The sequence below is a fragment of the Cellulosimicrobium cellulans genome (assembly GCF_006539945.1).
In the GTDB taxonomy this organism is placed as follows: domain Bacteria; phylum Actinomycetota; class Actinomycetes; order Actinomycetales; family Cellulomonadaceae; genus Cellulosimicrobium; species Cellulosimicrobium cellulans.
The window spans coordinates 56,685-111,179 of record NZ_BJNZ01000007.1 but is presented as its reverse complement, the minus strand read 5'-3'; the positions used below and the strand labels follow the sequence as shown (position 1 = coordinate 111,179).

General features: G+C 73.2%; 56 protein-coding genes, 1 tRNA gene and 1 riboswitch (2 of these 58 running past the window's edge). Of the genes, 32 read left to right on the top strand and 25 right to left on the bottom strand.

Annotated features, from left to right (window positions below):
* Both CCE02nite_RS07635 and CCE02nite_RS07630 read left to right on the top strand, forming a co-directional pair.
* Nucleotides 1-305, top strand: the 3' end of a protein-coding gene (locus tag CCE02nite_RS07635; RefSeq protein WP_141389061.1) for an RNA polymerase sigma factor. It extends 340 nt beyond the left edge of the window; only the last 305 of its 645 coding nucleotides appear in the window; the start codon falls outside the window, past its left edge; the stop codon is at nucleotides 303-305.
* A complete protein-coding gene (locus CCE02nite_RS07630; RefSeq protein ID WP_141389060.1) occupies nucleotides 302-1,300 on the top strand; it encodes a hypothetical protein in 999 nt (332 codons plus the stop codon). Before CCE02nite_RS07635 ends, CCE02nite_RS07630 begins: the two co-directional genes overlap by 4 nt.
* 102 nt (nucleotides 1,301-1,402) lie before the next feature.
* Here the strand turns inward: CCE02nite_RS07630 and CCE02nite_RS07625 are convergent, their stop codons facing one another.
* Entirely contained in the window at nucleotides 1,403-2,326 is a 924-nt protein-coding gene (locus CCE02nite_RS07625) for an LLM class F420-dependent oxidoreductase (RefSeq protein WP_141389147.1), read from the bottom strand.
* 166 nt (nucleotides 2,327-2,492) lie between these two features.
* Nucleotides 2,493-2,792: a Dabb family protein gene (locus CCE02nite_RS07620; protein ID WP_141389059.1), complete on the bottom strand. Its 300-nt coding sequence runs from the start codon at nucleotides 2,790-2,792 to the stop codon at nucleotides 2,493-2,495.
* A gap of 23 nt (nucleotides 2,793-2,815) precedes the next feature.
* On the opposite strand from CCE02nite_RS07620, the gene CCE02nite_RS07615 reads away from it, so the two are divergent.
* Entirely contained in the window at nucleotides 2,816-3,709 is an 894-nt protein-coding gene (locus CCE02nite_RS07615) for an LLM class flavin-dependent oxidoreductase (RefSeq protein WP_141389058.1), read from the top strand.
* 3 nt (nucleotides 3,710-3,712) lie between these two features.
* Here CCE02nite_RS07615 and CCE02nite_RS07610 read toward each other — a convergent pair whose 3' ends face one another.
* The gene (locus tag CCE02nite_RS07610) at nucleotides 3,713-3,961 is read right to left on the bottom strand and encodes a hypothetical protein (protein WP_141389057.1); all 249 of its coding nucleotides are present in this window, start codon (nucleotides 3,959-3,961) and stop codon (nucleotides 3,713-3,715) included.
* A 205-nt stretch (nucleotides 3,962-4,166) separates the two neighbouring features.
* Between CCE02nite_RS07610 and CCE02nite_RS20960 the strand changes: the two genes are divergently transcribed.
* Complete coding sequence (locus tag CCE02nite_RS20960) at nucleotides 4,167-4,367, top strand: DUF2510 domain-containing protein (RefSeq protein ID WP_170227250.1); 201 nt, start codon at nucleotides 4,167-4,169, stop codon at nucleotides 4,365-4,367.
* A 22-nt stretch (nucleotides 4,368-4,389) separates the two neighbouring features.
* On the opposite strand, the gene CCE02nite_RS07600 is transcribed toward CCE02nite_RS20960, so the two are convergent.
* Together CCE02nite_RS07600 and CCE02nite_RS07595 are read right to left on the bottom strand one after the other, a co-directional pair.
* Nucleotides 4,390-4,989 carry a dihydrofolate reductase family protein gene (locus CCE02nite_RS07600; protein WP_141389055.1) on the bottom strand — a complete coding sequence of 200 codons (600 nt, stop codon included), beginning with the start codon at nucleotides 4,987-4,989 and terminating at the stop codon, nucleotides 4,390-4,392.
* 96 nt (nucleotides 4,990-5,085) lie between these two features.
* Nucleotides 5,086-6,975 carry an ABC transporter ATP-binding protein gene (locus CCE02nite_RS07595; RefSeq protein ID WP_141389146.1) on the bottom strand — a complete coding sequence of 630 codons (1,890 nt, stop codon included), beginning with the start codon at nucleotides 6,973-6,975 and terminating at the stop codon, nucleotides 5,086-5,088.
* 154 nt (nucleotides 6,976-7,129) lie between these two features.
* On the opposite strand from CCE02nite_RS07595, the gene CCE02nite_RS07590 reads away from it, so the two are divergent.
* The 3 genes from CCE02nite_RS07590 to CCE02nite_RS07580 all read left to right on the top strand — a co-directional run bounded on the left by CCE02nite_RS07590 (nucleotide 7,130) and on the right by CCE02nite_RS07580 (nucleotide 8,502).
* The gene (locus CCE02nite_RS07590; RefSeq protein WP_218027056.1) at nucleotides 7,130-7,768 is read left to right on the top strand and encodes a TetR/AcrR family transcriptional regulator; all 639 of its coding nucleotides are present in this window, start codon (nucleotides 7,130-7,132) and stop codon (nucleotides 7,766-7,768) included.
* On the top strand, nucleotides 7,765-8,046 hold the full coding sequence (locus tag CCE02nite_RS07585; RefSeq protein ID WP_255318707.1) for a hypothetical protein: 282 nt from the start codon (nucleotides 7,765-7,767) through the stop codon (nucleotides 8,044-8,046). Before CCE02nite_RS07590 ends, CCE02nite_RS07585 begins: the two co-directional genes overlap by 4 nt.
* 174 nt (nucleotides 8,047-8,220) lie before the next feature.
* The gene (locus tag CCE02nite_RS07580) at nucleotides 8,221-8,502 is read left to right on the top strand and encodes a hypothetical protein (protein WP_141389053.1); all 282 of its coding nucleotides are present in this window, start codon (nucleotides 8,221-8,223) and stop codon (nucleotides 8,500-8,502) included.
* Nucleotides 8,503-8,512: 10 nt separating this feature from the next.
* Here CCE02nite_RS07580 and CCE02nite_RS07575 read toward each other — a convergent pair whose 3' ends face one another.
* From CCE02nite_RS07575 to CCE02nite_RS07555, 5 genes are all read right to left on the bottom strand, one after another.
* Complete coding sequence (locus tag CCE02nite_RS07575) at nucleotides 8,513-9,136, bottom strand: ECF transporter S component (protein ID WP_141389052.1); 624 nt, start codon at nucleotides 9,134-9,136, stop codon at nucleotides 8,513-8,515.
* 61 nt (nucleotides 9,137-9,197) lie between these two features.
* Complete coding sequence (locus CCE02nite_RS07570) at nucleotides 9,198-10,046, bottom strand: energy-coupling factor transporter transmembrane component T (protein WP_141389051.1); 849 nt, start codon at nucleotides 10,044-10,046, stop codon at nucleotides 9,198-9,200.
* The gene (locus CCE02nite_RS07565) at nucleotides 10,043-11,863 is read right to left on the bottom strand and encodes an ABC transporter ATP-binding protein (protein WP_255318706.1); all 1,821 of its coding nucleotides are present in this window, start codon (nucleotides 11,861-11,863) and stop codon (nucleotides 10,043-10,045) included. Before CCE02nite_RS07565 ends, CCE02nite_RS07570 begins: the two co-directional genes overlap by 4 nt.
* 69 nt (nucleotides 11,864-11,932) lie before the next feature.
* Complete coding sequence (locus CCE02nite_RS07560; protein WP_141389050.1) at nucleotides 11,933-14,659, bottom strand: polynucleotide kinase-phosphatase; 2,727 nt, start codon at nucleotides 14,657-14,659, stop codon at nucleotides 11,933-11,935.
* Nucleotides 14,656-16,176, bottom strand: a complete 1,521-nt coding sequence (locus CCE02nite_RS07555; protein WP_141389049.1) for a 3' terminal RNA ribose 2'-O-methyltransferase Hen1 — start codon at nucleotides 16,174-16,176, stop codon at nucleotides 14,656-14,658. Before CCE02nite_RS07555 ends, CCE02nite_RS07560 begins: the two co-directional genes overlap by 4 nt.
* Nucleotides 16,177-16,360: 184 nt before the next feature.
* On the opposite strand from CCE02nite_RS07555, the gene CCE02nite_RS07550 reads away from it, so the two are divergent.
* The 3 genes from CCE02nite_RS07550 to pnuC all read left to right on the top strand — a co-directional run bounded on the left by CCE02nite_RS07550 (nucleotide 16,361) and on the right by pnuC (nucleotide 19,532).
* A complete protein-coding gene (locus CCE02nite_RS07550) occupies nucleotides 16,361-17,584 on the top strand; it encodes a class I SAM-dependent methyltransferase (protein ID WP_141389048.1) in 1,224 nt (407 codons plus the stop codon).
* Between the two features lie 46 nt (nucleotides 17,585-17,630).
* Nucleotides 17,631-18,401 (top strand): TetR/AcrR family transcriptional regulator, encoded by a 771-nt coding sequence (locus tag CCE02nite_RS07545; RefSeq protein WP_141389047.1) that lies wholly within the window; start codon nucleotides 17,631-17,633, stop codon nucleotides 18,399-18,401.
* A 146-nt stretch (nucleotides 18,402-18,547) separates the two neighbouring features.
* Nucleotides 18,548-18,671: riboswitch (FMN riboswitch) on the top strand.
* A 150-nt stretch (nucleotides 18,672-18,821) separates the two neighbouring features.
* Nucleotides 18,822-19,532: a nicotinamide riboside transporter PnuC gene (gene pnuC, locus CCE02nite_RS07540; RefSeq protein WP_141389046.1), complete on the top strand. Its 711-nt coding sequence runs from the start codon at nucleotides 18,822-18,824 to the stop codon at nucleotides 19,530-19,532.
* A gap of 39 nt (nucleotides 19,533-19,571) precedes the next feature.
* On the opposite strand, the gene CCE02nite_RS07535 is transcribed toward pnuC, so the two are convergent.
* Nucleotides 19,572-20,240, bottom strand: a complete 669-nt coding sequence (locus tag CCE02nite_RS07535) for a hypothetical protein (RefSeq protein ID WP_141389045.1) — start codon at nucleotides 20,238-20,240, stop codon at nucleotides 19,572-19,574.
* Between the two features lie 9 nt (nucleotides 20,241-20,249).
* Nucleotides 20,250-20,597: a VOC family protein gene (locus CCE02nite_RS07530; protein WP_141389044.1), complete on the bottom strand. Its 348-nt coding sequence runs from the start codon at nucleotides 20,595-20,597 to the stop codon at nucleotides 20,250-20,252.
* 197 nt (nucleotides 20,598-20,794) lie between these two features.
* Between CCE02nite_RS07530 and CCE02nite_RS07525 the strand changes: the two genes are divergently transcribed.
* From CCE02nite_RS07525 to CCE02nite_RS20955, 4 genes are all read left to right on the top strand, one after another.
* Entirely contained in the window at nucleotides 20,795-22,036 is a 1,242-nt protein-coding gene (locus CCE02nite_RS07525; protein ID WP_141389043.1) for an acyl-CoA dehydrogenase family protein, read from the top strand.
* A gap of 117 nt (nucleotides 22,037-22,153) precedes the next feature.
* On the top strand, nucleotides 22,154-23,386 hold the full coding sequence (locus CCE02nite_RS07520) for an acetyl-CoA C-acyltransferase (protein ID WP_141389042.1): 1,233 nt from the start codon (nucleotides 22,154-22,156) through the stop codon (nucleotides 23,384-23,386).
* A gap of 152 nt (nucleotides 23,387-23,538) precedes the next feature.
* Entirely contained in the window at nucleotides 23,539-24,285 is a 747-nt protein-coding gene (locus CCE02nite_RS07515; protein ID WP_141389041.1) for an SDR family NAD(P)-dependent oxidoreductase, read from the top strand.
* 180 nt (nucleotides 24,286-24,465) lie between these two features.
* The gene (locus CCE02nite_RS20955; RefSeq protein WP_255318705.1) at nucleotides 24,466-24,594 is read left to right on the top strand and encodes a hypothetical protein; all 129 of its coding nucleotides are present in this window, start codon (nucleotides 24,466-24,468) and stop codon (nucleotides 24,592-24,594) included.
* Here CCE02nite_RS20955 and CCE02nite_RS07510 read toward each other — a convergent pair.
* Both CCE02nite_RS07510 and CCE02nite_RS07505 read right to left on the bottom strand, forming a co-directional pair.
* The gene (locus tag CCE02nite_RS07510) at nucleotides 24,579-24,860 is read right to left on the bottom strand and encodes a hypothetical protein (RefSeq protein WP_141389040.1); all 282 of its coding nucleotides are present in this window, start codon (nucleotides 24,858-24,860) and stop codon (nucleotides 24,579-24,581) included. The two genes, CCE02nite_RS20955 and CCE02nite_RS07510, sit on opposite strands and share 16 nt — an antisense overlap.
* Before the next feature lie 9 nt (nucleotides 24,861-24,869).
* A complete protein-coding gene (locus CCE02nite_RS07505; protein WP_141389039.1) occupies nucleotides 24,870-25,361 on the bottom strand; it encodes an NUDIX hydrolase in 492 nt (163 codons plus the stop codon).
* Between the two features lie 176 nt (nucleotides 25,362-25,537).
* Between CCE02nite_RS07505 and CCE02nite_RS07500 the strand changes: the two genes are divergently transcribed.
* The 3 genes from CCE02nite_RS07500 to CCE02nite_RS07490 all read left to right on the top strand — a co-directional run bounded on the left by CCE02nite_RS07500 (nucleotide 25,538) and on the right by CCE02nite_RS07490 (nucleotide 27,401).
* Nucleotides 25,538-25,933, top strand: coding sequence for a RidA family protein (locus CCE02nite_RS07500; protein WP_141389038.1), 396 nt, complete (start codon nucleotides 25,538-25,540; stop codon nucleotides 25,931-25,933).
* A 62-nt stretch (nucleotides 25,934-25,995) separates the two neighbouring features.
* Entirely contained in the window at nucleotides 25,996-26,706 is a 711-nt protein-coding gene (locus CCE02nite_RS07495) for a phosphatase PAP2 family protein (protein WP_141389037.1), read from the top strand.
* Nucleotides 26,706-27,401, top strand: coding sequence for a phosphatase PAP2 family protein (locus CCE02nite_RS07490; RefSeq protein ID WP_141389036.1), 696 nt, complete (start codon nucleotides 26,706-26,708; stop codon nucleotides 27,399-27,401). The genes CCE02nite_RS07495 and CCE02nite_RS07490 overlap by 1 nt, the downstream gene beginning before the upstream one ends.
* A 245-nt stretch (nucleotides 27,402-27,646) precedes the next feature.
* Here the strand turns inward: CCE02nite_RS07490 and CCE02nite_RS07485 are convergent, their stop codons facing one another.
* Entirely contained in the window at nucleotides 27,647-29,398 is a 1,752-nt protein-coding gene (locus CCE02nite_RS07485; RefSeq protein ID WP_141389035.1) for a glycosyl hydrolase family 18 protein, read from the bottom strand.
* A gap of 310 nt (nucleotides 29,399-29,708) precedes the next feature.
* Between CCE02nite_RS07485 and CCE02nite_RS07480 the strand changes: the two genes are divergently transcribed.
* A complete protein-coding gene (locus tag CCE02nite_RS07480; RefSeq protein WP_141389143.1) occupies nucleotides 29,709-30,701 on the top strand; it encodes an L-lactate dehydrogenase in 993 nt (330 codons plus the stop codon).
* Nucleotides 30,702-30,795: 94 nt separating this feature from the next.
* Here the strand turns inward: CCE02nite_RS07480 and CCE02nite_RS07475 are convergent, their stop codons facing one another.
* Nucleotides 30,796-31,485: a hypothetical protein gene (locus tag CCE02nite_RS07475; RefSeq protein WP_141389034.1), complete on the bottom strand. Its 690-nt coding sequence runs from the start codon at nucleotides 31,483-31,485 to the stop codon at nucleotides 30,796-30,798.
* Between the two features lie 741 nt (nucleotides 31,486-32,226).
* Here CCE02nite_RS07475 and CCE02nite_RS07470 point away from each other — a divergent pair.
* Nucleotides 32,227-32,682 carry a hypothetical protein gene (locus CCE02nite_RS07470; protein WP_141389033.1) on the top strand — a complete coding sequence of 152 codons (456 nt, stop codon included), beginning with the start codon at nucleotides 32,227-32,229 and terminating at the stop codon, nucleotides 32,680-32,682.
* 452 nt (nucleotides 32,683-33,134) lie between these two features.
* Nucleotides 33,135-33,503 carry a hypothetical protein gene (locus tag CCE02nite_RS07465; protein WP_255318704.1) on the top strand — a complete coding sequence of 123 codons (369 nt, stop codon included), beginning with the start codon at nucleotides 33,135-33,137 and terminating at the stop codon, nucleotides 33,501-33,503.
* A gap of 267 nt (nucleotides 33,504-33,770) precedes the next feature.
* Here the strand turns inward: CCE02nite_RS07465 and CCE02nite_RS07460 are convergent, their stop codons facing one another.
* From CCE02nite_RS07460 to CCE02nite_RS07445, 4 genes are all read right to left on the bottom strand, one after another.
* Nucleotides 33,771-34,775, bottom strand: a complete 1,005-nt coding sequence (locus CCE02nite_RS07460; protein ID WP_141389031.1) for a hypothetical protein — start codon at nucleotides 34,773-34,775, stop codon at nucleotides 33,771-33,773.
* Nucleotides 34,775-35,986 (bottom strand): DUF262 domain-containing protein, encoded by a 1,212-nt coding sequence (locus tag CCE02nite_RS07455; RefSeq protein ID WP_141389030.1) that lies wholly within the window; start codon nucleotides 35,984-35,986, stop codon nucleotides 34,775-34,777. The genes CCE02nite_RS07460 and CCE02nite_RS07455 overlap by 1 nt, the downstream gene beginning before the upstream one ends.
* 75 nt (nucleotides 35,987-36,061) lie before the next feature.
* Nucleotides 36,062-36,712: a YdcF family protein gene (locus CCE02nite_RS07450; protein ID WP_141389029.1), complete on the bottom strand. Its 651-nt coding sequence runs from the start codon at nucleotides 36,710-36,712 to the stop codon at nucleotides 36,062-36,064.
* 13 nt (nucleotides 36,713-36,725) lie between these two features.
* Nucleotides 36,726-37,493, bottom strand: coding sequence for a GntR family transcriptional regulator (locus tag CCE02nite_RS07445; RefSeq protein WP_141389028.1), 768 nt, complete (start codon nucleotides 37,491-37,493; stop codon nucleotides 36,726-36,728).
* 167 nt (nucleotides 37,494-37,660) lie between these two features.
* Between CCE02nite_RS07445 and CCE02nite_RS07440 the strand changes: the two genes are divergently transcribed.
* The 5 genes from CCE02nite_RS07440 to CCE02nite_RS07420 are packed head-to-tail and all read left to right on the top strand — an operon-like array spanning nucleotide 37,661 to nucleotide 42,609.
* Complete coding sequence (locus CCE02nite_RS07440) at nucleotides 37,661-38,092, top strand: plasmid replication, integration and excision activator (RefSeq protein WP_141389027.1); 432 nt, start codon at nucleotides 37,661-37,663, stop codon at nucleotides 38,090-38,092.
* On the top strand, nucleotides 38,089-39,600 hold the full coding sequence (locus tag CCE02nite_RS07435; RefSeq protein WP_218027055.1) for an FtsK/SpoIIIE domain-containing protein: 1,512 nt from the start codon (nucleotides 38,089-38,091) through the stop codon (nucleotides 39,598-39,600). Before CCE02nite_RS07440 ends, CCE02nite_RS07435 begins: the two co-directional genes overlap by 4 nt.
* Complete coding sequence (locus CCE02nite_RS07430; protein WP_141389026.1) at nucleotides 39,593-41,161, top strand: replication initiator; 1,569 nt, start codon at nucleotides 39,593-39,595, stop codon at nucleotides 41,159-41,161. The genes CCE02nite_RS07435 and CCE02nite_RS07430 overlap by 8 nt, the downstream gene beginning before the upstream one ends.
* Complete coding sequence (locus tag CCE02nite_RS07425) at nucleotides 41,158-41,391, top strand: helix-turn-helix transcriptional regulator (RefSeq protein WP_082379835.1); 234 nt, start codon at nucleotides 41,158-41,160, stop codon at nucleotides 41,389-41,391. Before CCE02nite_RS07430 ends, CCE02nite_RS07425 begins: the two co-directional genes overlap by 4 nt.
* Before the next feature lie 3 nt (nucleotides 41,392-41,394).
* On the top strand, nucleotides 41,395-42,609 hold the full coding sequence (locus CCE02nite_RS07420) for a tyrosine-type recombinase/integrase (protein ID WP_141389025.1): 1,215 nt from the start codon (nucleotides 41,395-41,397) through the stop codon (nucleotides 42,607-42,609).
* A 66-nt stretch (nucleotides 42,610-42,675) separates the two neighbouring features.
* On the opposite strand, the gene CCE02nite_RS07415 is transcribed toward CCE02nite_RS07420, so the two are convergent.
* From CCE02nite_RS07415 to CCE02nite_RS07405, 3 genes are all read right to left on the bottom strand, one after another.
* Nucleotides 42,676-42,765 (bottom strand) — tRNA-Ser (locus CCE02nite_RS07415).
* A 200-nt stretch (nucleotides 42,766-42,965) separates the two neighbouring features.
* Nucleotides 42,966-43,985 carry an iron-siderophore ABC transporter substrate-binding protein gene (locus CCE02nite_RS07410; RefSeq protein ID WP_141389024.1) on the bottom strand — a complete coding sequence of 340 codons (1,020 nt, stop codon included), beginning with the start codon at nucleotides 43,983-43,985 and terminating at the stop codon, nucleotides 42,966-42,968.
* Between the two features lie 8 nt (nucleotides 43,986-43,993).
* Nucleotides 43,994-44,833 carry a siderophore-interacting protein gene (locus tag CCE02nite_RS07405; protein WP_141389023.1) on the bottom strand — a complete coding sequence of 280 codons (840 nt, stop codon included), beginning with the start codon at nucleotides 44,831-44,833 and terminating at the stop codon, nucleotides 43,994-43,996.
* 232 nt (nucleotides 44,834-45,065) lie between these two features.
* Here CCE02nite_RS07405 and CCE02nite_RS07400 point away from each other — a divergent pair, with 232 nt between their 5' ends.
* The 4 genes from CCE02nite_RS07400 (at nucleotide 45,066) to CCE02nite_RS07385 (ending at nucleotide 50,083) form a co-directional block, all read left to right on the top strand.
* On the top strand, nucleotides 45,066-45,788 hold the full coding sequence (locus tag CCE02nite_RS07400) for a DUF4956 domain-containing protein (protein WP_218027053.1): 723 nt from the start codon (nucleotides 45,066-45,068) through the stop codon (nucleotides 45,786-45,788).
* The gene (locus CCE02nite_RS07395; protein WP_174774899.1) at nucleotides 45,785-46,663 is read left to right on the top strand and encodes a polyphosphate polymerase domain-containing protein; all 879 of its coding nucleotides are present in this window, start codon (nucleotides 45,785-45,787) and stop codon (nucleotides 46,661-46,663) included. Before CCE02nite_RS07400 ends, CCE02nite_RS07395 begins: the two co-directional genes overlap by 4 nt.
* Nucleotides 46,663-48,699 (top strand): carbohydrate-binding domain-containing protein, encoded by a 2,037-nt coding sequence (locus CCE02nite_RS07390; RefSeq protein WP_141389021.1) that lies wholly within the window; start codon nucleotides 46,663-46,665, stop codon nucleotides 48,697-48,699. Before CCE02nite_RS07395 ends, CCE02nite_RS07390 begins: the two co-directional genes overlap by 1 nt.
* Before the next feature lie 559 nt (nucleotides 48,700-49,258).
* A complete protein-coding gene (locus tag CCE02nite_RS07385) occupies nucleotides 49,259-50,083 on the top strand; it encodes an NAD-dependent protein deacetylase (protein WP_141389140.1) in 825 nt (274 codons plus the stop codon).
* A 123-nt stretch (nucleotides 50,084-50,206) separates the two neighbouring features.
* Here CCE02nite_RS07385 and CCE02nite_RS07380 read toward each other — a convergent pair whose 3' ends face one another.
* Nucleotides 50,207-50,638, bottom strand: a complete 432-nt coding sequence (locus CCE02nite_RS07380) for a nucleoside deaminase (protein ID WP_141389139.1) — start codon at nucleotides 50,636-50,638, stop codon at nucleotides 50,207-50,209.
* Nucleotides 50,639-51,035: 397 nt separating this feature from the next.
* Between CCE02nite_RS07380 and upp the strand changes: the two genes are divergently transcribed.
* From upp to CCE02nite_RS07365, 3 genes are all read left to right on the top strand, one after another.
* Nucleotides 51,036-51,671, top strand: coding sequence for a uracil phosphoribosyltransferase (upp, locus tag CCE02nite_RS07375; RefSeq protein ID WP_047232332.1), 636 nt, complete (start codon nucleotides 51,036-51,038; stop codon nucleotides 51,669-51,671).
* Nucleotides 51,672-51,999: 328 nt separating this feature from the next.
* Entirely contained in the window at nucleotides 52,000-52,683 is a 684-nt protein-coding gene (locus tag CCE02nite_RS07370; RefSeq protein WP_141389020.1) for a winged helix-turn-helix domain-containing protein, read from the top strand.
* Nucleotides 52,684-52,833: 150 nt separating this feature from the next.
* Nucleotides 52,834-53,556 (top strand): SDR family oxidoreductase, encoded by a 723-nt coding sequence (locus CCE02nite_RS07365; protein WP_141389019.1) that lies wholly within the window; start codon nucleotides 52,834-52,836, stop codon nucleotides 53,554-53,556.
* Between the two features lie 49 nt (nucleotides 53,557-53,605).
* On the opposite strand, the gene CCE02nite_RS07360 is transcribed toward CCE02nite_RS07365, so the two are convergent.
* On the bottom strand, nucleotides 53,606-54,495 hold the 3' end of the coding sequence (locus tag CCE02nite_RS07360; RefSeq protein WP_141389018.1) for a sigma-70 family RNA polymerase sigma factor. Its footprint extends 4,027 nt past the window's final position; only the last 890 of its 4,917 coding nucleotides appear in the window; its start codon lies beyond the right edge, outside the window; its stop codon occupies nucleotides 53,606-53,608.

Sequence of the window (54,495 nt, the reverse complement as noted above, 5' to 3'; positions counted from 1 at the left end):
CGACCGGCGAGGTGAGCGACGTCGAGCGCGCGCTCGCGCGCCTCGGTCCGGACGACCAGGAGCTGCTGCGCCTGGTCGCGTGGGAGGAGCTCGCGCGCGACGAGATCGCCCTGGTGCTCGGCATCTCGCGCGCCGCCGTCCGTGTGCGCCTGCACCGGGCCCGCCGTCGGCTCGCGGAGCAGCTCGACGGACTCGTCACGCCCGGCGCACCGACGTCCGCGACGCAGAGGAAACGGGACGACCCGACCGGACACGTGGTCAGCGGGTGGGGACGGCCCCGCCCCGGAACCGAGGAGGCACGATGACGGACCCGATGATGCAGCTGCGCAGCGCGGACCCGGCCCGACGCGCGGGTCTCGGTGCCGTGGACGAGGCGGCGTTCGCCGCCCTGCGGGAGGAGATCCTCATGACCACGACGCTCGACCCCACCAACGCGGCATCTGCGGCACCCGCCGCTCCGCCGTCTCGTCGGCGCCGGATCGGACGCCGGGGCGCGGTCGCGCTCGGGCTCGCCACGGTGCTCGCAGGCGGCGGCGTCGCGTATGCGGCTATCCAGGCGTTCCGCGGTTCGTCCGGCGAGGGCGTCACCTGCGTGAGCGCCTGGAGCCCCGACGTCGCCGAAGGCCTGGACGCCGACGCGGCCGGGCCCTGGCTCACCGGCGACCCGTACGCGGACTGCACGACGCTCCTCGCGGAGCAGGGCCTGCCGCCGATCGAGGACCCCGTGGCCTTCGCCTGGGACGGTCAGACGTACGTCGCCCCGGCCGACCAGGTGCCCGACGGCGTCGAGCGGCTCGAGGGCCCCTCGGCGCTGGATCCCGCCGTGGTCGAGCTGCAGCAGAGCGTGACCGACCGGGTCGACGGCGGGGCGAGCACGTGCCGCACCGTCGCCGAGGGCGTCGCCTGGGCCGAGGAGGAGCTGGACCGGCTCGGGCTGGAGGCCTGGTCCGTCGAAGAGCGGGACGCGCTGCCCGAGCCGGTGGACGGGGCACAGGTGTGCGCCGAGGTCACGGTCGACGTCGGCGGGCGCGCGATCGTCGTCGGGGGGACGACGAGTTCGGACGGGATCCTGGAGGACTCGCTCGTCGCCGGGGTCGCGGCGGCGCTGAAGGGCGGGATCACCGACCGGTGCGTCTCGCTCGAGGAGGCCCGGGCTGTCGCCGACGAAGCCCTGACGGCCGTCGATGGCCCGTTCCCGACGACGAGCGTGCCTGACGAGAGCGTCACCTGCGCGCGCGTCGACCTGTTCGTCGGCGGCAGCCTCCAGGTCACCGTCTACGGGCCGACCACCGACGGCTGACACCCACGGCCCGAGGGCCGGCCGACGTCGGCCGTGCGGGTGCGGCCGTCACCCTCCCCCGCGTCGCGACGGACCGCTCGTCGCGACGCGGGCGTGGGGGCGTCAGGGCAGCTGCGGCACGACCTCGCTCGCGATGAGGTCGAGGTGGTCGAGGTCGTGCAGGTCGAGCACCTGGAGGTAGAACCGGGTGGCGCCCTGCTCGGCGGCGGCCGCGATCTTGTCCGCGACCTCGCCGACCGTGCCGGCCAGGCCGTTGCGGCGCACCTCGTCGGGCTCGCGCCCGATCGCGTCGGCCCGACGGCGGAACTCCGCCTCGTCCTTGCCTACCGCGACGACGAACGCGGCCGAGTACACGAGCGAGTCGGGGTCGCGGTCGGAGTCGAGGCACGCGGCGCGCACGTTCTCGAACCGCTCGGGCAGCACGCCCGGGTCCGGGAAGGCCGCGTTGTACTCGCTCGCGTAGCGGGCCGCGAGCGCCGGGGTGCGGCGGGGGCCGTGCCCGCCGACGATCACCGGGACGCGCTCCTGGGCCGGCTTGGGCAGCGCCGGCGCGTCGGTGAGCGTGTAGTGCTCGCCGCTGAACGAGAACGTCTCGCCGACCGGCGTCTCCCACAGCCCCGTGATCACCGCGAGCTGCTCCTCGAGGATCCCGAACCGCTTCTCCGGGAACGGGATGCCGTACGCCTCGTGCTCACGCGCGAACCAGCCCGCGCCGAGCCCGAGCTCCACGCGACCGCCCGACATCTGGTCGACCTGCGCGACCTGGATCGCCAGCACGCCCGGGTGGCGGAACGTCGCCGACGACACGAGCGTGCCGAGCCGGATGCGGCTCGTCTCCCGGGCCAGGCCCGCGAGCGTCGTCCACGCGTCGGTCGGGCCGGGCAGCCCGTCGCCGTCGCCCATGACGAGATAGTGGTCGGAGCGGAAGAAGGCGTCGAACCCGAGGTCCTCGGTCGCCTTCGCGACCGCGAGGAGGTCGTCGTAGGAGGCGCCCTGCTGGGGCTCGGTGAAGATGCGCAGGTCGATCTGGGTCATGCCGTCACCCTGCCACACCGGGCGTTCACCCCATGCCGCGAGGTAGAACCCTGGCCCACGAGGTAGAGCCCTGGTCGCGCGAGGTAGAGGCCTGGTCGCGCGAGGTAGAGGCCTGGTCATGACCACGCCTCTACCTCGGCGCGAGGGCGCCGCGGAGTCAGTCAGCGAGCGGGACGAGGTCGAGCTCCTGGAACTCCGCGACCTCCGGCACCCAGCGGTCGGCGACGAAGCCGCGGTGGTCCGGGTGGGCGTCGTACGCGGCGTAGGCGGCGTCGTCGTCGAACACCATGGAGAACTGGAAGGTCAGCGGGCTCTTGGCGCTCACCTGGCGCGAGACCGTGAAGTCCCGCACCCCCGGGATCGCGGTGAGCGTGCTGCGCGCGGTACCGAGGAACTCGGCCTCCTCGGCGCTGCCGGCGGGGTGGACGAGGCGGAAGGCGACGGTGTGCTGGATCACTCCCCCACCCTAGGCTGACGACCATGCGCGTGAGCACCGTGATCCTGCCGATCTACCCGTGGCGTGAGGGCCGGGACGTGTGGCGGGCCGCCGACGACCTCGGGTTCCATGCCGCCTACACGTACGACCACCTGTCGTGGCGCACGTTCCGCGACGGGCCGTGGTTCGGCGCGGTCCCGACGCTCGCCGCCGCGGCGGGAGTCACGGAGCGGGTGCGGCTGGGCACCCTCGTGTCGTCGCCCAACTTCCGCGAGCCGGTGACGTTCGCGAAGGACGTCATGACGCTCGACGACCTCTCGGGCGGGCGGGTCACCGTCGGCCTCGGCGCGGGCACGACGGGCTTCGACGCGACGGTCCTCGGCGGCGAGCCGTGGTCCGCACGGGAGCGGGCGGACCGGCTGCGCGACTTCACGGTCCTGCTGGACCGCCTGCTCACCGAGCCCGCGGTGACGCACGACGAGGGCCACTACCGCGCGCACGAGGCGCGGACCATCCCGGGCCCGGTCCAGTCACCGCGCGTGCCGTTCGCGATCGCCGCGACCGGCCCGCGCGGGCTGCGGCTCGCCGCGCGCTACGGCCAGGCATGGGTGACGACGGGCGACGGCCGCCTGGGCGACGACGCGACCCCGGCGCAGTCGCGGGCGGCGGTCCGCGACCAGGTCGAGCGGCTCGAGGCCGCGTGCGCCGACGCCGGGCGGGACCCCGCGTCGGTCGAGCGGATCCTGCTCACCGGCTTCACGCCCGACCCCACGCTGGAGTCGGTGGACGCGTTCGTCGAGACCGCGCACGGGTACGCGGAGGCCGGGATCACGGAGATCGTCGTCCACTGGCCCATCCCGGGAACGCAGTTCGCGGCCGACCAGCGCGTCTTCGAGCAGATCACCACCGGCGGCGCCGCGCAGGTCGATGGGCTGTAGGGCCTAGAAGAGGACGTCGAACACGAAGCGGACAGGTGCGGTCGCCGTCTCCCAGACGATGCGCGCCGCGGACCGGTGCTCGAGCCGCGCCTGCCGGGCCGCGAGGACGGCGGCGGCGACGCCGCCCAGCACCGCTGCGCCCAGGCAGACGCCGACGAGCCACGCCGGCAGGTCGACCAGGTAGCCGGCCAGCGAGAGCACGAAGGCGACCGCGCCCAGCACGAGGCTGACGACGAGACCCCAGGCCGCCACCGGGTCGTGTCCTCGGCTGTGCCGCGCCTGCCGGCCGTCGTCCTCCACCCGCACAGTGTGCCGCGCCCGCGGCCCGACCTCGCGCTCGGGACGACCTCGCGGCGTCGAGGGAACCTGCCCCGGCCCCGCTGCGTGTAAGAGGTGGGGGTCCCGTGACACAGGTCCGTCAGAGAGGGCTCACGGGACCGCGACGCGAGGAGGCGACGTGCGCAAGGCAGCGGCGGGGTGGTACGCGGATGCGCCGGGATCGGGCAGCGAACGCTGGTACGACGGCGCGGAGTGGACGGACCGCACCCGCGCGCGCCGCGCGTCGGAGGACACCGGGCCCTGGCGCCGGGTCCTCGTCGTCGGGGCCGTCGTCGTGCTCGTCGTCGCAGCACCGCTCGTGCTCGCCGTGCTCGGCTGAGGTACCGCCCGCGACGACCCCGTCAGCCGAGCGGCCCCAGCACCCGGTAGGTGACGTGCGTGACGAGCGACGCCGCGCGCACGGCGACCGTCTCGAGCGCGAGGGGTGGGACGCCGTCGAGCACGCGGTCCCCGTGCCCGAGGGCCTGCGGTACGACGTGCAGCCGCAGCTCGTCGAGGAGGCCCGCCGCGAGCGTCTGGTTGATGGTCGCGGCTCCCCCGGCGATCGAGACGTCGCGGTCGCCCGCCGCCTCGCGCGCCTGCGCGACGGCGGACTCGATGCCGTCGGTGACGAAGAAGAACGTCGTCCCGCCCTCCATGACGAGCGGCTCGCGCGGGTGGTGCGTGAGGACGAACACCGGCCCGTGGTACGGCGGCTCCGGCCCCCACCACCCGCGCCAGTCGAGGTCCCACTCCCCGCGGCCGGGCGTGAACATGTTCCGCCCCATGACGAACGCGCCGGCCGCGAGGATCGCGTCGAGCTCCGCGCGGTTCTCGTCGGCCGTCTCGAACATCCACCGGTGCAGGTCCACGCCCTCGCCGAACGGGTGCTCCAGCGTCTGGTCGGGCCGGGACGAGAAGCCGTCCACCGACACCGCCACGTCGCACGTCACGTTCCCCATGCCGACCTCACTCTCCGCGTCCGCGAGCCGCGGCCGCCGTCGTCCACCACCTGACGCCACCTCCGACCGGCCACGGGCCCCGAACTCATCGCACCCCTACCTCGACGTGGCGGCCTCCTCGGTCGCGATGCGCAGGGCGGCGACGAGCTCGCGGTAGAGCTCGTCGGTCGCGAGGAGCTCGGCGTGCGTGCCGCGGGCGCGGACGCGGCCGTCCTCCATGACGAGGATGAGGTCGGCGTCGATCACGGTGGACAGCCGGTGCGCGATGGTCACGACCGCGCGGTCGCGCGCGAGGTCCTCGATGACCGCGTGCACGGCGGCCTCGGTGAGCCCGTCGACCTGGGCGGTCGCCTCGTCGAGGAGCAGCACGTCGGGCGCGTGCAGGACGGCGCGCGCGAGGGCGACGCGCTGGCGCTCACCGCCCGAGACGGTCGTCCCGACGAGCGACGTGTCGAGCCCGTCGGCGAGCGAGCGCACCTTGGCCTCGAGCCGGACCTTCGCGAGCGCGGCCCACATGGCCTCGTCGGTCGCGCCGGGGTCGGAGAGGTGCAGGTTCTCTCGGATCGTCCCCGGGACGACGGGCGTCTCCTGCTCGACGTAGGCGAACCGGCGCCGGACGTCGTCGAACGTGAGGTCGTCGTACGGCACGCCGTCGAGGAGGATCTGCCCCGACTCGGGCTGGAGGAACCGCAGCAGCAACGAGAACGTCGTGGTCTTGCCCGCTCCGGACGGCCCGACGATCGCGACCTGCCCGCGGTGGGGCACGTCGAGGTCGAGGTCGCGGACCACGGGCTCGCCGCCCGGCAGGTAGCGCGCCGTGACGCCGCGCAGGGAGAGTCGCGGCGTCCCGGCCGCGGTCCCGCCGGTGCCCGACGCCGCACCCGCCACCGCCGACCGGCCAGCCTCCGCGCGGGCCGGGTCGAGCGTCGCCGAGCCCGCCCGGGCCGGCCGGGCCGCGTCGTCGTCCTCCTCCGGCTCGATCGCCTGGACCTCGCTGATCCGGCCCGCGGCGGCGATGCCCGCCTGGAGCTGGGTGACGTTCATGGTCAGCCCGGTGACGGGCTCGACGATCTGGAACGCGTAGAGGAGGAACGCGACGAGGCTCGACACGGCGAGCAGCCCTTCGTCGACGCGCCATGCGCCGAGCGCGAGGATGACGATGATCGCGAGCTGGATCCCGCCGCCCGCGATGGTCCACGCGACGGCCTCGGTGCGCACGGCCCGGACGCTGTGCCGGGCGGAGGCCTGGGCGTCGTCGAGCACGCGCTCGATCTGGCGGCCCTCGGCGCGGCTGGCCTTGATGGTGCGGATCGCGCGAAGCCCGCCCTCGAGCGTCCCGCCGAGGCTGCCGAGCGACTCCTGCGCTTTCTCCTGCGCCTTGGCGATGCGCGGCATGAGCGCGCCGACGAGCACACCGATGACCACGATCGCTCCGAGCGTCGTGCCGAGCAGCACGATGTCGAGCACGCCCATGAGGACGATCGTCCCGACGAGCGACACCGCGAGGTTGACGAGGTTGACGAGGCTCGACGAAGCGGCCTCGCGCAGCAGCACGGTGTCGGAGGTGACGCGCGTGACGAGCTCGCCCGTCGGTCGGCCGGTGAGCGCGCCGATCCGCGCGCGGAAGTAGCGCCGGACCATGGAGGACCGTGCGTCGAGGACCACCCGCTCGGCGAGCGTGCCGAGCAGGATCCACTGCCACAGCCCGAGCACGAGGCCCACGACGAGCAGCCCGACGAGCGTGAGCACCGCCGGGGTGAGCGACGCCCCGGTCCCGAGGGTGTCGAGGACCCACTTGGTCACCATCGGGGTCGCGAGCGTGGCCGCCGTGGTGCCGAGGCCGAGCACGAGGCCGAGCAGGAGCGTGCGGCGGTGCGGTCGGACGAACTGCCACAGCACCCGCAGGCGCGGGAGGAACCGCCCCTTCGGGGCGTCGTCCGAGGCGAGCGTCATGGTCGGCGGGTCGGCGGCATCGGTCGTGGGCATGGCGTCAACCATGGTTGACATCCTCTCTCGTGTCAACTGTGGTTGACGCGTCGTGGATCCCGGGGGGATGAGACGGGGTTCACCCCTAGTGGAACATCTATGTTCCACTAGAGGCAAGAGGTGTACCACCACGAGGAGGGCTATCGTGGGCCGCGTGACGGCACGAACCAGCGCGCGAGACGCCACCCCGGCGCCGCCTCCCAGCGAGCCGGGCGTCGGGGCGCCGCCGGAGAGCGGCGCGCGGGCCCGCACGCGGCGCGCGATCCTCGACGCCGCGGTCGCGGTGCTCAGCACGGACAAGTCCGCGTCGCTCGGCGACGTCGCCCAGGCCGCGCAGGTCGGGCGCACGACGCTCCACCGCTACTTCCCCGAGCGCGCCGACCTCGTCGAGGCGATCGGTGCCGAGGCCGTCGAGCGCACGCGCGCCGCGATCGTCGCGGCCCGGCTCGATGACGGCCGCCCTGCCGCGGCCCTGCGCCGCCTCGCCTTCGAGTACTTCGACCTCGGCCCCTGGTACATGGTCCTGTTCAACGAGATGTCGGAGGGCGAGGCGGAGTTCTGGGCGGAGGCCGAGGACGCCGAGGAGCCCGTCCGGGAGCTGCTGCGCCGCGGGCAGGAGAGCGGCGTCGTCGACGACCAGCTCAGCGTCCCGTGGATCGTCCGCACCCTGTGGTGGATGCTGTTCAACGCCTGGTCCATGGCCGGCGACGGCGAGATGTCCCGCGCCGACGCGTTGCGCATGGCCGTGCGCAGCATCGAGGGTGTCGCGCTCGCCCGCGAGGCGCGCCCGTGAGCACCGCCCCGGGCCCGCGGCCCGGCGTCGGCGAGCGCCTGCGGCGCTGGTGGCAGCGGGCCGACGAGGTACGCACGGGCGTGCGCTGGGCGAGCGTCGCGACCGTCTTCGGCGGGATCGCCGTCGCGCTCGCGTGCCTCGTGCTCGTGCTCCGCGGCCGCGTCTGGGCGTGGTTCCCGCTCCTCGTCGCCGCCGCCGTCGCGCTCCGCGAGGTCCGCTACCTCCAGCGCGCCGCCCGCGGCGGCCGACCCCGCTACCAGGAGAACGCGCCCCGCTGACTCCCGGGCGCGCCGTCGCCCGCGCGGGCCATGAGGAGGCACCCCTCGTCATCCGGAGGTCGCACCCCGGTGGACCGCGGGATCCACCGGACGGCCGACGCGCCCGAGGCGGCTCGGGGGGAAGACTGGCGGCACGGCGTCGGCCTGCGGCGCCGGAGACCTCCGGAGGCCACCGTGACGACCCCCAGCCCCGCCCGGGACGCGGCGTTCCCCGAGCAGCTCCCCGAGAAGTTCCCCGACCGGTCCTCCGAGCAGCCGTCGGCCCGCGCGGCCGCGCGCGGCCTGCACTTCACCGCGCGCCCTGGCCGCGGTGCCCGACGACGCACGGTCCGCCCTGCGCCGCGCCCGGACGTCCCGCCCGTCGAGCGGGCGAACGGCTGGCTCGTCGCGGTCGCCGTCGTGGCCGGCGCGGTGCTGTTCTCGGTGCTCGCGATGAACGCGTTCCTGGGCGGCTGAGGATAGCCGCTCAGCCCTGACCGGCCGCCGCGGGCGAGCCCTCGACCACCACCCCGGCGTCGGCTGCGACCACGCGCCGTGCCGGCGCGAGCCCACGCGCGACGCCCGCGCGCTCGAGACGACGGGCGAGCAGCAGTCCTGCCCACGTCCCCACGAGCGAGCTCGCCATCATGAGCGCCACGATGAGCACCTGCACGACCGGCGCCATGGAGGCCGCGTCGAAGGCGACGAACGCCGACCACGTGTACAGCGCGGAGAAGACGAACGTCGCGACGTAGAACAACCACGGCGCCCACACGCGGTAGAGCGTGACGAGGAACGCGACCTCGAGCGCCGCGCCCACCATGAGGCACGTGAGGATCGACGACGCCCCGAGCGGCGACGCGGAGCTGATGACGCCCGCGACGAGCATGGTGAGCACCGCGGCGCCGGGTCGGCGCACGAGGGCGAGCGCGAGCACGGGCCCGACGATCCACAGGCCGAGCATCGCGGAGTAGAGCACGGGCACGGTCGAGGCGAGCGCGGCCGCGACGAAGTTCGCGGGGACGAGCAGCACGCCCGTCGCGGCGCCGATCGCCGCGCACGTCATGAGGTAGCGCGTGGTGAGGGACTGACGGCGGGTGGTGCTGGGCATCGTGGGCTCCGAGGCGTCGAGGGTCAGGGCGGGTGCGGGGAGGCGGGCGGTCGGGCGGCGGTCAGCCGGTCAGCGCGGGCACCACCACGAGCGCGATGCCCGCCGCGACGCCCCACGTCGCGAGGAGGAAGACGACGTCGCGCACGCGGAACGGCACGAGGACGCGCTCGGTGCGGGTCGCGTGCGCGCCGAACCCGCGCGCCTCCATGGCGAGCGAGACGCGCTCGCCGTGCCGGATGCCGCCCGCGAGGAGCGGGACCGCGTAGCCGAGCCGGCGCCGGGCGGCCGCGACGGGCCCGCGCCCGTGGTCGACGCCGCGCACGCGGTGCGCCGCGCGGATCACCTCGAGCTCGTGGCCGAAGCGCGGGACGAACCGCAGCGCGGCGAGCGCCGCGTATCCCACGCGGTACGGCACGCGGAGCTGCTGGACCAGGGCGCGGACGACGTCCTGCCCGGTCGTCGACAGCCCACCGACGAGCACGAGCAGCAGGAGCGCGCACGTGCGCAGGCTCGTCGCGAGCCCGGTCTCGAGCGCACCCGACCACAGGTGGAACGGGCCGACGGTCGCGAGCAGCGTCGTGCCGTCGACGTCGCGCGGGTCGGTGAGCACGCCGAACGACACCGTCATGACGGCGGCGAGCGCCGGCAGGCCGAGCAGCAGGACCGCGACGACGCGCCGCGGCGGGCGGACCATGACGAGGATGACGAGGAGCGCCGCGAGCCCGACGAGCGCCGGGTTCAGCAGGTCGCGGGTCGTGAACACCCACACGACCACGGGGAGCGGGCCGAAGGCCGTGACGAGCGGGTCGTAGGTGCGCAGGTCCCATGCCGGGCCGGCGAACCGGCCGCGCGCGTCGTCCGGCGTCGCGCGCGCACGGCGGGTCCGGGCGTCGAGCGCGCTCGCGCTCATGCCCCGACCCCCGCGGGGACGGGCGCGACCGGCAGGTCCGCGAGGCGCGCGACGCGCCGCCACGCGGGGTCGGTCAGGTGCCGGGTCGCGCGCGCGAGCGGTGGCGTGCGCAGGCCGGCGCGGTGCAGCACGGCCTCGTCGGCCAGGACGTCGCCCGGGGGGCCGTCGGCGACGACGCTCCCGTCCGCGAGCGCCACGACACGCGTCGCGTGCTCCGCGACGAGCTGCATGTCGTGGCTCACGACGACGACCGCCGTCCCGTCGCGGTGCAGGTCGGTGAGCAGGTCCAACAGCTCCGCGGCGCGCTCGCGGTCCTGTCCGTACGTCGGCTCGTCGAGCACGAGGACCTCGGGGCGGCACACGATCGCGGTGCCCACCGACAGGCGCCGCTTCTGCCCGCCGGACAGGAGGAACGGGTGCCGGTCGCGCAGGTCGGCGAGACCGAACCGGCGCAGCACGTCCTCGACGCGCGCCGCGACCTCGTCGTCGGGCACGCCGCGCACGCGCAGGCCGAGCGCGAGCTCGTCGTCGACGCGCGACGTGACGAGCTGGTGCTCGGGGTTCTGGAAGACGAACCCGACGTGCCGGGAGAGCTCGCGCGGGTCGGCGCGGGTCGGGTCGAGGCCCGTCACGGTCACGCGGCCGTCGAGCGTCCCGCGGCGCGGCCGCAGCACGCCCGCGGCGAGCTGCGCGAGCGTCGTCTTGCCCGCGCCGTTGGCGCCGACGACGGCGACGAGCTCGCCGGGCGCGACCGCGAGCGACACGTCGCGCAGCACGGTCGTCGCGCCGCGCCCCCGGCGGTCGCCACGTCGTAGCGTCACGCGGTCGACGACGAGCACCGGCTCGGGCGCGGCCGGTCCGGGCTCGCGCGGGCGCGGGGACGCGTCGGGCAGGTGCGTCACGCCCGCCAGGGCGGTCCCCAGCTCGTCGGGGGCGAGCGGCACGGGGTCGAGGTGCACGCCCGCGGCGCGCAGCCGGAGCGCGGCGAGCGTCGCGGTGGGCAGCCAGACGCCCAGCGCAGCGAGCGCCTCGGCCCGCTCACCCAGCACCTCACGCACGGGGCCGTCGTGGGCGAGCCTCCCGGCGCCGTCGAGCACGACGACCCGGTCGACGAGCGACACCGCGGCGTCGAGGTCGTGCTCGACGAGGAGCACCGCGCGGTCGCCGCGTGCCACGACGTCCCGCAGCACCGCGTAGACCTCCTCGGTGCCCTGCGGGTCGAGGTTCGCCGTCGGCTCGTCGAGCACGAGGAGCGGGGACCCGAGGGCGAGCGCGCACGCGATCGCGAGCCGCTGGCGGCCGCCGCCGGAGAGCACGGCGGGGTCGTCGTCGCGACGCTCCCACAGGCCGACCCGGCGCAGCGCGTCCTCGGCGCGGGCGAGCACGTCGTCGACCGGCAGGCGCAGGTTCTCGGGGCCGAAGCACACCTCGTCGAGCAGCGTGCCCGTGACCACCTGGGCGTCGGGGTCCTGGAAGACCATCGCGACGTCGCGCGACAGCTCGGGCGGCGTCGCGTCGGCCGTGGACCGGCCGCGCACGCGGACCGCTCCCTCCAGGTCCGCCCCGACGACGTGCGGGACGAGCCCGTTCGTCGCGAGCGCGAGCGTCGACTTGCCGCAGCCCGACGGGCCGAGCAGCAGCACCGCCTCGCCGGGCCGCACGTCGAACGTGACGTCGTCCGGCGTCGGGTGTCCGGCCACGCGCGTCGCGGGGTCCGCGCCGGGTCCCGCGGGGTCGTGCTCGTGGTACCGGACGCTCACGCCCCGCACCGCGAGCAGCGGCTGCGGGGTGCCGTTCGACGTCTCGTCCGCGATCACGCGGCTCAGGATAGGCGAACCTAAGCCGCGTGACGAGACCCTGCCCGCGACGGGGGACGACGCGGGCAGTCAGAGCCGCGGGTCGACCGGTTCCGACTCCAGCGCGAGCACGGCGAAGACCGGCTCGTGGACGCGCCACGTCGGCTCGCCGCGCGCGACGCGGTCGAGCGCCTCGAGGCCGAGCGCGTACTCGCGCAGCGCGAGCGAGCGCTTGCGCCCGAGCGACCGCTCGCGCAGCCGTCCGAGGTTGCGCTCCTCGGTGTACTCGGGGCCGTAGATGATGCGCAGATACTCCCGGCCACGGACCTTGAGGCCCGGCTGGGCGAGCCCGCCACCCTTCCCGGCCGCGCCGCGTCGACGCGCGAGGTTGGCCAGCGGCTTGACCACCATGCCTTCTCCCCCCGTCGCCGTGAGCTCCTCCCACCACGCCGTCCCCTCCGCACGCGACGCGTCGTCGGCGAGGTCGACGACGACGCGCCGTGTCGTGCGGAACAGCGCCGGGTCGGCGGCGACGAGGCCGTCCGCGACGTCGAGGTGCCACAGGTGGTCGCGCTCGGCGTACGTCGTCCCGGTCGCCTCCGCAGACCCCGGTCGCGCGGACGTCCCGCTCGCGAGCACCTGGAACGGCGCGACCTGCACGCCGCGCAGCGGGTCGACCGCGCCCCGGACGTCCTCGCCGTGCACGGCGACCCCCGTGTCCCACCGGTAGCGCCGGTAGGACTCGACGAACAGCTCCGCGTCGGTCGCGCGCCGCGCGGTCCGACGGCGGAGCTCGCCCACGTCCACCCCGCGCGCCTCCGCGGCGGCCAGGGCCGCGAGCGCAGGCGGCATGACGGCCCGCGCGGCTGCCCCGACGCTCGCGTACTGGTCACGCAGGAGCTGGTCGGCCTTGAGGGACCACGGGAGCACCTCGGCGTCGAGCAGCACCCAGTCGGCGCCGAGCGCGTCCCACGTCCCGGCCGCCTGGAGGGCCGCGGCGACGCGCCCGAGCAGCAGCGCCGTCGTCGGCTCGTCGAGGAACGACCGCCCCGTGCGCGTGTGCACCGCGCCGGGCGCCTCGATGCCGAACCGCTCGGCGACGACGCGCGAGCCGTCCGGCCCCGCGTCGCGCGCGACGAGCAGGACCGCGCGCGAGCCCATGTGCTTCTCCTCGCACACGACCCGGTCGACGCCGTCGCGCGCGTACGCGGCGAACGCGCCGTCGGGGTGCTCGAGCAGGCCGGGCAGGGTCGAGGTCGCGACCGGGCTCATGGTCGGCGGCAGGTACAGCAGCAGGCGCGGGTCGACGGCGAACCGGCTCATGACCTCCAGCGCGCCCGCCGCCTGCTCCTCGCCGACGGTCACGCGCCCGTGCGTCGAGGTCTCGACGACGCGGCGCCCGAGCACGTCGGCCACGGAGAGCAGGTCGGTCTCGCGCGCGCCCGCTCCGGTGTCCACCGTGCCGTCGGGCAGGAACGGGCGCGCGGGCGCGTAGTACTCGCGCGCGGCCGGGACCTGCACGACCTCCTTCTCGGGGTAGCGCAGCGCGGAGAGCTTCCCGCCGAACACGCACCCCGTGTCGAGGCACATCGTGTTGTTGACCCACTCGGCCTCGGGCGTCGGCGTGTGCCCGTAGAGGACCGTCGCGCGGCCCCGGTAGTCCTCTGCCCACGGGTAGCGCACGGGCAGCCCGAACTCGTCGGTCTCGCCCGTGGTGTCGCCGTAGAGCGCGAAGCTCCGCACCCGGCCCGACGCCCGGCCCTGGTAGGACTCCTTGAGTCCCGCGTGCGCGACGACGAGGCGGCCGTCGTCGAGCACGAGGTGGGACACGAGGTCGCGGCAGAACGACTCGACCTCGCGGCGGAACTCCTCGGGCTCCTCGGCGAGCTGGGCGAGCGTCGTCTCGAGACCGTGGGAGACCTTGACGTCGCGCCCGCCGAGCGCGCGCACCAGCTTGTGCTCGTGGTTGCCCGGCACCGCGAGCGCGTGCCCCGCGCGGACCATGCCCATCGCGAGCCGCAGCACGCCCGGGGAGTCGGGGCCCCGGTCGACGAGGTCGCCGAGGAAGATCGCGCGCCGGCCCTCGGGGTGGGCGGCGTCGACGGGCCGGCCCGCGTCGTCGCGCACGACGGCGTAGCCCAGCTCGCCGAGCAGGGTCACCAGCTCGTCGAGGCAGCCGTGCACGTCGCCGATCGCGTCGAACGGGCCGTGCTCGTCGCGACGGTCGGTGAGCAGCGGCGTGCGCACGACACGTGCCGCCGCGACCTCCTGCTCCCCGCGCAGCACGTGCACGGTGCGGAACCCCTCGCGCTGGAGGCTCTTGAGCGACGACCGCAGCGCCGCCCTCTGCCGCTTCACCACGTGCGCGCCGAACCCGCGGTCCGCGCGCGCCGCGTTGCGCTCGACGGCGACCTTCTCCGGCACGTCGAGGACGATCGCGACGGGCAGCACGTCGTGGGCGCGCGCGAGGGCGACGAGCGTCTTGCGGGCCTCGCGCTGCACGTTCGTCGCGTCGACGACGGTGAGCAGGTTCGCCTCGAGACGCTTGGACACGATCGTCTCCAGCACCTCGAACGCGGCCGTGGTGGCCGCCTGCTCGTTCTCGTCGTTCGACACGAGGCCGCGGCACACGTCGGACGAGACGGTCTCGTACGGGCCGAAGTGCTCGCGCGCGAACGTCGACTTCCCGGATCCGGAGACCCCGACGAGCACCACGAGGCTCGACGCGGGGACGCGCAGGTCGCGCGTCGCCGTCGCGCGGTCAGCCGTCCGCTCGGTGGCCCGCTCGGTGGCCTGCTCGGTCGTGTGCTCGCTCATCGCGCCTCCCCTCCGTCGTGCGTGCCGGAACCTGCCGCGGCCGCCCCGCCGGGCGGGGCGGCCCCGTCCAGCGTGAGGACCACCATCTGGGTGGGCGCCCCGACGTCCGGCGCGAGCGGCCCGACGTCGCGGTGCTCGACCGCGTACCCGTACCGGTCCGCGACGACGCCGGCCCACGCGCGCAGCTCCGCGCGCGTCCACTCGAACCGGTGGTCGGGGTGCCGCACCCGGCTGCCGCCCGGCCCGTCCAGGAGGTTCGGGTAGTGCACGTTGTACTCCGCGTTGGGCGTCGTGACGACGACGACGCGCGGACGCGCGTGCCCCAGCACCGCGTGCGCCAGCGCGTCGAGGCGCGACGGGTCGACGTGCTCGACGACCTCCATGAGCACCGCGGCGTCGAACCCCGTGACCCGGTCGTCGGTGTAGGTGAGGGACGACTGGAGCAGGCGCACACGCTCGCGCTCGGCGTCGCTCGCGTCGTGCAGGCGCAGCCGCGCGGCCGCGCGCTCGAGCTCGCGCGCCGAGACGTCGGTGCCGAGGACGCGCGTGAACGTCCGGTCGGCGGCGAGGCGGCGCAGGAGCGCGCCCTCCCCGCAGCCGAGGTCGACGACGGTCCGCGCGCCGACCTCGTGCAGCACCCCGAGCACCGCGTCCGCGCGCTGCCGGGCGAGCGGCGGCCCCGCCGCGTCCGCCTCGGGTGACGCCGCGCCGTCGGGCGAGTCCCCGTCGTCGGGCACGCCCTGCTCCTGCGCGGGCGCGGCGCCGTCGAGCGCGGCGAGGCGCGCCGTCGCGTCCTCGACGTAGCGGCGCTGGTGCGCGAGGTAGCGGCGCAGGATCTGCGCGCGCTCGGGGTGGTCGGCGAGCCACCCGCCGCCCGCGCGCACGAGCTTGTCCACCTCGTCCGTGGAGACCCAGTAGTGCTTCGCGTCGTCGAGCACGGGCAGCAGCACGTAGAGCTGCGCGAGCGCGTCGGCGAGCCGGCGCGTGCCACGCAGGCGCAGGTCCACGTACCGCGAGGCGCCCCATGCCGGGACGGTGGGGTCGAGCGGCTCCGCGTTCGCGGTCACGCGCCAGCCCAGCGGCTCGAAGAGCCGGCGTGCCAGGTCGGCGCCACCGCGGCAGGGCAGGGACGGGACGTGCACGTCGAGCGGGAGCTCGACGTCGGGGAGGTCCGGCCGGGCGTCGCACCGGCCCGCCATCGCCGTCGCGAACACCTTGCCCAGCGCGACGGCGACCATCGACGACGCCGCGTACGGGCGGTCGTTGACGTACTGCGCGAGCGCGAAGGCGTCACCGCCGCCGAAGCGCTTGTTCCGCACGATCCCCACCGGGTCGACCTCGAGCAGCAGCGCGACCTCGCACCGCTCCACCGTCGCCTCGGGGTAGAACACGTGCGCGCGGCCCACGGGCAGGTCGAACACCTGCGCGCGGTCCGGGTGCTTGTGCAGCAGGAACCCGAGGTCGGTGGCGTCGTCGAGCGTCCCCGGGGACGCCGTCGCGGCGAGGGTCACGAGCATGGCCGCCATGGTGCCATCCGGCGCCGGGCGGGGCACCGGGATTGTGGACGGACGAGCGACCTGTGGACGACCCACGTTTCAGCCGCTCCACCCATCGACGCGGACGCTCCGGAGGTCTACCGTCGAACCACGGGCGCCGCTGCCCACGGCACGCGCCCGGCCAACGTCCAGCCGGAGGCCGCGCATGGTCGCCACAGCCGAGAACGGGCCCCGAGGCCCGAGGGACGACCGCGCGGGGAGCGACCCGGCTCCGCCGGCCGCCACCGCACCGGGCGCCACCGCGTCTGGGGCCTCCGCCCCGGACGCCGACGCGTTCGCCGACCGCCTGTTCGCCGCGACGCTCGGCGCGATCGACGTCCTCGCGGTCCACGTCGGCGACCGGCTCGGGTGGTACCGCGCGCTCGTCGACGCCGGCCCGCTCACCTCGACCGGGCTCGCCGAGCGCACCGGCACCCACGAGCGCTACGCGCGCGAGTGGCTGGAGCAGCAGGCGGCCAGCGGCATCCTCGCCGCCGAGGACCCGGGCGCGGGCCCCGCGCTCGCCGCCGACCCGGTCGCGGCGGCCCGGGAGCGCCTCTACGCCCTGCCTGCCGCGCACGCGGAGGTCCTCACCGACACGACGTCGCTCTCCTACCTGGCGCCGCTCACGCGGTTCGTCGGGGCGATCGGACCGCAGCTCCCGCACCTGCTCGACGCGAACCGCGACGGTGGCGGGGTGTCGTGGGACCAGCTCGGCGACGACGCGCGCGAGGCCCAGGCCGAGGTCAACCGGCCGTGGTTCGAGCGCGAGCTCGTCCCGACGCTCGCCGGGGTCCCCGCGGTCCACGACGCGCTGAGCCGGCCGGGGGCCCGGGTCGTGGACGTCGGGTGCGGGTTCGGGTGGTCGACGCTCGCCCTCGCGCGCGCCTACCCGGAGGCCGTGCTCCACGGCGTCGACGTGGACCGCCCGTCGGTCGCGGCGGCCCGCGCCGCGGCCGAGGAGGCAGGGCTCGCGGACCGCGTGACGTTCCACCTCGCCGACGCCGCCGAGCTCGGCCTCGTCGAGCCCGCCGGGCTGCCGTTCGACGCCGCCTTCGCGTTCGAGTGCGTGCACGACATGCCGCGACCCGCGGCCGTGCTCGACGCCGTGCGCCGCGCGGTCCGGCCCGACGGCGTCGTGGTGGTCATGGACGAGGCCGTCGGCGAGGAGTTCACCGCGCCGGCCGACGACGTCGACCGCGTCATGTACGGGTACAGCCTGTTCGTGTGCCTGCCCGACGGGCTGTCGTCGCCACCGTCCGTCGGCACCGGGACCGTCATGCGCCCCGCGACGCTGCGCCGCTACGCGCGCGAGGCCGGGTTCGCGGACGTCGAGGTGCTGCCCGTCGACGACTTCTCGTTCTTCCGGTTCTACCGGCTCGTGCCCTGACCTCCTGGGCCGGGCGAGCGACGGGTACCGGTGTACCGTCCGGTGCATGACCGACGTCCGCAGCCGCACCCATGCCCAGGCCGTCGACGCAGCGATCGAGCTCTTCACCCGCAAGGGCTACGAGCAGACGACCGTCGAGGAGATCGCCGACGCCGCCCAGGTCAGCCGCGCCACCTTCTTCCGTCGCTACGGCTCCAAGGAGGACGTGGTCTTCGCGGACCACGAGCTCCTGCTCGACGAGGTCGTCGTCATGCTCGCCGCGACGCGGCCCGTGCCCGACGCCGAGGGCCGGCTCACGCCGGACCCGGCCGTCGACCCGTACGTCGAGGTCTGCCGCGCGGCGCGGCTCGTGTTCGACCACCACGTCGGGCAGCGCGAGACGTCCCTGGCCCGCTGGCAGCTCCTCCAGCAGGTGCCGGCGCTGCGCGACCGCGAGCTCGTCACGACCCATCGCTACGAGCGCGCCTTCACCGCGTACCTGCGCGACGCGCTCCCGCCGGACGAGCGCCGCTCCACCGCGTCCATCGCGTTCGCCGCGTCGGTCGTCGCCGTGCACAACGCGCTCCTGCGCCGGTGGCTGCGCTCCCCCGACCAGGACCTGCGCCCCCACCTCGAGGAGGCGTTCGCGGACCTGCGCCGCGCGGCCGTCGGCCGGTACGCCGCGACCGACGGCGACGGTGGCTCGGCCGAGCGGCACAGCACCGGGGACGGCGCGGGCACGGCACGCCGCGTCGTCGTCACCGTGGTCGACGCCGGGGCCGACGCCCAGGGCGTCGCGGACGACATCGCGCGCGCTGTACGCGACGCGCTCGCGTGACCAGCTGAGATCGGCAGCTTCTGCCGAGTTCGGTCATCGCGATTGCCGACCTCGGTCGGACGTGCCGATCTCGCGTCGAGCGACCGATCGCCGCGGCGTCGGGAATGCGCAGGTAGCATCGGCGGTTGCAGAACGCAGTACGCACGAACGTGCTCCGGGGTCGGTGCAATTCCGAGCCGGCGGTGACAGTCCGCGACCCGCGCCCACGCGCGGTTGACCTGGTGGAACTCCAGGACCGACGGTGACAGTCCGGATGGGAGGAAGCACGTGCGGCGCGGCCGTCCTCGGCCGGGCTCCGGCGAGCCCGCACGACGGGGAGCGGCCCCGCCGTGGTGAGCGACGCCGTCGGGCCCTCGTGGCCCGGCCCCGCCGCCCGCCCTCACCCCGGAGCCGACGTGCCCGGGAGGACGAGGACATCCGATGGACCTGATCCACGCGCTGTTCGACGCGCAGCTGACGATCGGCGACCAGCACCTGCTGTGGCGCGAGATCGTGGGCAACGGGTTCGGCCTGGCGTCGGCGCTGGGCGGCATGCGGCGCAAGGTGTGGGCGTGGCCGGTGGGCATCGTCGGCAACCTGCTGCTGCTCACCGTGTTCCTCGGCGCGGTGTTCGCGACGCCCAACCCCGTCAACCTGCTGGGCCAGGCGGGCCGCCAGGTGATGTTCGTCGTCGTGTCGGTGTACGGCTGGGTGCAGTGGCGCAAGACCCAGGCCCGGCTGGGCGACGCCGACGCGGACAGCCACGGCGTCGCCGTCGTGCCGCGCTGGGCGTCGTGGCGTCAGCGCGCGTTCCTCGTCGTCGCGCTCGTCGGCGGGACGGCGCTGCTCACCCCCGTGTTCCGCGCGCTCGAGTCGTACGAGCCCGTCTGGGCCGACGCCTGGATCTTCATGGGCTCGCTGCTCGCGACGTACGGCATGGCGAAGGGCTGGGTCGAGTTCTGGCTGATCTGGGTCGCGGTGGACGTCGTGGGCGTGCCGCTGCTGATCTCGGCCGGCTTCTACGCGTCGGCCTTCATGTACGTGTTCTACGGCGCGTTCACGCTCGTCGGGTTCTTCGTGTGGTGGCGCATCAACCGCCGCACGGCAGCCGCCGCCGAGGCGGACGCCGCGGCGGCGGGCGCGCCCGCCTGACCCGGTTGCCCGTGGCGGGGCAGCAGCCGTGGCCGCCGGTCAGTCCTCGAACAGCATCAGGTCCGACGGCGCCGCGCGGCTCGCGCGCAGCGCCGGGTCCGCGCACAGCGCCTCGACGAGCGCCTCGGTCCCGCCCACGTAGGTCGCGGCGGCGTCGATCTCCGTCCCGACGAACCAGGACCGGTCCTCGGGCCACCACAGGTTCGGCGGCTGGTCGTGGTCGCGGAACGCGCCCGCGTCGGCGAGCGTGCCCGTCCACAGGTGGTGCTCGCGGTGCGGGAGCAGGAGCATCAGTGCGGCGGGGCGCTCGACGAGCGTCGGCGCGAGGTGCTCCCACGCCTCGGCGACCGCGCGCTCGATCTCCTCCGCGGTCGGGCGCGGCTCGTCCTCGGGCCAGCCGACGAGCGGCGCGACGCCCGAGCTCGCGCGCGGGTCCGTCCCGTGGTCGTAGAGGAACGCGTGGCCCGTCCACAGGGCGAGGTGCACCGCCTGGTCGCCCGTGAAGGGTGCGAGCGCCGCGGCCAGGGCGTCGGTGCGCGTCGCGAGCGTGACGTCGTCGTCCCAGCCCGGGTGCGGGACGCACGCGTACGCCGCGTACCCGCGCGGGACCGTGCCGTCGACGCGCGGACCGAACTCCCCGAGCCGCTCCGCGATCCATGTGCCCGCGGAGGCGTCGTCGTCCCAGTTCACCCGGCCGGTCGTCGTCACGCGTGAACCCTACGACGACGGGAGCGCGCCGCTGAGCCCGACCTCGTTGCCGTCGGGGTCGCGGAACACGATCTTCACGACCCCGCCCTCGTACGTCTCGCGCCGGTCCGGCTCGATCCCCCGGTCCGACGCCGCCGCGAGGAAGGCGTCGACGTCGTCGCGGAACACCGTGACGACGCCGTGCCCGGCGTGCTCCGGCACCTGCTCGACGACGAGCCACCGGTGCTCGGCGAGCTCCCACACGGACTCGGTGGGTGTCGCGACGAACGTCGGCTCCGAGCCGAGCAGGCGCACGTACCAGTCGCGCGCCGGGTCGTGGTCGCGCACGTGCATCGTCACGAACAGGTCGAGAACCATCTCTCGACGGTAGGACCGCAGCCGCTGGGCCGCACGGCGTCACCAGGACCGACGCGATACGCCGTCTCAGATTGACTGAGACCGGGTATCGCTGCACTATGGGAGAGACCGCCGCCGACGCCGGGCCCGCACCCGGGAACCCGCGCCGGAGCCGGTCGCGCACGACCGACCGCAGCCGCCCTCCCAGGGGAGCACCGATGCCCACCACCCCGATCATGCCCGGCGTCACCGAGCCCACCTACGACCTCGCGACCCCGCTCGACCTCGACTACGCCGGCGCGTTCGCCGACGCGACCGAGGAGGACCGCGCCCACCAGCAGCGCGTCCGGCAGTTCGTCCAGGACGAGGTGCTCCCGGTCATCGACGACTACTGGGAGCGCGCCGAGGCCCCGTTCGACCTCGTCAAGCGCATGGGCGAGCTCGACCTGCTCCGCGACGGCGTCGACGTCGAGGGCCGCCCGCACGTGAGCCTGCTCGGGGCGGGCCTCGCCGCCATGGAGATGTCGCGGGGCGACGGCTCCGTCGCGACGATCTGCGGCGTCCAGGGCGGTCTCGCGCTGCGCAGCATCCAGATGCTCGGCTCCGACGAGCAGCGGGCGAAGTACGCCGAGCCCATGGCGCGCGGGGAGATCCTCGGCGCGTTCGCGCTCACCGAGCCCACCCACGGCTCGGACTCCGTCTCGCTCGAGACGACGGCGCGCAAGGAGACGCGCGACGGCGTCGAGGGCTACGTGCTGAACGGCGAGAAGAAGTGGATCGGCAACGGGTCGTCGGGCCACGTCACGGTCGTGTGGGCGCGGCTGGTCGGTGATGACGCCGACAACCAGGTCCACGGGTTCGTCGTGCCGCAGGACACCCCGGGCTACACGGGCACGACCATCACCGGCAAGGTGTCGCTGCGCGCGATCTGGCAGGCGCACGTCGTGCTCGACGACGTGTTCGTCCCCGCCGAGAACGCCCTGCCCGGCGCGCGGTCGTTCAAGGACACCTCGCGCGTCCTCTTCGCGACGCGCCTCGGGGTGGCGTGGGCCGCCGTCGGGCACGCGGTCGCGTGCTACGAGGCCGCGGTCGCGTACGCGAAGCAGCGCGTCCAGTTCGGGCGCCCGCTCGCCGCGAACCAGATGGTGCAGGAGCGCCTCACGCGGATGCTCTCGACGATCACGCAGCTCCAGCTCCTCGTCGCGCAGATGACGCGGCTCGACGAGGCCGGGACGCTCACCGGCCCGCAGGCGTCGCTCGCGAAGTACACGTGCACCCGCGGGGCGCGCGAGGTCGCCGCGAGCGCGCGCGACCTGCTCGGCGGCAACGGGATCCTGCTCCAGAACCGCGTCGCGCGGCACTTCGCCGACATCGAGGCCCTGCACACGTACGAGGGCACCGAGTCGGTCCAGGCGCTCATCGTCGGGCGCGACATCACGGGCGTCTCCGCGTTCGTCTGACGGTCCCGAGGGCGTACGCCCTCCCCCCCCGCTCCCCGGCGCCGCTCGCCCCTCCTCGCGGCGCCGGGGCTCCTTCCTGTTCTCCCCGTCTCCCCGCCCTCCCCGGATCGGAGTCCCATGAGCACCGACGCCAGCCCCCTGCCCGACGCCGCCGCCGTCACCCCCGAGGACGAGGTCACCCCGGTCCTCCTGCACGGCGCACGCACCCCGTTCGCGCGCTTCCGCGGCGCGCTCGCCTCGCTGTCGGCCGCCGAGCTCGGCGCGCACGCGATCCGCGGCGCGCTCGCGGCCGCGGGCGTCGCGTCGGAGCAGGTCGACACGGTGATCGTCGGGCAGGTCGTGCAGGCGGGCGCCAAGCAGGGCCCCGCGCGCCAGGCCGCGATCCTCGCGGGCCTCGGCTGGGACGTGCCCACCGTGACGATCAACAAGCTGTGCCTCTCGGGCCTCACCGCGATCATCGACGCGGCCCGGCTGGTCCGCACGGGCGAGGCGAGCGTCGTCGTCGCGGGTGGCCAGGAGTCCATGACGAACGCGCCGCACCTCGTCGTCGGGTCGCGCTCCGGGTTCGCGTTCGGGGACGTGACGATGGCCGACTCGCTCACGCACGACGGCCTGAACGACCCGTTCAGCGGCGAGGTCATGGGCGAGCTCACGGACCGCGGCTGCACGACGCGCGGCATCGGCCGCCCGGAGCAGGACGCGTTCGCGCTGCGCTCGCACCAGCGGGCCGCCGCGGCGCGCGACGCCGGACGCCTCGCCGAGGAGATCGCCCCCGTCGAGGTGCCGCAGCGGCGGGGCGAGCCGGTCGTCGTCGAGCACGACGAGGGCGTGCGCGCCGACACGACGCTCGAGGCCCTGGAGCGCCTGCGCCCGGCCTTCGTGCAGGACGGGACCATCACCGCCGGGTCGAGCTCGCCCCTGTCCGACGGCGCGGCGGCGGTCGTCGTCGCGAGCCGCGCCTTCGCGAAGCGCAACGGCCTGCCGTGGCTCGCCGAGATCGGTGCGGCGGGCCAGGTCGCGGGGCCCGACAACTCGCTGCACTCCCAGCCCGCGCGGGCCATCGAGGCCGCCGTGAAGCGCGAGGGGATCGCCGCGGCGGACCTCGACCTCGTGGAGATCAACGAGGCGTTCGCCGCCGTCGCGCTGCAGTCGGTCGCGGACCTCGGCATCGACGCGGACGTCGTCAACGCCGACGGCGGCGCGATCGCGCTCGGCCACCCCGTCGGCGCGTCCGGCGCCCGCCTCGCGCTGCACCTCGCGCTCGCGCTGAAGCGCCGGGGCGGCGGCATCGGCGCGGCGGCGCTGTGCGGCGGCGGCGGGCAGGGCGACGCACTGATCCTGCGCGCCTGACAGCCCGCCCCCCTGGCGCCTCACCGGCGCCTGACGACCCGGCGGGTGGCGTCGCGATGCGACGTCCGATCGCCGCCGGACTCCTCTCGCGGGCCCGGCGAGAGTGGTGGTGCCGGTCGAACGCCGGCACCACCACTCCCGAAGGAGCACCCATGCAGTCCATCGCCCTGGTCACCGGCGGCACGCGCGGGCTCGGGCTCGCGGTCGTCGAGGCGCTGGCGGCCGACGGCACGACCGTCGTTCTCGCCGGTCGCCGCCCGGACGCCGTCCGCGACGTGGTCTCGGCCCTGCGCGCACGCGGCCTCGACGTGTCCGGCGTGACGCTCGACGTCGACGACCCGGCGAGCGTCCGCGCGGCGGCCGCCGAGCTGTCCGCGCGCCACGACCACCTCGACGTCCTCGTCAACAACGCCGGGATCCTGCCCGAGGCGACGTCCGGGCGCGGGGACGAGACGCCACGCTTCGCGGACCCCGCGGTGTTCGAGCGGACCTTCCGGACGAACGTGTTCGGCGCGGTCGCCGTGATCCAGGAGCTCCTCCCCCTGCTCGAACGCTCGACGGCGGGCCGGGTCGTCAACGTCTCGTCGACCATGGGCTCGCTGACCGACCAGCAGGACCCCGACTCGCCCTGGTTCGGCATGGTCGTCCCCGCCTACCAGGCGTCGAAGGCCGCGCTCAACGCGGTGACCGTCTCGCTCGCGAAGCACCTGGCGGGGACGCGCGTGAAGGTGACGTCGGTGTGCCCCGGGTGGGTCCAGACCGACCTCGCACCCGGGAACCGCGAGCACGCCCCCACCACGCCCGCCGAGGCGGCGCAGGTCGTCGTCCGGGCCGCGCGGCTGCCCGACGACGCGGCGTCGGGCGCGTTCCTCAGCGCCGCCGGGCCGGTCGCCTGGTGAGCTCCTGACGCGCCTGGGCGCGCGAGCCGACCAGCCCTGGTGCACGATGCTGCACCAGGGTTGGCGCGCTTCGGTCGCCGCGGTGTGACGCAGATCGCGCCGAGGTCGGCCGAATTCGCGTCATGGATCGCGTCGGGCGCGGTCTCTCTCCCTGGAACCGCCCCCGACGAGAGGACCGTCATGACCACCGTGACCGAGGCAGCCCGCCGCACCGCGAGCCGCGCGCGCCACTCGCACCTGTCCGCCGTCGCCGTCGCGCTCGTCGGCCTTGCCGCGGGATTCGCTGCGGCGCCCTACCTGCTCGGCTGATCTCCCGCCCCGTCCCGGTGCGGCCCGCTGCGGCGGAACGAGTCGACGAGCGCCCAGACCGCGCTGGCGACGCCGCCGAGGCAGAGGACCGAGACCATCGTCAGCCCCAGCGCGTCGCCGACGTCGCCCGCGGCCCATCCCCGGACCGCTCCCAGGACCGTGAACGGGGCGAGCAGGGCGCAGAACAACAAGATGGCGACGGCCCACCAGCGGCGCCGCCGCTGGTTGCGCGGCGGCTTCGAGAGTCCGTAGTGATACAGCGCCACGCCCGGAGCCTACGGCTCGACGGCACGGTCGCGGGCGTCCGCCAGATGCTCCTCGAGGCGGTCGAGCAGCGGGACCTGACCCGCGACGACGAGCCCGCGGGCACGCGAGAGCGGGAACCAGCCGGCCCGGTCGAGCTCCGGGAACTCCTGCATCCGCCCCGAGCGCGGCGGCCACTCGAGCGCGAACGTGTTGCTGGAGATCGCCGTGACGTCGAGGTCCGCCTCGCGCGCCCACGCCGCGACGAGCTTTCCGGCGCGCTGGCGCACGGTGCCGAGGTCCAGGTCGGGTGCCTCCGCCGTAGGGGCCGGGACGCCGAGCTCCTCCGCGAACTCGCGCAGCGCCGCGGCGTGGCCGTCCTCGCCCGGCTCCACCTCGCCCTTGGGGATCGTCCAGCCGCCCGCGTCCTTGCGCGCCCACAGCGGACCGCCCATGTGCCCGAGGAGCACCTCGACGACGTCGTCACGGAACCGGTAGAGCACGAGCCCTGCTGACTGCTTCACCCCTCCTTCCTACACAGCCGACGGCGGGACGGCCCGTCGGGACCGTCGCCGCCGCACCGCCGGGTGGGCCGCGAGCCCGCTCCGGGGCGGAGAACCGGTGTCCGCCCCGCCCGGAGCTGTGGGTGGCGCGGCGTAGCGTCGGCCGTCCCAGGACCAGAACGCAGGAGGGGACGACCATGACCACGCCGAGCGTCACGCACCTCAACCCGGCCGGGCTGCACCGCAACCCGGCGTTCTCCCAGGGCACTATCGTCGAGACCGGTCGCACGCTCTACGTCGGCGGCCAGAACGGCACCGACGCGGACGGCGCGATCGTCGAGGGGGGCATCGCGGCCCAGACCGCGCAGGCGCTGCGCAACGTCCTCGCCGTGCTGGCCGAGGCCGGCGCCGGGCCGGAGGACGTCGCGCGGCTCGCCGTCTACCTCGACCCCGAGGCCGACCTCATGGAGGGTTTCGCCGCGGTCGGCGAGGTCTGGGGCCCGCACCCGGCCGCCGTGACGGTCCTGCGGGTCGGGATCGGCCGGCCCGGCGCGCTCGTCGAGATCGAGGCCGTCGCGGCGCTGCCCGCGTGAGCCGCCCCGGCTGACACCCCTCTCCACGAGCGTGCGACCGTGCCCCCGGCTACCGTCCGGGGGTGCCCGCCGACCCCGTCCCCCGCCGCTCGCTCGGGCGCGCCCTGGGTCGGGCAGCGGCGTACGGGGTCGCGGCGTCCGTCCCCGTCCTCGTGCTCGCGTGGCTCGTGCGCGCCGAGTCGGGGCTCGTCGTCGACGCCGACCGTGCCGCCGTCGCCGCGGCGACCCGGTTCACCGGCGAACGGCCCGCGTTCGAACGCACGCTGCTCGTGGGCCAGGAGGTGCTCGCCGCACGGTGGATGAACCTCGCCGCGATGGGCGTGTGCCTCTGGGCCTGGCGGCGGCGCGGCCTCGGGTCTCGCGCAGCCTGGGCCGCGGGGACCATCTGGGGCGCGTGGGCGCTCGGCCTCGGCGCCAAGGAGCTCGTCGACCGCGCGCGTCCCGTCGTCGAGGACGCGGTGACCGTCGTCCCCGGGTCCAGCTTCCCGTCCGGGCACGCGATGAACGCCGCCGCCGTCGGGGTGAGCCTCACGGTGCTGGTCTGGCCGCTGCTCGGACGCGGTGGTCGCGTGGCCGTGGTGAGCGGCGCGACCGTGCTCGCGCTCGTCACCGCGGCCGACCGCGTGCTGCTCGGCGCGCACTACCCGTCCGACGTCGTCGGCGGCATCCTCTTCGGCGGCGCCGTCGCAGGGGCGTCCGCCGTCGGCTACCACGGGTGGACGTCCGCCCGGACCGCCCGCCCTTCCGGCTCCGCTCCCAGGAACGAGGTCTGATGCATCCCTTCGTGCACCGCTACGAGCTCGACACGACCCGACCCACCGCGAAGGAGGTGCTGCGCGACGTCGGTCTCCGGGCGTTCCTCCCCGGCGCGGTCCTGTGGGTGCTCATCGTCGCGACCGGGTTCCTCGTGACGGGTCCGCTGGGCGACCTGCCCGGCGAGGTCGGGGTGAACCGCTGGCTGGAGGAGCGGCGCACGCCCCTCGGGGACTCGGTGACCGACGTGTTCTCGCTGATCGGGACGACCGAGTTCATCATCGGCGGGACCGTGCTGACGATCCTGCTCGTGTGGTGGCGCACGCGGCAATGGTGGTTCGCCGTCGTGCCCGCGCTCGCCGTCGCGCTCCAGGCGCTCATCTTTCTCACGTCGTCGATCGTCGTGGGGCGCGAGCGCCCCGACGTCTCGCGGCTCGACGAAGCGCCGCCGACCTCGAGCTTCCCTTCCGGCCACACCGGCGCGTCCGCGGCCTTCTACCTGACCCTCGCGCTGCTCGCGCAGCGCATCACGAACCCCGCGCTGCGCGTCGTCGTCACGATCCTGTGCTGCCTCGTGCCGCTCGCCGTGGGCATGTCTCGCCTCTACCGCGGCGCGCACGGCCCGGCCGACGTCGTGATGGGCCTGATCAACGGCATCGTCTGCTGCGTCCTCGCCTGGAACTACCTGCGCCGCGACGTCCGCACGCAGCGCTGAGGGCGACGCCCACCGCGCAAGAGAACCCCGTCCGCGCGAAGTAGAGGCCTGGTCGGACGAGGTAGAGGCCTGGTCCCGCGAAGTAGAGGCCTGGTCGGACGAGGTAGAGGCCTGGTCGGACGAAGTAGAGGCCTGGTCTGTGCCCCCGTCCCCGTACGACGACGGCGGGCCCGGTCCTGAGACCGGTCCCGCCGTCGTCGTGCCGGGCCGTCCGGGCGATGCGCGCGCCCGGGCGACCCGTCAGGTCACGCGCAGAGGCCCACCGGGTCCCACGAGCCCCACGTCACGGACCCGGGCAGCTCGCCCTTGGTCCACCACTGGGCCGTGTAGTTCACGCCGGCGCGGGAGACGGTCTGGCCGCCGGTGTAGACGGCCTCGCGCGACCACGCCGGGGCGCAGTCCGCGATCGCGACCTCGGGCGCCGTGCCGCACGGACCGATCTTCTTCCACGCGGACGACGAGCCCGGCTCCTGGTTGCGGGTCCACCACTGGGCCTTGTACTCCGAGCCCTCATGCGAGACGACCTCGCCTCCGGTGTAGACGCCCGTGCCGTACCAGGGCACCGCGCACTCGTCGGCCACACCCGGGCCGGGGGTCGCGGCACGCAGCGTCGAGCCCAGCGCGTCACCCAGCTCGTTGCGGTAGTCGCCCGAGAGGTCCCACCACATCGCGCCGCCGTAGCCCTGCGTCGCGACGAACTCGGCCTTGGCCGTGACCGACGCCGGGTCGTCGTAGCTCCACCACTGGTCGCCGTCGTAGAGCCAGCTCGCGCCGATCTCCGGGTCGAAGTACTGCTCGCCGTCGAACGAGCGCAGCTCCGCGTACGTCTTGGTGCCGACGTAGCCCGCGGCGGGCTGCCAGCCCTGCGAGCCGTCCTCGACGCCGTACCAGCCGTGGCCGTAGGCGGCGAGGCCGGCGTTGACCTGCGACGGGTCCGCGCCCGCGTTGACGTACATGCCGAGCGCGCCGTCGAGCCCGAGGCCCCAGTTCTGCGTGCCGTCGGGGTGCAGGTTGCCCTGGTGGCCCGTCTGGTTCGGCACCCAGCCGCCGTGGAAGTCGTAGCCCTGGACGTTGAGGAAGTCCACGACCGCGAACAGGCGGGGGTCGAGCCAGCCGCCCTGGCCGGCGTTCCAGCCGCCCGCCGGCGCGAACGCCGTCAGGAGGTAGTCCTCGCCGTTCGCCGCGCCGCGCGCGTCGAGCTCGGTGCGGAACTCCTCCATGAGGAGGAGGAAGTTCTCCTTGTCCTCGGGGCGGGCGTTCGCCGTCTCGCCACCGGTGACCGGCCACTCCCAGTCGATGTCGATGCCGTCGAAGATGCCGGCCGCGGCGCCCGGGCCGCCCTTGCCGTCGACGACCGGCAGGTTGCCGTCGATGTAGAGGTCCAGGCACGAGTCGACGAGCCGCGTACGACCCTCGGCCGTGGACGCCGCCTCGGAGAAGTTGTCGGACCAGGTCCAGCCGCCGAGCGAGATGAGGATCTTGGTGTCGGGGCTGACGGCCTTGAGCTTCTTGAGCTGGTTGAAGTTGCCGGCGAGCTTCTGGCCGGGCTTGTCGGCCTTGCCGTCGACGGAGTCCTTGGCCGCGACGTGCGCGACGAAGTCGTTGAGCGGGTCGCCCTCGCCGGGGACGTCGGCGATGTCGCACACCAGGTCGGTCGTGACGTTCCCGAACGCGTAGTTGATGTGCGTGAGGTCCTCGATCGCGCCGGTGCGGAGGAGGTCGACCACGTGGAAGTCGCGGGTCACGCGCGAGTCGGCCATGACATAGCCGACGCTGCGGAACCCGTTGATGTCCGACGGCCCGGCGACGGACGCCGCCGGCTTCGCCGCGGGCTGCGGCGCCGCCACGGCGGGCGACGCAAAGGTCGCCGCGGTCAGGGCGAGCGCCCCGGCGACGGCGGTGGCCGCGACCACGCGCGAGCGGGCGGTCGGTGCGGGCGAGGTCTTGGCGAGCGAGCGGCCCGAGGAGGCCGCGCTGGGTGTCGATCGATCGTTCATGAAGGCCTCGTTGCTCTTCGGCCCGGGCTGGGGATCCCGGGATTTGTTCGGTCTCCTGCAAGATACCGGGGTCACTAGCGTTTACGCCAGGGTCCGAACGAAACTCGCCTCGCGGAGATTGCTGCGTTGGACGGCCGACTCGGGGCCGGTGGACACCCGTCCAGGAGTCGACGGGCGCCTGCACGGCCGACGGGCGATCACACGCTCCCCGCGCCCGTCCGCCGAGACGACCTAGCCTGGAAGCGGCCCGTACTTCTCATGCGACGCACGCGACGAGGGAGTGACTGCGGCGAGGCAGGAGCGGAGCGACATCCAGACCGGCGAGACGGGAACCGGGACAGGCGGGATCCAGACAGGCACGACGGCGAAGGTCGCCGTCGTCGGGGCTGGCTCTGTCGGGGCGACCCTGGCCTACGCCGTCCTGATCCGCGGGGCCGCGCGCGAGGTCGTCCTGTACGACGTCGACACGGCCAAGGTCCGCGCACAGGCCCTCGACCTCGCGCACGGCATCCAGTTCATGCCCATGGCGCGCGTGGAGGGTTCCGACGACGTCGCGGTGTGCGCGGGTGCGGACGTCGTCGTCGTCACCGCGGGAGCCAAGCAGCAGCCCGGCCAGACGCGCATGGACCTCGCGGCCAAGACCGTCGGCCTGGCGCGCACGCTCATGCCCCAGCTCGTCGAGGTCGCGCCCCAGGCCGCCTATCTCATGGTCACCAACCCTGTGGACGTCGTCACGTACGCCGCCCTGCGGTACTCCGGCTTGCCGCGCGCGCAGGTGCTCGGCTCCGGCGCCGTGCTCGACTCCTCGCGGTTCCGGTACCTCATCGCCGACCACGTCGGCGTGGCCGTGCAGAACGTTCACGCCTACGTCGCCGGCGAGCACGGCGACACCGCCGTGCCGCTGTGGTCGTCCGCGACGATCGGCGGCATGCCGCTCCTGGAGCTCGACCCGTTCGACGGGCGCAAACCCCTGACCCAGGAGGTCCGCGACGCCATCGCGCACGACGTCGTCCACTCCGCATACGACATCATCGCCGGCAAGGGCGCCACCGCCTACGCGATCGGCCTCGCCGCCTCCCGCATCGTCGAGGCGATCACCAACGACGAGCACCGCATCATGCCGGTCTCCTCGCTCGTGAACGGGTACCGCGGCATCGACGACGTGTGCCTCTCCGTCCCGACCATGGTCAGCCACGACGGCGCCGGAACCCTGCTACCGACGCCCATGTCCGACGCCGAGCTCACCGCGCTGCACCGGTCGGCCGACGCACTGCGCGCCGCGGTGGGCCAGGTCGGGCTCTGAGACACGTCCTGAGGGCACGAGGTCGCACATCTGCATGACCGAGACGGACGACGGAGCCCCGCCGACGAGGCACGAGGCACTTCACGAGCGGCAGCTACGAGCCTGAGCGATCAGCCGACGTGTCGGTCCAGGCCTTCGCATCGTCGGTGCTGCGATGCGATCCAGCGCTCAAGGCCCGGGCAACTCCCGCGGGCAGCGCGTCGGCATGTGCCGGGGTGTGTTCAGCAGCCCAGGTCGTGACGAGGTCGCAGAACCGATCAAGGTCCTCCTCGGCACGGGCGAGTGCAACGCGCACCTGGTCGAGGGGGAACCGCAGGACAGGTCGACTCAGGTCCTGCGCGTCCTGGACGATCTCGACGAGTCCGTCGCGGACCGTCAGAACCGCGTCGGGGTCGTGCCCGAACCAGCAGGTGGCCGTCCTCCCACCCAGCACGTCGACAAGCTCGGAGCGTTCGTCGATCGAGTAGCAACAGCCGGGCAGGATCGTCGAGCCGGTGACCGTGTCAGTGAACTGCATGCCGCCCATCGCCAACGGCCGAGCATCGTCGGCGTCGTACGGGGCCAGCGCGCGAGCGAGGTACTCCTCGACCGTCGATGCAGGATCGCCTTCGTCGTCGGTGTAGAACCACCGCAGGATCTGGTGCACCGCTGTCCCCACCTCACGTTCGGTCAGGTCACCGTGCAAGGCCAGGTACCAGAAGCCGTCACGCCCGACGACGGGCCAGAGTTCGATTTCGGTGCCTCCGAGAACCTCGAGCACCGGCTCGACCCGCAGCGTTGTCACCCGAGAACCGTGCCCGCGGCATCACCCGGCGGTCAATCCGTTTCCCGGGGACGATCAGTCTGTCGTTGACGCCGTTCCCGCGGTCTCGACAGCCCAACTGCCCTACTCTGTCGCCATGCACATCACGCCGAAGGGAAATGCCGCGTAGACGTCCTGCTCTGCTACGCGCAGAAGCTCCTCTGCTCGAACGTCCGAGGGTACCGACGCGACGGCCCACGGTCGGCGGCGCGGATCTGTCGGGGTCAGCCCGAGCCGCAGTCCTCCGATACGAACGCCAGACCGGCCTGCCACGCGGGTCGACCCTCGTCGCCTTGACCGTCTGGGAGCGAGCCCGCGCAGTGATCGAGCCGCCCGTGACGAGCTGCGGCATCTGGGAGTGCTGCGGGTACCTCAGGCCCCTCGCGGAGACGCGCGACACCCTCGAGAACCTCGTTCGTCGCGCGCCATCTGGTGCCGGCAGCGAACTGCGCCGACGCGTGCGCGAGGCTGATGCCCGGATCGTCGGGCCCCTCGGCGGTTTCTGGTGGCGGGACCCGTTGCGCTGGAGATGACGGAACGCAGGAGGCTGGCGGAGGTCCGCGCACGGGTGGCCGTAGAACATCCCGCAGCGACGCCGTGGACGCACTCGCGCGGCCTGGAGCCGGGCGGATGCTCGGCTCTCGACCCGGGGCCGGACCGCTACCCTTCCGCTAGGGTGCAGCCGTCGGCTGCCGCGTCGGCCTGGATGCCAGGAGGGCTGAAGTGCCAGATCAGCCGGCCTGGTTCGACCGGATGAACGCCTGGAACAGGTCTTTTCGGCTGTGGGCCTATCCATTGCTGGGACCACCGTTGCTGGTCGCGGCCCTCATCATTCAGGCTCCACCGGCGATGGTCGTCTTCTGGCTCGCCGCACTGACTCCAGGGACGCTCGTACTGATGTGGGAGCAAGCGCGGAACCGGAAGTTGCACCCTGAGGCCGACGAGAAGACGACTCTTCGGATCGTGATCGGTTCGAGCGCCCTGGTGCTGGCCCTCGTGGCGACGTACTACGCGCTGCGGCTGTGGGGCAGCGTTTCTGGCGCCGCGGGTGTGGCCGTCTGCTACGGCTTGATGTGGGCCATCGCCCGTCATGTGGCGGCGCAGTTGGAGATGAGCCGGCAGCGGCGCGAAGCAGACGCACGTGACGCGGGACCTACGGCGTCGTCGCCGCCCGACTGACTCTGCGGCGGGAGCGGCGGTCGCCGAGCGTCACAGAGGTGAGTTCTCATGACCTCCGCACGGCGAAGGGCCCCGACCGCAGAATCTTGCGGTCGAGGCCCTTCGGTGGCGGTAGCGGTGGGCTTGGATGGTCCGCTTCCATGCCCTCGGTCGACAACGCCGGAATTTGCCTCTGACCTGCACCGTCGCATGGACGCACCTCGCACCGGGTTGTGGTCGGCGGCACCTGTGCGGCGGTCAAAACGGAGGCATACCGGTGGACTCGTGCAGCGCACCGCGGTGGGGACACTCGGAGGCGCCGAACCGATAGCGGAGCACAGGAGGTCGGCGGAGGTCCGGGTCAAGGGTGGCCGTAGGCCATCGCGCAGCGACGCCGCAGGCGCCCTTGACGCGGGCCGGAGCCGGCCGGATGCTCGGCTGTCGGTACGGGGCCGGATGGAGAGGTGATGCAGGTGCACAACACGACCCTGACGGTCATCGGCTACTGGGACGGGCCGCACACGCGACCGGGCTGGCCTGATCCGGCCCGTTTCGTCGACACCGAGTGGGACGCCGAGGATCGCGAGATGGTCACCGACTACCTCGCTCGTGGTCACGTCGCCCGGGCATACATGGGTTGGTCTACGTGCCGGATGTGCGGACAGCGGAACGGCAATCTCGAGTTCACGGACGGGACGTTCGTCTGGCCCGAAGGCCTGCGGCACTACGTAGAGGACCACGCCGTCCGCCTCCCAGACCGGTTCACCGAGCACGTCCGAGCTCGTAGAGAGGCGCTGGAGACGGCATCGCGGGATGAGGCGTGGTGGTCGAGCATGGCGTGAAGACGAGTGGCGACGGGCGACGGGCACGAAGGGTGAAGTGCAAGGCGTGAGGCGGTTCCGGACGAGCTCCGGAGCCGCCTTCGTCGTTGCGGCTGGCGACCCGGCGGGGTGCGCGCAGCGAGCTTGCGAGCGGAGCGCGGGGCCCCGCCGGACGGCGGCCGCGCGGCGGAGCCGCGCCTTGAGTCAGTAAGGAAACTCCTCACGACTTCGGAGCTTGCTGGGCGCGCGCAGAGCTCCTCCAGCTACCAGTAACGACCATCCCTCGCTCTACCAAACGTCGCGCCAGTCATGCGGAAGCGAATATGCCCGTCCAGAAACCATCCACTCGGACGCTCCCGACGTGCCAACTGACACGTTCAATGCCGCATCCGCGTAGTGAAACTCTGATCCCGCGACATCCTCACTCATCAGAGACTCTACCTCTAGTACAGCGACACGATCCCCCTTGACGATCGTGAGTCGATCTCCGACTTTAAGCGAGCCGGAAGTCACGACGACTCCGAGGCGACCTGTCCAGTACCTAACGACTTGACCGATCGCGACGAGCGACTCTTCTGCCAACTTTATGAGCACTTCTGCCCCAACGAAGGAGGCGACCTTATCGAGAAACTCAATCGTCACGAGCGACACATTCTTGAGCGCAGCACGATCTAGGATGCCATCATCATTGTATGAGTGTGCGAGCTCGTTACGCCGCGACACTAGGTCCTCAAGAAACGACTCGTATGAAGAAAACCCGAGAGCATCGAGCACCGTCAGATCGTCTGGCTTGAGCCGATCATCCAGAGAGACATCCAGCCGCCTGAACAAGTCCCGGATCTGACCTATCCGGTAATTCGCGGTCGAATGCGTAAATACCGCCCCGACTAGGGAAACCGCAGCTGACGTTTCGGCCGACAATGCGGCGATGGCCACGCGTTCGGCGACCGCACTCCTGGTTCGTGCCCGATCGCCCTCGACAAGACACCGGAGAAGAAGTTCTCGATGACTGGTCTTGACCACTTCGGGCAGCCGCTCGTTGGCTTGGTAGATGTTGCCATACAACTCCGCGGTGGCCGTTACCAGTAAGTCGATCGTCTGCTCGATCAAACCGTAACAGCCGATAATCACGTTCACGTAGAGAGAACGCCGCGCGGTCCGGGCCAACTTCTGCGCGGCACCCCCTGTGTGCATTCGCCCGTTATCAATCGACTCGACAATCAGATCGTAAAGATCGAACTCCTCAGCCAGGCGCTGCCGGGCAAGCGCCAGTGGCTCAAACGCGACGCGCATTACTGCTCGTCAACCACGCTTTGAAGGAATGACTCGATCAGTTCGTCACGGCGAGCCACATCGATCGGGTCGGTGCGGCGGCCGTCGAACGAAGCCGCGTTCTCGTCGTATAGGCGCTCCAAGCCGGCCCGTACGATCGCGCTCTTTTCGATGAGGACTTCGGCGTGGGCAAGGAACTTGCTGAACGCGGCCATAATTGAGTCGTAGGCAAGAAGCGTAGGTCGCGGCACCCAGGAGCGCACACCGTTGCGATCCCGCCGGATAAAGAACGCGCGCTCACCCAGTACGTTCTCAGCAAGGTTTGACGTAGCGACGAAGATGCTACCAATCTCCTCGACCAGTCCAAGGGAGTAGTTCTGGTTCGCCGAACGCCAGTACTCGTCGAGCAGGTCTCCAAGCCTCCTCGGCACGTCCGCGCCGCGCTGACGGTGCGCGTAGAAGCGGAGGACCATCTCGACGTCCTCCATCTGGCGGTACCGCTCGTTTTGCAGCACCTCCGGCGCAAGCCGACCAGTGGCGACTTCTTCGGCATCCGGTTCGGGGATTCCCCACATCCGGCAAAAGCTTGCCGTCCTCGCGAGCTTGGGCAGAACGTCATTCAGCACACCCTTGCTAAGCGCGTTTCGTGACTCCTGCCTCTCGAGACGCTCACCACCGCTATTGATGCGCTCGAAGACCAACTCCTTCAAGCGCTCAGCTTCCGCCGCATTCTGCGCAGTTTCATACAGCAAGACGATGCTAGAGAGATAACGTCGATCAATACCCTGACGGAGTTGTAGAGGCAACTCGTCGTAAGTGCGGCCCTCAAGTTCCTTCCAGTACTCAAGACCCGTTAGTCGAAGACGATTGCCATAGAAGGCGTCCAGCGCCGTGAGCCTTTGAAGCCCATCCATCACTTCGTGCTTAGAGTACTCATACTCATAGAGAAATATCGGCGGTACGGGAACGTTCATGATGAACGACTCAATAAGCCTGGACTGCTTCCCAGCGTCCCATCGGCTTCGGCGCTGGAAATCCGGCTGAAGTTCCCAGCGTCCCGACGCTAGGACGGTCGGAAGCTCGGCAAGCTGCGTCCGCGCCTGGTCGGTTACGATTCGGATCTCTCCGCTCGTGTATCGAGCTACGATGTCCTCGTCAGATACGTGGATCGCTTCTGGTGGTTTCGGGTCACTCAGATCGAGCCTTTCCCCTGGAAGAAGTTCTGCGGTCATGAAATCTCCAAGTGCCTGCGGTTCAGTTGCGGCGAGCAGCTCTGCTCGCTTCGTGTTGCTTGGTTCTTCACCATTCTACTCTGTTTCCTCGCGAATCAACCGACTTGTGTAGCCTGCCTCAACAAGGCGTCCATACGCTTCGCGCACTACCTCAGGCATGGGCTGTGGAACCGCGAAGCCCTTCTCGGCATATAGCCAGATCCGCTGAGTGTCTCCCACGAGCATATTGAGCACGCGCTCCGCATCATTGAGATCGGAGATGTAGCCTTCAAGGGATTGTGCGCGAGCCGCGCCAACAACGTCGATTTCGGGCCACACTTTCCTCGCGGTAGCAATCGCCCTGCGCTGTTGGTATGGCCGAGTGAAGACCGTGGCCGACGCTGGTCTAATTCCAAGTCGATCTAACAACTCGCGCGTAAGAACAAAGTTCTCCCCGGTGTTGGTTGCGCGTGTTTCCGTCAAGACGGCGTCTGCAGGTACCCCTAGATCTTGTGCGCGCTGTGCATAGTGGACTGCTTCACCACGAGGGAACACGTCGATGGTCGTGGGCGCGTTTGCTCCGGTGAATACGATGAGCGGGAAGCGACCTTCGTGCCAGAGTTCTGCCGCATGCTCGGCGACGCCGATGTCGTGGCTGCCGAGGCCGATCGCAATATCGGTGTTCCGGGGCTCGTGGTGCAGTTGGTGGTAGTCCCAGAGGATCTGGGCGTCATCCATCACGCTCATGGGCGACCTCTCGTCAGTCTGGCATCGTGAAGGTGTAGGTCCAGGCGAACCTCGAGGCCGCGTGAACACCTTCGGCGTACTCGACGACCCGCCCCTCCTTAGACCGCGTGGTGCGGTGAAGCACCATGACGGGCTCGCCGACTGGCAACTTGAGCTGGGCCGACTCGTCCGGCGTGGGCATGCGCGCCGTCAGAGTTTCGGTGATCTGGTCGGGCTCAAGTCCTTGGAGAGTGAGGACGGCAAACCCTCCCCCGCGTCCGGCCGGTCCCGGTGCCGGGTCGACCAGCGGCGTGCCCTCCACGTCTTCTGCTCGGTAGTAGCTCGTGAGCGTATGCGTGGGGTGGCCCTCGTGGCGCACGACGCGCGCGCGAGCGTAAACGTCGGACCCGGGATCAAGTTGGAGCGCCTCGGCAACGTGCGCCGGCGCCGCGATCCTCTCGACCGTCTGCGTCTGGTCGTTACGGTCCCACGTCTGCCCGTTGGCGTCCCGGTCAGCGATGAACGCGACACGGTCTCCGAACTTCCAGTTGCTCTTCGCGTAGCGCTCCACACCGAGGCGACGCATCGGAGGACGTGACCGGACGACGGTTCCACGCCGACGCACGGGCGTGACGAGGCCTTCGGACTCCAGAAGCGCTACAGCGTTGCGGACGGTCTTGATGTTGACCGCGTAGTCCCGGGCGAGGTCTGCCTGCTTGGGCAGCGTTGAGCCCGGCGGGTAGTCACCGCGCTGGATGCCCTCCCTCAGGATGCCCGCGAGCTCCCGGTAGCCGTGTGCCACAACCTCACCTCCTTGCGCTTAAGGGTAGTGCTAACAGCTCCGTCAACGACTTTGGGGGGTTAGGGGTGGTTCTATCTGCTCATGTCTGCTACGTTCTTGTTAGAACCACCTCTATCCCAGAGTGGTCAGCCCGGTCCAGCCGGGCACATGGCGAAGGAGCTACCAACATGGCGATGAAGCAGCGGTTCGAGATCGAGCACTCGGTGGCGTTCCCGAAGGGCGCGTTCCTGCGCGGGGAGGTAGAGCCCGTGGCGGACTTCAACGCGGCGCAGCGACCGGACGGGACGCGCCCGCAGCAGCACGACAAGGAGACGGGCCTGCCGCTGTGGCAGTGCGTCGTCATCGACGGTGACGAGGACGCCGGCCGCAAGGAGATCGGCGTGACGGTGAAGTTCGCCGCGAAGTACCAGCCGGTCCCGCCGGAGAACAAGTCCGGGTTCCCGTGGACGCCCGTCGAGTTCGTGGGGCTGACGGCCCTCCCCTACGTCGACGACAACGGGATGCGCCCGCGCATCGCCTGGTCGTTCCGGGCGACTGAGCTCGTCGCGCCCGGTCAGGCCCGTGACGCGGCGAAGGCCGGCCCGAAGGCGGCGGCGTGATCACCGCGCGACTCTGGCAGGGCGTCCGCCGCGTCCTGTCGGCTCTGTGGCTCGCGCTGCGGTGGACCGTTCGGGCGTGGCGGTGGATCGCGGCGGCGCTGTTCGTGGGCGGCGTGGTCGGTCTCCTCGGCTACGGGGTGCTGTCGGCGGCGCTCTACTGGTCTGTCCCAGCGTGGAACCTGGTCCGCGCGTTCTGGGCGGTGTTCAGCCCGATGACGTACGAGCCTTTGCTCGGCGGTCCGCTGCGTCGTCATCGGTGGCGGCGGTTCGTGCGTCGGCAGTGGCCGTCGATGGCGGAGTCCTGCGGGCTCGCCGACCGGGTTGTCCGGGAGAACCGGACCGTTCCGCGGCTGCTCCACGTCCGGGCACGCGACAACACGCTGACGATCCGTGTGCGCGCCCGTTCGGGTCAGACGCTCGACGACCTGCGCGGTGCCGTCGAGGCGGTCGGCACGATCATGGGCGCCGAGGCGTCGACGAGCCGTCGCGTGCGGCCCGGGGTGCTCGACATCGTGCTGACGATGGCCGACCTCCTCGACCAGCCGCTCTACGCGACGATCCCGAACGACGTCGACCCGACCGGGGTGCAGCTCGGCCGCATCCAGGACGGCAACCGGTGGCGACTCACGCTGCGCGGGCTGCAGACGCTCGTCGTCGGCTGCTCCGGCTCCGGCAAGGGGTCCATCTTCTGGGGCATCGCAGGGAACCTCGCCCCGGCCGTGCAGGCGGGCCTCGTGCGGCTCTGGGGCATCGACCTCAAGGGCGGCATCGAGATCGGCATGGGTGACCGGCTCTTCTACCGGGTCAGCACGGACGAGCACCAAGCCGTGGATGCGCTACGTGACCTGCTCGCCGTCGTCGACCAGCGGCAGCGCGCCATGTACGGGCGGACGCGGGACTTTGTGCCGACGCCGGGGGACCCGGTGCACGTGCTCCTCATCGACGAGCTCGCCGTCCTCACCGCGTACGCGTCCAAGCAGGTGCAGAGCGAGGCATCGGACCTACTGCGGCGCGTTCTCACGCAGGGCCGGGCGCTCGGCGTGCTCGTCGTCGCGTTCGTGCAGGACCCGCGCAAGGAGACTGTGGCGATGCGTGGCCTGTTCACGCAGACCGTCGCGCTGCGGCTGCGGTCGGCGTCCGAGACGGCGATGGTGCTCGGCGAGGGCATGGCCGACGTCGCACCCGCACACCAGATCAGCCCGGCCCTCCCCGGCACGGGCTACGTGGTCGCGGACGACGGGAACGTGGAGCGAGTGCGAGCGGACTTCTGGGAGGACACGTTCATCCGGATGGTCGCCGAGACGTACCCGGCGCCTGACCGGTACGTGCCGCCGCCGCTCTTCGTCGGCCCGCCGACTCCCAATGCTGACGACAAGGCGACCACGCCCACGCGGGTCCCAGCCGAGGAGCAGCGGGTCCCGCGTGCACCGCGCAAGCCGCGGTCTCCTCGCAAGCCGCGCGAGACGGCGACCCGCACGACGTCCGCCGCTGAGGCGTCGGATGACTGACGTCGCTCCCGCGCAGGGTGGGTTCCCGGGGTTCGGGCTGGACGCCCCGCTCGACCTCGGGAACCTCACCCCGGCGGCGGTCGCTGGGATCGTCGTACGGCTGCGCGAACGCACCGCTGCCGCGTTCTCGGACGCCGCCGCCCGCACGGGCTTCTGCTCGCACCCGATCCGGCTGCGAGGGTCCTCGACCACCGTCGACGCTGCCACGGGCGAGGTGCTGTCGCAGTTCAGCTCCGACGACGCGCCGCTCGGCGTGCTGTACCGGGCGTGCGGCAACCGGCGCGAGTCCGTCTGCCCGGCCTGCTCTCGCGTCTACGCGCGCGACACGTTCGAGATGATCCGAGCGGGCCTCTTGGGCGGTAAAACCGTCCCGGCGACCGTCGCGGACAACCCGCTCGTCTTCGCGACGCTGACCGCACCGTCGTTCGGTCACGTCCACGGCACCCGGGCCAAGCACGGAAGGTACGCGCGCTGCCGACCGCAGGGCACCGGGACGTGCCCGCACGGGCGTCCGCGCGGGTGCACCGCGCAGCACGCCGACACCGACCCTGTCGTCGGGTCGCCGCTGTGCGATGCCTGCTACGACTGGCACTCGGCCGTCTTGTGGCAGTGGCACGCCCCGGAGCTGTGGCGGCGCTTCACGATCGCGCTGCGTCGCCAGGTCGCCGAGGCTCTGGGCGTCCGCGAATCGACGCTCGGGACGGTGGCCTCGGTGCAGTTCGCGAAGGTCGCCGAGTACCAGGTTCGCGGCCTCGTGCACTTCCACGCCCTCATCCGGCTCGACGGTCCCGACGGCCCGGGCAGCCCCGCTCTCCTCGACGGGTCGACCCTCGCGCACGCGGCGCGGGCTGCCGCTCGAGCGGTGGTCGTCACGGCTCCTCCGGTGGACGGTGCGGACGTCCCGCGCGTGCTGCGCTTCGGTACGCAGCTCGACGTGCGGTGCGTGCGCACTGGCGTACCGGAGAACGACGACGGCTCCGACGACCTGCGTCCCGAGCAGGTGGCCGGCTACCTCGCGAAGTACTCGACCAAGGGCACCGGCACCGACCTCGCCACACCGCGCCCGCACCACCAGCGCATGGTCCGCACGTGCCGGTGGCTCGCCGAGCGCGCCCGCACCGCGTGCCGTGGTCTCGCCGGGCCCGACCCGGAGGACGACGAGGGCTGCGTCTGCGGACAGTGCGCGGACAGCCCGTACCGGCTGCTCGCGAAGTGGGCGCACATGCTCGGCTTCCGCGGGCACTTCTCGAGCAAGTCGCGGCGCTACTCGATCCCGCTCGGACGGTTGCGCCGGGCCCGCATGAGGTTCCAGCGGCTCAAGGCCGACGCCGAGCGCGACGGGACGCCGATGGACGTCGCCGACCTCGAAGCGCGCCTGCTCGCCGAGGACGACGAGACGACCCTCGTCGTCGGTTCCTGGATCTACGAGGGCTCCGGGTGGACCAACCCGGGCGACAAGGCCCTGGCCGATGCTGCCGCAGCACGCGCCCGCGAGTACGCGCAGTGGAAGGCGCACACGACGGCATCGGTTCGGAACGGAAGCAGGGAGGCAGCACGATGACGAGCACCACCACCAACACCCCGACGATGGACAGGCCGAGCGGCAGGCCGCGGCTCATGACGCCCGAGGAACTGGCCGAGTACCTCGGCGTGAGCCTGCACTGCGTGTACGCGTGGTCCAGCCGCGGCGGCGGTCCCAAGGTCGTGCGGGTCGGCGCGCGACTCCGGTACCGGCCGGCCGACGTCGAGCAGTGGCTCGACCGCGTCACCGACTCCGGCACGGCGGGCTGAGGCATGGCACGCAAGCCCATCGAGCCCGGCCGCTGGGGCCGGATCAGCCGCAAGGAGATCTCCCCCGGCGTGTGGCGGGCGCAGGCGCAATACCGCGACTTTGCGGGCGTGCTGCACAAGTACGAGTCGCGGGGACCGTCGGGTGCGGCGGCGCAACGGGCCCTGGAGGACAAGCTGCACCGTGCGAGCAGCGAGGCCACCGTCCCCGGAACGGCGGCGATCACCTCGGCGACCCGCATGGGCGTCGTGTTCGACCACTGGATCGCGGAGAAGCGCGTCGAGGGGCAGATCACGTCGCAGTCGCTGGAGACGTACCGCGGCGTTCTCGAACGAGACCTGCGGCCCGCGTTCGGACTGCTGCGGGTCCGAGAGGTCACGCCCGTGGCGGTGAACCGGGTGCTCATGGCGCTGAGCACGGCGCAGAAGTTCGACACCGCACGGCAGGCTCGCAACGTCATGTCCCAGGTCATGATGCTGTGCGTCCGCTACGGCGCGGCGCCGTTCAACCCGGTCCGGGATGCGGTGACCGTGCGCAAGCCGCGCCGGGCTGAGGTGCGCACGCTCGGGCTCGAGGACATCGCGCTGCTGCGCAAGGCCGTGCGCGAGTGGGAGGACCGCCCCGCCCTCGCGCGCGGTCGTCGCAACGTCACGCTCCTGCCGCAGATCGTCGACACGATGCTCGGCACCGGGCTGCGGATCGGTGAGTGCCTGGCGCTTCGAGAGGAGGACGTCGACCTCAATGCCGAGGTTCCGACGCTCACCGTGACCGGGACCGTCGTCCGGGCCGAGGGCCGGCTCGTGCGGCAGCCCAAGCCGAAGTCCGACTCGTCGCGGCGCACGATCACGCTCCCCGCGTTCGTCGTCACCGCGATCCGCGAGGCGCTGGACCTCGGCCTGGACGGCGGGCCGGACGACCTGGTGTTCCCGTCCACGCGGGCTACGCCTCGCTCCCCCAGCCGGGTGCGCGACCAGCTCCGGGAGGCACAGGCCGCCATCGGCACGACGGTCACCCCGCACGACTTCCGCCGGACCGTGGCGACGCAGGTCGCGAACTCGACGACGATCGGCAACGCGACGGCGCTGCTCGGTCACGCCGACGAGGGCACGACCGTCCGGCACTACGTGAAGCGCACCCACGTCGCCCCGGACCTGCGGGTCGTCATCGACCAGCTCGTCCAGCAGGCCGCGGTCGACAGCCCGCAGGGCAAAACGGAGTGAAGACGGAGGGCCGGGTACGACGAAGGGCCCCACAGCCGCAGGATTCTGCGGGTGGGGCCCTTCGGGTGGCGGTAGCGGTGGGATTTGAACCCACGGTGGACTTTCACCCACACACGCTTTCGAGGCGTGCTCCTTAGGCCGCTCGGACACGCTACCTCGCCGGGATACCCGGCCCAGGAAGGATACCTGGTCACACCCCCGGACACCGAATCGGCCGGTCAGCCGCTCCTGCGCCGGGTCACACACGCCCCGCCCGAGCCCCGCGGAGCCGGACCACCCGGCCCACCCCGCGCCGTCGGACCGCGCCCGCCGCCGGACCGCGCCGGCGTCGTGCACTCCGCCGGAAGGCTCGGGCGTCACTTCCCGCCGAGCGCCTCGGCGAACAGCGGGGTGACGTTGTCGATCGCGTAGATCACGGCCGTGGGCGTGCCGAGCGAGAAGGCGTTGGAGAGGTCCTTGTCGTCGAACACGACGTAGCGGCCGTCGGCGACGGACGGCACGGTCTGGAAGATCGGGAGCGCCTCGACGTCGGCGGCGGTGAAGCCGATGGGCTGGATGACGGTGAGGTCGGCGTCGAGCAGGCCGACGTTCTCGGTGCCGAGGGTGGCGGAGAACTCCTCGCCCGCGGCCTCGTCGATCTCGGGCTTGGTGTCGAACCCGAGGCCCTGCATGAACTCGCCGCGGCTGGAGGTCGAGACGTAGGCACCGAAGCCCTCGGCCCAGTACGACCCGATGACGGCGGTCTTGCCGGCGAACTCGGGGTGCTCGTCGCGCGCGGCGGCGAACGCGTCGTCGACCTCGGCGAGCAGCTCGTCGCCGGCGTCGCTGCGCCCGAGGGCGGCGGCGATCATGCCGACCTGGTCCTCCATGGGCGTGAGGTAGGCCTCGCCGCCCTCGGGGATCGCGACGGTCGGGGCGATCTCGGAGAGCCGCTCGTACCGCTCGGGGTCGCCGGACGACTTCACGTCGAGGATGACGTCGGGGTCGAGCACGGCGATCTGTTCGTACGAGGGCTCGAGCGTGCCGATGATCTCGGACGACTCGTCGTACGCGCCGTCGAGCCAGGGTCCGACGCCGTCGCCGCCGAACGCGAGCCAGTCGCTCGCCCCCACAGGCTGGACGCCGAGCGCGAGCGCCGTCTCGGCGTCGCCCCAGCCGAGGGCGACGACGCGCTCCGGCTCCTCGGGGATCTCGACGTCCCCGAACGCGGTGGGGATCGTCACGGGGAAGGTGTCCGCGGCGCCGTCGGCGCTCGGGCTTCCCGACGGCGCAGCGTCGTCACCCGAGTCGTCCCCGGACGAGCACGCGGCGAGCGCGAGGACGGCGAGCGCGGACGTCGCCGCGAGGGCGCGGCGGAACGTGGTGGTGCGGTGCATGGGACTCCTCAGTCCTCGAAGATCTGGCCGACGGGCTCGCGCTTCTCCGCCTGGAAGCGGTCCTCCGCGCGGCCGTAGGCCCAGTAGCCGGACAGCGACAGGTCGGCGCGCGGGACGCCGCGCTCCGCGAACACGCGGCGCAGGGCCTTCATGGCCTCGCGCTCGCCGTGCGCGAACACGTGCACGCGACCCTCGCGCCACGCGAGGTCGGCGACGGCGTCGGGCAGGAGCGTCGTCGTCCCGGCGGGCGCGTCGCCGCGCAGCACCCAGGTGACCTCGACGCCGGCGGGCACCTCGAGCGGGAGGCGGTCCGCCTCGGTGCCGACCTCCAGCACGGCGTGCCCGACGGCGTCGCGCGGCATGGCCTCGAGCGCGGCGGCGATCGCGGGGAGCGCGGAGTCGTCGCCCGCGAGCAGGTGCCAGTCGGCGGCCGGGTCGGGCAGGTACCCGCCGCCGGGGCCGGAGAAGACGAGGCGGTCGCCGGGCTTCGCGCGCGCGGCCCACGGCCCGGCGAGGCCCTCGTCGCCGTGCACGACGAAGTCGATCGCGAGCCGCTGCGCCGCCTCGTCGACCCAGCGCACGGTGTACGTGCGGGTGACCGGCAGGTCCTCGGGCGCAAGCGTCTCGCGCAGCGCCGCAAGGTCGTAGGGCGGCTCGAGGCCGAGCTCGGGCTTGGCGAAGATGATCTTGACGTACTTGTCGCTGTGCTCGTTCGTGGTGAACGCGGCGAACCCGTCGCCCCCTGCCACGACCCGCACGAGGTGCGGGGAGAGCCACGCTGTCTCGAGTACCTCGAGGACCGTCTGGGGGCGGGCGCGCCGCGGGGCGGGCGCGGTGGTGGTCGACATGACAACCTCTCGTCGGTGACTTAGGTGAGGCTAACATCACCGTCTGTACGCGCGGCCGTGACCCTGGTCACGGGGCCGCGAGCGCCGCGACGCCGGTGAGCTCCGGCCGGCGCCCCGCTGAACGCGACTCATACACGCACCCTGTGCCCTCCACAGCGACCGCACAGACTCCCCCGGCGGAATGGGAACGTCCTCGACCACGGCGCCCAGCGCCCCGGCACCCGGAGGCCTCGTGTCCCAGCCCGTCCTGTACCTCGTCGACCTCGTCGCGGTCACCGTCCTCGCGTTCGGCCTCTACTTCCCCCGGCACCGGCGCCGCGACCTCGTCGTCGCCTACCTCGGCGTCAACGTGGGGGTGCTCGCGGTCGCGGCGACGCTCGCGACGAGCAGCGTCGGCGCCGGGCTGGGGCTCGGGCTCTTCGGCGTCCTGTCGATCATCCGGCTCCGCTCGACCGAGCTGTCGCAGACCGAGGTCGCGTACTACTTCGCGGCCCTCGCGCTCGGACTCCTCGGCGGCCTCGGCGCGACGACCGGCTGGCTCTCCCTCGCGGGCATGGCGCTCGTCGTCGGCGTGATGGCCGTCGTCGACCACCCGCGCGTCCTGCGCCGGGCGCAGAGCCAGAGCGTCGTCGTCGACCGTGCCCTCACCGACCGCGCCGAGCTCACCCGCTACCTGACGGAGCTCCTCGGCGCGGAGGTCCGCGGCGTGAGCGTCCAGCGCCTCGACCTCGTCAACGACACCACGTGGGTGGACGTCCGCTACACCGCGCCCCGCGCTCGCCCTCGCACGACGCCGGCCCCCGCGCCGGCGTCGCCGTCGCTCCTCCCCGTGCCCGACGCCGCGTCCCCGGCACCGCGCGAGACCGCGCCCTTCGCGCCGGCCGCGCGGGCGACGTCGGCGGGCGGGACGTCGGCGACGGCGCCCCGGCCCGATCGGGCCGAGGTGCGCGCATGAGCTCCCGGACCGTGACGGCCGACGACCGGGTGCGCACCGTCCTCTACCCGCTCGACGGCGTCGGCCTGGACGAGCTCGTGGACGCGGCGGCGCTGCTCACCCGGGTCGACCGCAAGTACGTCCTCCCTGTCCACGACGCGGTCACGGTGCTCGACGCCCTCGCCCGCACGACCGCCGCCCGCGTCCTCGAGGTCGACGGCGCGCGCAGCTCGGCGTACGAGTCGGTGTACTTCGACACCCCCGACCTCGTGTCGTTCCGGCTCACGGCGACGCGACGCCGTCGGCGGTTCAAGGTCCGCACGCGCACCTACCTGGACTCGGGCACGAGCTTCCTCGAGGTCAAGACCCGCGCCGCGCGCGGCACGACGCTCAAGCAGCGTGTCGCGCACGACGAGTGCCCGACGGCGCTCGGTGCGGGCCGCACGTTCGTCGGCCGGACCCTCGCGGCCGAGGGCATCGACGGCGTCCCGGAGCACGCGCTCGCCCCCGGCCTCGTGTCGCGGTACCACCGCACGACCCTGCTCCTCCCCCGGGCCGACGGCGCCGCGCGCGCCACGGTCGACACCAGCCTCACGTGGGAGCTCGACCAGCCGGGCGCGCACGCGCCGCTCACCTGGTCCGTCCCGCACCTGGTGGTCGTCGAGACCAAGGGCGGCTCGACGCCGTCGGACCTCGACCGCCTGCTGTGGCGGCACGGCCACCGGCCCGAGCGGATCTCCAAGTACGGCACCGGGCTGGCGCTCCTGCGCCCCGACCTGCCCGACGGCCCGTGGCGGCGCGTGATCCGCCGCCACCTCTCCCCCGGCGCGGCCGCGCCCGTCGGGACCACGACCCCTCCCGCCCGCACCCCCGGGCACGACGACAGGAGCCTCTGATGCACATCCGCCGACCCCTGACCACGCTCACCGCCGCCGCGGCGGCCGCCGTCCTCGCGAGCTGTTCCGTGCTGGGGAGCACCGCGACCACCGACACCGCCTCGACCGACACGAACGCGACGACCACCGCGAGCGCCGTGTCCGACGCCGTCGCCGGACTGACTCCCGACGAGGCCCGCGCGGACAACGCCGAGGTGACGGTGGACGACGCCGACCTCGCGTACGACGAGTCGTCCGCGGTGGCCGTCGCGCTCGACGGCGACACCGCGACGGCGGACGGCGACGGCGTGACCGTCGACGGCTCGATCGTCACCATCACCGCCCCCGGCACGTACGTGCTGAGCGGCACGCAGGAGGGGCAGGTCGTCGTCGACACCGCCGAGGACGGGCTGGTCCAGCTCGTGCTCGACGGCGCCGACATCACGTCCACGACCAACGCCGCCGTGACCGTGCAGGACGCGGAGAAGGTCGCCGTGGTCCTCGCGGACGGGTCGACCAACAGCCTCACCGACGCCGAGACGTCCTCCGGCCAGGACGCTGACGGCGAGCCCGACGGCGCGCTGTTCTCGACAGCCGACCTCGTGATCGGCGGCGACGGCGCGCTCAGCGTCACGTCGCACGCGAACGACGGCATCGTCTCCAAGGACGGGCTCGTCGTCGCGGGAGGGGACCTCACCGTCGACGCGGGCGACGACGGGATCCGCGGCAAGGACTACCTCGTCGTCACGGGCGGCACGCTCGACGTCACCGCCGCGAAGGACGGTCTCACGTCGACCGAGGACGGCGACGAGACCCTCGGGTTCGTCGACGTGCGCGGCGGGACGATCACCGTCGCGTCGGGCGACGACGGCGTGCAGGCCGTGACCGACGTCGTCGTCTCCGGCGGGAGCCTGTCCGTGGCCGCCGCGGGCGGTGTCGGCGCGACCGTCGCCGAGGACGCCTCCGCGAAGGGCCTCAAGGGCGACGTGGGCGTCGTGCTCGGCGACGACGCGACGGTCACGGTCGACGCCGCCGACGACGCGCTGCACTCGAACGGCGCCGTGTCCGTCTCGGGCGGGACGGTCGAGCTGTCGTCCGGCGACGACGGTGTGCACGCCGACGGCGACGTCACCGTCTCGGGCGGCGACCTCACCGTCACGACGTCCGTCGAGGGCATCGAGGGCGCAGCCATCACGATCTCCGGCGGCGACCTCGACGTCACGGCGAGCGACGACGGCCTCAACGCGACCGTCGGCTCGACCACCGACGACTCGGCGAACGGGACCGACGGCGCGACGAGTGCCGACGGCTCGACGGGCGGTGACGCCGCGGCCGGCCCGGTGCCCGACGGGACCGCGCCCGGCGCGTCCGCGGACGGCACGATGCCCGAGCCTCCGGACGGCGCCGCGGCCGGCGGCACCCCGCCGGAGATGCCGGCCGACGGCCAGATGCCGGAGCCCCCGCAGGGCGGCGAGCTCCCCGACGGCACGGAGATGCCCCCGGGCGGCCCCGGTGACGCGGGCGGCGGCATGGGTGGCGGGATGGACACCGACGACGGCTCGACCCTGACGATCTCCGGCGGCACCCTCACCGTCGACGCCGGCGGCGACGGGATCGACTCGAACGGCTCGCTCACCGTCACGGGCGGCGAGATCGTGGTCCAGGGTCCGACGAACGACGGCAACGGCGCGCTGGACGTCAACGGCACGTTCACGATCAGCGGCGGGTCGCTCCTCGCGGCGGGCAGCGCGGGCATGGTCGTCGTGCCGTCGACCGACTCGGCGCAGGGCTGGCTCGCGGCGGACGTGTCCGCGAGCGCCGGCGACACCGTCACCGTCACGACCGCCGACGGCACCGTCCTCACGGAGCACACGGCCACCAAGGAGACCGCGAACGTCGTCGTCTCCTCGCCCGACGTGACGACCGGCGACACCTACACGGTGACCACCCCCGCCGGCTCGGCGACCGCCGTCGCGGGCGAGTGGACCGGCGGCGGCATGGCCGCCCGCCCCAGCGGGGGTCGCCCGGGCACCCAGGACGGCACCACCGAGTCCTGACCCGACGCCGTACCGACCCGACCGTCCTGCCCGGTGGCCACGGCAGGCCGTCGGGCAGAACGCCGCCCGCCGTGGTCGTCCTTCAGGCCCGCGTGGTCGGGTCCGCGGCGCGGGTGGTCGCCCATGGTGAGGACGGACCAGGGCGAGACGACGCCGGGCGGGGTGGGTGGTGGTGCCGCGTCGTGGCGGGCCTGGCGGGAGCCGCGAGGAATGAGCGGCGGATGGTAGACGCGGCACCACCACCCACCCCGACCACCCAGGCCCACCACACGCCGTCGAACCCAAGAACCACGGCTCTACCTCGCGCAACCACGGCTCTACCTCGCGCGACCACGGCTCTACCTCGCGCGACCACGGCTCTACCTCGCGCCGTCGTACCGTGGGAGGCGTGCCCACCAACCCGACTCCCCCGCGCTCGACCGATCCCTCGACCGCCTCCCCCGCGCACGTGGCCACGTCCTCCGCGGACCTGCCGCCGTCGACCGTCCCGACCCTGACCTCGCGGCTCGCGTGGCGTCCGAGCCAGCCGCCGCCGTCGGGCACGGAGCCGGAGCCGCCGCTGGGGACGGCGGAGGACGCCGTGCGGCTGCTGCGCGGGCTGCGGGTCACGGCGCTGACGGGTGCTGGCCTGTCCACGGACTCGGGCATCCCGGACTACCGCGGCCCGGACTCGCCGCCGCGCAACCCGATGACGTACCAGCAGTTCGTGCAGGACGAGGCGTTCCGGCGCCACTACTGGGCGCGCAACCACGTCGGGTGGCAGCACGTGCACCGCACGCAGCCGAACGCGGGCCACCGCGCGCTGGCGCGGCTCGAGGACGCGGGCATTCTCGTCGGGCTCATCACGCAGAACGTGGACCTGCTCCACGAGGACGCGGGCAGCCGGAACGTGATCGACCTGCACGGCCGCTACGACCGGGTGATCTGTCTCCAGTGCGGGCGCGTCATCTCGCGCGAGCACCTCGCGGACCGGCTCACGGCGTTGAACCCGGGTTTCATCGAGAGCATCGGCGACGTCGCGGACGTCGAGATCGCCCCGGACGCGGACGCGGTGATCGAGCAGACGTCGCACTTCCGACCGGCGCCGTGCGAGTTCTGCGGCGGGGTGCTCAAGCCGGAGATCGTGTACTTCGGCGAGAACGTGCCGCGCGAGCGGGTCGACCGGGCGTACGCGATGGTCGACGAGGGCGACGCTCTCCTCGTGGCGGGTTCGTCGCTGACGGTGATGAGCGGGCTGCGGTTCGTGCGGCACGCGGCGAAGGCCGGCAAGCCGGTCGTCATCGTCAACCGCGGCTGGACGCGCGGCGACCCGCTCGCGACGCTCAAGGTCGACGCCGGCACCACCGAGACCCTCACGACGCTCGCGGACTCGCTCCCGCACTGACGCCGAGAACGACAAGAGCCCGCGTCGAGCACGACATGAGGGTCGTTATCCGCTCGATAACGGCCCTCATGTCGTGTTCGGCGGGGTGGCGGTTGGCGGGGTGGCGGTCAGTGCGGGTGGCGGTCAGCGTCGGGTCGTGAAGAAGGCGCGCAGGAGGTGGGCGCACTCGTCCTCGCGGACGCCGCCGATCACCTCGACCGCGTGGTTGGCGCGCTGGTCGCGCACGAGGTCCCACACCGAGCCGGTCGCGCCCGCCTTGGGGTCCCACGCGCCGAGCACGAGCCGCGCGACGCGCGCGAGCACGAGCGCCCCGGCGCACATCACGCAGGGTTCGAGCGTGACGACGAGCGTGCAGCCCTCGAGCCGCCACTCCCCGAGCGTCGCGGCGGCCTGGCGCAGGGCGAGCACCTCGGCGTGCGCGGTCGGGTCGCCGGTCTCCTCGCGCCGGTTGCGGCCCACGCCCAGGAGCCGCCCGTCCGGCCCGACGACGAGCGCACCCACCGGCACGTCGGCGCTCGCGAGCGCGTGGGTCGCCTCGTGCAGCGCGAGGCCCATGAGCGCGTCCCAGACCTGGTGGCGCCTCGCGACCGTCCCCGGCGGGAACGTCCCGTCCGCCCACGGCAGGTCGAGCCCCCGCGGCTCGGGGGTGCCCTCTCCCGCCGTCGTGCCCGCCGCGGGCCCCCCGGTACCCGACGCGGGCCCCACCCTGCCCGACGCCGGCCCCTCGCCCGGGTGGGCGGGGTCGCCGGGGCGAGCGACGTCGTCGGGCACGGGACCTCCGAGGTGTCAGCGGCACGTCGCGCCATGCCGCGACGAGGTGCCGACCGCTCGGTGGTGCGGAGAGCCGTCAGCGCCTCACCAGGCTATAGACCGGTGTGGCGCTGACAACTCGCGGACGGCGGCCGGTTACCGGGCGGTACGGGAGGGCCCACGGTCGGATACCGTTGTCGCCATGCGCCTGCACGTCGCCGACCACCCGCTCGTGGCCCACAAGCTGACCGTCCTGCGGAACAAGGAGACGGCGTCCCCGACGTTCCGGCTCCTCGTCGACGAGCTGGTCACGCTGCTCGCCTACGAGGCCACGCGCGACGTGCGGGTCGAGCCGCACGAGATCGAGACGCCGGTGACGACGACGGTCGGCGTGCGCCTCGCGGAGCCCCGTCCCCTCGTCGTCCCCATCCTGCGCGCGGGCCTGGGGATGCTCGAGGGCATGACGCGCCTCCTGCCGACGGCGGAGGTCGGGTTCCTCGGCATGCAGCGCGACGAGGAGACGCTCGAGGCGGTCACCTACGCGAACCGCCTCCCCGACGACCTGACGGGTCGGCACGTGTTCCTCCTGGACCCGATGCTCGCCACGGGCGGCACGCTCGTCGCCGCGATCGACTACGTGTTCGCGCGCGGTGCGCGCGACGTCACGGCGGTCTGCCTGCTCGCGGCTCCTGAGGGGATCCAGGTGCTGGAGAACGCGGTCGGCGACCGCGTGGACGTCCAGCTCGTGGTCGCCGCGGTCGACGAGCGCCTCAACGAGAAGGCGTACATCGTCCCGGGCCTCGGCGACGCCGGGGACCGTCTCTACGGCGTCGTCTGACAGCCTCCCACCTGCGCGGACACGCGTGGCCGACCCCGGCCGCGCCGGTCGCCGTCGGCACCCGAGCCCGGAAAGCGAGACTCGGCTGGTCCGCATGCTGAGAAGTTCCCGCGCTCCCCTTGGCGTGCCGCGCGGTGCGCTGCCATGCTCGCTCCCGTGAGCACCTCGACCCGTCCCGCCAGCGCGCCGTCCGGCGCGCTCCCGGGCGCGGTCATGTGCGTCTGTTGTCAGGCCTGAACCCTCTCCCGCACCTCGGTTCAGCCCTCGACCCCTGCCGACCCGCCGGTTCCCCGGCGACGCCGTCGGCCCGACGCACCCGGAGCCACCCATGACGCTCACCGCTACCCGCCCCGCCCGCCGCACATCGACGCGCACCGCCGCACCCCGGGCCCTCGCCCCGCAGCGCCCCGCCGCGCCGCACGCCACGGTCGCGCCGGCCCGCCCGGCCGCACCGGACGCCGCGCCCCGCCGCAACCCCGGCTTCGTGCTCTACGTCGGCGTGGACGCGGCGCCGGGCGAGCAGCCGCAGGCGCAGCTCGTCGAGCTCGCCGAGGCCCTGGGCGAGCTCGCCCGCGACTGGTTGCCGAGCGCCGAGACGTACACCGCCCTCGCGCTCGCCGAGCCCACGACCGCGACGTCGTCGCCCGTGCAGGACATCGCGGCGTTCCGCGAGCGGCTCGCGACGCTGTCGCCCGTGCCGCGCGTCGTCATCGACCCCGCGGCCCGCACCGTCACGGTCGAGGGACGGTCCGCGCGCCTGACGCTCCGGGAGCTCGAGCTCCTCTCCTACCTCGCCCGCACGGCGCACCGCGTCGTGACCCGGGCCGAGCTGCTCGAGACCGTGTGGGCCGACCACGAGGTCGCCACGGGCAGCCGCACCATCGACGTCCACGTGCGCCGCCTGCGCGAGAAGCTCGGGCTGGAGCACGTCATCACCACGGTCCGCGGGCTCGGCTACCGGTTCGACCCGCAGACCCCCGTCGTCCTCGGCGGCACGGGGGACGCCGCCTGAGGACCAGCGCTGCCGGGCCGCGGTCGACGTGGGGGTACGTGGGGGACCGCGCGCCCGGCAGCGCAACCCCGCCCGTCGTCACGCCGACAGGGCGACCACGGTCACCACGCTCGCCGGGCGCGGACGCCCGCACGGCGATACGTTCGGCCCATGCGCACAGTCATCGCGGGAGGTCACGGCCAGGTCGGCCGTCGCCTGGCCCGAACCCTGGTGGAGCGCGGAGACGACGTCGTCGCCTTCGTGCGGTCCGCCGCGCAGATCACGGACCTCACCGAGCTCGGCGCGCACGTCGCGCTCATCGACCTCGAGAAGGACGACGCCGTCGCGGTGTCGTTCGAGCTGGAGGGTGTGGACGCCGTCGTGTTCGCGGCCGGCGCCGGTCCCGGGAGCGGGGCACCGCGCAAGGACACGGTCGACCGCGCGGGAGCGGCCCTGCTCGCCGACGCCGCCGAGCGCGCGGGCGTCGGACGCTACGTCCTCCTCTCCTCCCGCGGCGTCGAGGCGGCGCGCGCCGACGAACGGCCCGACGACGTCGACGACGTGTTCTGGGCCTACCTGCGCGCCAAGGCGGCGGCCGAGGACGACCTGCGCGCGCGGACCGACCTCGCGTGGACCATCGTGCGCCCCGGGCACCTCACCGACGACCCGGGCGTCGGCCTCGTCGCGCTCGCACCCGTCGGGGACGGCGACAAGCCCCGCGGCAAGCGACGCAAGCCCGGAACCGCCGTGGGCGAGAGGTCGGACGTGACGCGCGACGACGTCGCGCTCGTGCTCGCCGCCGTCCTCCACGAACCGCAGTCGGCCGGTCTGGTGCTCGACCTCGTCGGAGGCGACCGGCCCGTCGAGGACGCGCTCGCGGACGTCCTGCCCTAGGCGGGCCGCCTCACCGCAGCCGCGTGGCCGTCCGGCGCGACGACGCCCCTCAGCCCTCGCCGCAGCGCGCACCGCGCTGCCAGAACAGCCCCAGCGGATCGCGGTCGGGCCGCACGAGGATGCTGGCGTTGCGCGCCGTGTAGTTCCAGCCCCGGTAGGAGACCTCGGCGTCGTGGTCGTACCAGACGCCTGCCTCCCACTCCGGGTAGCACGCGGGCGCCGCGGTGAAGTCGTCGACCGTGAGCTGTTCGGTCGACCGGCCCGCGTGGACGACGTAGGACGCCCCGGACCAGGGCGCCTCGCCCAGGCTCTCGGTGCGCCGCTCCCCGGCCGCGACGGTCCACTCGCCCTTGGCCTGGCCCGTGACGCGGAACGTCACCTGGACGTTCGAGCCGGAGTTGTCGAGCAGGACCGACACGGCGCGGTACGAGTGGCCGCGCGCCGCGTCGTAGTACGGGTCGCCGAGGACGAGGCTCGCCCTCGGCTGCTCGACGGCGCAGTCGACCGCGTCGAAGTGCTCCGAGAGCGTCTCGGTGAACGACACCCCGAGCACCGTGCGCGACAGCTCGAGCTCGACCTTCCCGGCCTTGACGGCGAGCGCGCCCGCCGCGACGTCACCGCTCGCGCTCGCCCCGGGGGCGACGTCGCCCAGGTCGCGGTCGCCGAACGGCGTGCGAGCGACGACGTGCATCGCCTCGGCCGAGTCGTTGCGCAGACCGACGGTGAGCACGACCCCACCCGTCCCGGCGGAGCACTGCGCGGACACGGTCGGGACGGCCGACCAGTCCGGCTCGTAGCGGTCGCCCTGGTACCTCTCCGTGAGGCGTGCGTCCGTGAAGGTCGTGCCGAGCACGGTGCGCGACTGGCGGAAGGTCACGGAGCCGGGCTTCACGTCGAGCGCGCGCGTGTCCACGGTGAACGTCGCGGTCGCACCGGGCG

Excerpts from the sequence above, each read along its gene's own strand:
- CCE02nite_RS07630 (WP_141389060.1), top strand. The coding sequence starts at position 302 with ATGACGGACCCGATGATGCAGCTGCGCAGCGCGGACCCGGCCCGACGC.
- CCE02nite_RS07615 (WP_141389058.1), top strand. The coding sequence starts at position 2,816 with ATGCGCGTGAGCACCGTGATCCTGCCGATCTACCCGTGGCGTGAGGGC.
- CCE02nite_RS07600 (WP_141389055.1), bottom strand. The coding sequence starts at position 4,989 with ATGGGGAACGTGACGTGCGACGTGGCGGTGTCGGTGGACGGCTTCTCG.
- CCE02nite_RS07595 (WP_141389146.1), bottom strand. The coding sequence starts at position 6,975 with ATGCCCACGACCGATGCCGCCGACCCGCCGACCATGACGCTCGCCTCG.
- CCE02nite_RS07575 (WP_141389052.1), bottom strand. The coding sequence starts at position 9,136 with ATGCCCAGCACCACCCGCCGTCAGTCCCTCACCACGCGCTACCTCATG.
- CCE02nite_RS07570 (WP_141389051.1), bottom strand. The coding sequence starts at position 10,046 with ATGAGCGCGAGCGCGCTCGACGCCCGGACCCGCCGTGCGCGCGCGACG.
- CCE02nite_RS07560 (WP_141389050.1), bottom strand. The coding sequence starts at position 14,659 with ATGAGCGAGCACACGACCGAGCAGGCCACCGAGCGGGCCACCGAGCGG.
- CCE02nite_RS07555 (WP_141389049.1), bottom strand. The coding sequence starts at position 16,176 with ATGCTCGTGACCCTCGCCGCGACGGCGTCCCCGGGGACGCTCGACGAC.
- CCE02nite_RS07550 (WP_141389048.1), top strand. The coding sequence starts at position 16,361 with ATGGTCGCCACAGCCGAGAACGGGCCCCGAGGCCCGAGGGACGACCGC.
- CCE02nite_RS07545 (WP_141389047.1), top strand. The coding sequence starts at position 17,631 with ATGACCGACGTCCGCAGCCGCACCCATGCCCAGGCCGTCGACGCAGCG.
- pnuC (WP_141389046.1), top strand. The coding sequence starts at position 18,822 with ATGGACCTGATCCACGCGCTGTTCGACGCGCAGCTGACGATCGGCGAC.
- CCE02nite_RS07530 (WP_141389044.1), bottom strand. The coding sequence starts at position 20,597 with ATGGTTCTCGACCTGTTCGTGACGATGCACGTGCGCGACCACGACCCG.
- CCE02nite_RS07525 (WP_141389043.1), top strand. The coding sequence starts at position 20,795 with ATGCCCACCACCCCGATCATGCCCGGCGTCACCGAGCCCACCTACGAC.
- CCE02nite_RS07520 (WP_141389042.1), top strand. The coding sequence starts at position 22,154 with ATGAGCACCGACGCCAGCCCCCTGCCCGACGCCGCCGCCGTCACCCCC.
- CCE02nite_RS07515 (WP_141389041.1), top strand. The coding sequence starts at position 23,539 with ATGCAGTCCATCGCCCTGGTCACCGGCGGCACGCGCGGGCTCGGGCTC.
- CCE02nite_RS20955 (WP_255318705.1), top strand. The coding sequence starts at position 24,466 with ATGACCACCGTGACCGAGGCAGCCCGCCGCACCGCGAGCCGCGCGCGC.
- CCE02nite_RS07500 (WP_141389038.1), top strand. The coding sequence starts at position 25,538 with ATGACCACGCCGAGCGTCACGCACCTCAACCCGGCCGGGCTGCACCGC.
- CCE02nite_RS07490 (WP_141389036.1), top strand. The coding sequence starts at position 26,706 with ATGCATCCCTTCGTGCACCGCTACGAGCTCGACACGACCCGACCCACC.
- CCE02nite_RS07485 (WP_141389035.1), bottom strand. The coding sequence starts at position 29,398 with ATGAACGATCGATCGACACCCAGCGCGGCCTCCTCGGGCCGCTCGCTC.
- CCE02nite_RS07460 (WP_141389031.1), bottom strand. The coding sequence starts at position 34,775 with ATGCGCGTCGCGTTTGAGCCACTGGCGCTTGCCCGGCAGCGCCTGGCT.
- CCE02nite_RS07455 (WP_141389030.1), bottom strand. The coding sequence starts at position 35,986 with ATGACCGCAGAACTTCTTCCAGGGGAAAGGCTCGATCTGAGTGACCCG.
- CCE02nite_RS07450 (WP_141389029.1), bottom strand. The coding sequence starts at position 36,712 with ATGAGCGTGATGGATGACGCCCAGATCCTCTGGGACTACCACCAACTG.
- CCE02nite_RS07440 (WP_141389027.1), top strand. The coding sequence starts at position 37,661 with ATGGCGATGAAGCAGCGGTTCGAGATCGAGCACTCGGTGGCGTTCCCG.
- CCE02nite_RS07430 (WP_141389026.1), top strand. The coding sequence starts at position 39,593 with ATGACTGACGTCGCTCCCGCGCAGGGTGGGTTCCCGGGGTTCGGGCTG.
- CCE02nite_RS07425 (WP_082379835.1), top strand. The coding sequence starts at position 41,158 with ATGACGAGCACCACCACCAACACCCCGACGATGGACAGGCCGAGCGGC.
- CCE02nite_RS07420 (WP_141389025.1), top strand. The coding sequence starts at position 41,395 with ATGGCACGCAAGCCCATCGAGCCCGGCCGCTGGGGCCGGATCAGCCGC.
- CCE02nite_RS07410 (WP_141389024.1), bottom strand. The coding sequence starts at position 43,985 with ATGCACCGCACCACCACGTTCCGCCGCGCCCTCGCGGCGACGTCCGCG.
- CCE02nite_RS07405 (WP_141389023.1), bottom strand. The coding sequence starts at position 44,833 with ATGTCGACCACCACCGCGCCCGCCCCGCGGCGCGCCCGCCCCCAGACG.
- CCE02nite_RS07395 (WP_174774899.1), top strand. The coding sequence starts at position 45,785 with ATGAGCTCCCGGACCGTGACGGCCGACGACCGGGTGCGCACCGTCCTC.
- CCE02nite_RS07390 (WP_141389021.1), top strand. The coding sequence starts at position 46,663 with ATGCACATCCGCCGACCCCTGACCACGCTCACCGCCGCCGCGGCGGCC.
- CCE02nite_RS07380 (WP_141389139.1), bottom strand. The coding sequence starts at position 50,638 with ATGGGCCTCGCGCTGCACGAGGCGACCCACGCGCTCGCGAGCGCCGAC.
- upp (WP_047232332.1), top strand. The coding sequence starts at position 51,036 with ATGCGCCTGCACGTCGCCGACCACCCGCTCGTGGCCCACAAGCTGACC.
- CCE02nite_RS07370 (WP_141389020.1), top strand. The coding sequence starts at position 52,000 with ATGACGCTCACCGCTACCCGCCCCGCCCGCCGCACATCGACGCGCACC.
- CCE02nite_RS07365 (WP_141389019.1), top strand. The coding sequence starts at position 52,834 with ATGCGCACAGTCATCGCGGGAGGTCACGGCCAGGTCGGCCGTCGCCTG.